The 55,252-nt window shown below is 70.7% G+C and carries 57 protein-coding genes, 1 tRNA gene and 1 pseudogene (2 of these 59 only partly in view); 41 read left to right on the forward strand and 18 right to left on the reverse strand.

The genetic code is table 11. The annotated features are described in order from the left end of the window. From AB0316_RS05300 to AB0316_RS05310, 3 genes are all read left to right on the forward strand, one after another. Window positions 1–134: the end of an MFS transporter gene (locus tag AB0316_RS05300; RefSeq protein ID WP_366271302.1), read on the forward strand. Its footprint begins 1,153 nt before the window's first position; the window shows 134 of its 1,287 coding nt (coding positions 1,154–1,287); the start codon falls outside the window, past its left edge; its stop codon occupies window positions 132–134. Beyond that, window positions 127–792, forward strand: a complete 666-nt coding sequence (locus tag AB0316_RS05305; protein ID WP_366271085.1) for a metalloregulator ArsR/SmtB family transcription factor — start codon at window positions 127–129, stop codon at window positions 790–792. Before AB0316_RS05300 ends, AB0316_RS05305 begins: the two co-directional genes overlap by 8 nt. A 142-nt stretch (window positions 793–934) precedes the next feature. Continuing rightward, window positions 935–1,288 (forward strand): DsrE family protein, encoded by a 354-nt coding sequence (locus AB0316_RS05310; RefSeq protein WP_366271087.1) that lies wholly within the window; start codon window positions 935–937, stop codon window positions 1,286–1,288. Between the two features lie 139 nt (window positions 1,289–1,427). Here AB0316_RS05310 and AB0316_RS05315 read toward each other — a convergent pair whose 3' ends face one another. Beyond that, window positions 1,428–1,823: a hypothetical protein gene (locus tag AB0316_RS05315; RefSeq protein ID WP_366271089.1), complete on the reverse strand. Its 396-nt coding sequence runs from the start codon at window positions 1,821–1,823 to the stop codon at window positions 1,428–1,430. 597 nt (window positions 1,824–2,420) lie between these two features. On the opposite strand from AB0316_RS05315, the gene AB0316_RS05320 reads away from it, so the two are divergent. The 9 genes and pseudogenes from AB0316_RS05320 (at window position 2,421) to AB0316_RS05360 (ending at window position 9,636) form a co-directional block, all read left to right on the forward strand. Beyond that, window positions 2,421–3,152 carry a hypothetical protein gene (locus AB0316_RS05320; protein ID WP_366271091.1) on the forward strand — a complete coding sequence of 244 codons (732 nt, stop codon included), beginning with the start codon at window positions 2,421–2,423 and terminating at the stop codon, window positions 3,150–3,152. Between the two features lie 65 nt (window positions 3,153–3,217). Next, window positions 3,218–3,910 (forward strand): haloacid dehalogenase type II, encoded by a 693-nt coding sequence (locus tag AB0316_RS05325; RefSeq protein ID WP_366271093.1) that lies wholly within the window; start codon window positions 3,218–3,220, stop codon window positions 3,908–3,910. Window positions 3,911–4,176: 266 nt separating this feature from the next. After that, on the forward strand, window positions 4,177–4,725 hold the full coding sequence (locus tag AB0316_RS05330; protein WP_366271095.1) for a carboxymuconolactone decarboxylase family protein: 549 nt from the start codon (window positions 4,177–4,179) through the stop codon (window positions 4,723–4,725). A 53-nt stretch (window positions 4,726–4,778) separates the two neighbouring features. Next, complete coding sequence (locus tag AB0316_RS05335; protein ID WP_366271097.1) at window positions 4,779–5,090, forward strand: hypothetical protein; 312 nt, start codon at window positions 4,779–4,781, stop codon at window positions 5,088–5,090. Between the two features lie 77 nt (window positions 5,091–5,167). Then, window positions 5,168–5,704, forward strand: a pseudogene (locus AB0316_RS05340) (TetR/AcrR family transcriptional regulator); the annotation flags it as partial. A 387-nt stretch (window positions 5,705–6,091) separates the two neighbouring features. Next, a complete protein-coding gene (locus AB0316_RS05345; protein ID WP_366271099.1) occupies window positions 6,092–6,265 on the forward strand; it encodes a hypothetical protein in 174 nt (57 codons plus the stop codon). A gap of 429 nt (window positions 6,266–6,694) precedes the next feature. Continuing rightward, a complete protein-coding gene (locus AB0316_RS05350) occupies window positions 6,695–8,323 on the forward strand; it encodes a replication initiator (protein ID WP_366271100.1) in 1,629 nt (542 codons plus the stop codon). A 37-nt stretch (window positions 8,324–8,360) separates the two neighbouring features. Then, window positions 8,361–8,510 (forward strand): helix-turn-helix domain-containing protein, encoded by a 150-nt coding sequence (locus AB0316_RS05355; RefSeq protein ID WP_366271102.1) that lies wholly within the window; start codon window positions 8,361–8,363, stop codon window positions 8,508–8,510. Between the two features lies 1 nt (window position 8,511). Beyond that, window positions 8,512–9,636 (forward strand): tyrosine-type recombinase/integrase, encoded by a 1,125-nt coding sequence (locus tag AB0316_RS05360; protein ID WP_366271104.1) that lies wholly within the window; start codon window positions 8,512–8,514, stop codon window positions 9,634–9,636. 14 nt (window positions 9,637–9,650) lie between these two features. On the opposite strand, the gene AB0316_RS05365 is transcribed toward AB0316_RS05360, so the two are convergent. Next, window positions 9,651–9,726: transfer RNA gene (locus tag AB0316_RS05365), tRNA-Lys, on the reverse strand. A gap of 354 nt (window positions 9,727–10,080) precedes the next feature. Beyond that, window positions 10,081–10,521 carry a cyclic nucleotide-binding domain-containing protein gene (locus tag AB0316_RS05370; protein WP_366271106.1) on the reverse strand — a complete coding sequence of 147 codons (441 nt, stop codon included), beginning with the start codon at window positions 10,519–10,521 and terminating at the stop codon, window positions 10,081–10,083. A gap of 242 nt (window positions 10,522–10,763) precedes the next feature. Here AB0316_RS05370 and AB0316_RS05375 point away from each other — a divergent pair, with 242 nt between their 5' ends. The 5 genes from AB0316_RS05375 (at window position 10,764) to AB0316_RS05395 (ending at window position 17,778) form a co-directional block, all read left to right on the forward strand. Then, window positions 10,764–13,442 (forward strand): response regulator, encoded by a 2,679-nt coding sequence (locus AB0316_RS05375; RefSeq protein WP_366271108.1) that lies wholly within the window; start codon window positions 10,764–10,766, stop codon window positions 13,440–13,442. Then, window positions 13,439–13,834 carry a response regulator gene (locus AB0316_RS05380; protein WP_366271110.1) on the forward strand — a complete coding sequence of 132 codons (396 nt, stop codon included), beginning with the start codon at window positions 13,439–13,441 and terminating at the stop codon, window positions 13,832–13,834. Before AB0316_RS05375 ends, AB0316_RS05380 begins: the two co-directional genes overlap by 4 nt. Then, window positions 13,831–14,985, forward strand: a complete 1,155-nt coding sequence (locus AB0316_RS05385; RefSeq protein WP_366271112.1) for a response regulator — start codon at window positions 13,831–13,833, stop codon at window positions 14,983–14,985. The genes AB0316_RS05380 and AB0316_RS05385 overlap by 4 nt, the downstream gene beginning before the upstream one ends. Before the next feature lie 200 nt (window positions 14,986–15,185). Beyond that, window positions 15,186–16,652, forward strand: coding sequence for a peptide ligase PGM1-related protein (locus AB0316_RS05390; protein WP_366271113.1), 1,467 nt, complete (start codon window positions 15,186–15,188; stop codon window positions 16,650–16,652). A 373-nt stretch (window positions 16,653–17,025) separates the two neighbouring features. After that, a complete protein-coding gene (locus AB0316_RS05395) occupies window positions 17,026–17,778 on the forward strand; it encodes a Crp/Fnr family transcriptional regulator (RefSeq protein WP_366271115.1) in 753 nt (250 codons plus the stop codon). A 145-nt stretch (window positions 17,779–17,923) separates the two neighbouring features. On the opposite strand, the gene AB0316_RS05400 is transcribed toward AB0316_RS05395, so the two are convergent. Both AB0316_RS05400 and AB0316_RS05405 read right to left on the reverse strand, forming a co-directional pair. Next, window positions 17,924–19,888 (reverse strand): transglycosylase domain-containing protein, encoded by a 1,965-nt coding sequence (locus AB0316_RS05400; protein WP_366271116.1) that lies wholly within the window; start codon window positions 19,886–19,888, stop codon window positions 17,924–17,926. A 267-nt stretch (window positions 19,889–20,155) separates the two neighbouring features. Beyond that, window positions 20,156–20,731, reverse strand: coding sequence for an AAA family ATPase (locus tag AB0316_RS05405; RefSeq protein WP_366271118.1), 576 nt, complete (start codon window positions 20,729–20,731; stop codon window positions 20,156–20,158). Window positions 20,732–20,981: 250 nt separating this feature from the next. Here AB0316_RS05405 and AB0316_RS05410 point away from each other — a divergent pair, with 250 nt between their 5' ends. The 4 genes from AB0316_RS05410 (at window position 20,982) to AB0316_RS05425 (ending at window position 24,318) form a co-directional block, all read left to right on the forward strand. Beyond that, entirely contained in the window at window positions 20,982–21,323 is a 342-nt protein-coding gene (locus AB0316_RS05410) for a helix-turn-helix transcriptional regulator (RefSeq protein ID WP_366271120.1), read from the forward strand. Further along, the gene (locus tag AB0316_RS05415) at window positions 21,320–21,703 is read left to right on the forward strand and encodes a hypothetical protein (RefSeq protein WP_366271122.1); all 384 of its coding nucleotides are present in this window, start codon (window positions 21,320–21,322) and stop codon (window positions 21,701–21,703) included. Before AB0316_RS05410 ends, AB0316_RS05415 begins: the two co-directional genes overlap by 4 nt. 174 nt (window positions 21,704–21,877) lie before the next feature. Continuing rightward, the gene (locus tag AB0316_RS05420; RefSeq protein WP_366271124.1) at window positions 21,878–22,189 is read left to right on the forward strand and encodes a hypothetical protein; all 312 of its coding nucleotides are present in this window, start codon (window positions 21,878–21,880) and stop codon (window positions 22,187–22,189) included. Beyond that, on the forward strand, window positions 22,186–24,318 hold the full coding sequence (locus AB0316_RS05425; RefSeq protein WP_366271126.1) for an alpha/beta hydrolase: 2,133 nt from the start codon (window positions 22,186–22,188) through the stop codon (window positions 24,316–24,318). Before AB0316_RS05420 ends, AB0316_RS05425 begins: the two co-directional genes overlap by 4 nt. 63 nt (window positions 24,319–24,381) lie before the next feature. On the opposite strand, the gene AB0316_RS05430 is transcribed toward AB0316_RS05425, so the two are convergent. Further along, on the reverse strand, window positions 24,382–25,014 hold the full coding sequence (locus tag AB0316_RS05430; protein WP_366271127.1) for a winged helix-turn-helix domain-containing protein: 633 nt from the start codon (window positions 25,012–25,014) through the stop codon (window positions 24,382–24,384). 64 nt (window positions 25,015–25,078) lie between these two features. Here AB0316_RS05430 and AB0316_RS05435 point away from each other — a divergent pair, with 64 nt between their 5' ends. From AB0316_RS05435 to AB0316_RS05445, 3 genes are read left to right on the forward strand one after another with little or no spacing between them, the layout of a single operon-like run. Then, entirely contained in the window at window positions 25,079–26,389 is a 1,311-nt protein-coding gene (locus AB0316_RS05435) for an MFS transporter (protein ID WP_366271129.1), read from the forward strand. Then, complete coding sequence (locus AB0316_RS05440; RefSeq protein ID WP_366271130.1) at window positions 26,386–26,961, forward strand: GNAT family N-acetyltransferase; 576 nt, start codon at window positions 26,386–26,388, stop codon at window positions 26,959–26,961. The genes AB0316_RS05435 and AB0316_RS05440 overlap by 4 nt, the downstream gene beginning before the upstream one ends. Before the next feature lie 25 nt (window positions 26,962–26,986). After that, window positions 26,987–27,856 carry a PhzF family phenazine biosynthesis isomerase gene (locus AB0316_RS05445; protein WP_366271131.1) on the forward strand — a complete coding sequence of 290 codons (870 nt, stop codon included), beginning with the start codon at window positions 26,987–26,989 and terminating at the stop codon, window positions 27,854–27,856. A gap of 77 nt (window positions 27,857–27,933) precedes the next feature. On the opposite strand, the gene AB0316_RS05450 is transcribed toward AB0316_RS05445, so the two are convergent. Continuing rightward, window positions 27,934–28,524 (reverse strand): hypothetical protein, encoded by a 591-nt coding sequence (locus tag AB0316_RS05450; RefSeq protein WP_366271134.1) that lies wholly within the window; start codon window positions 28,522–28,524, stop codon window positions 27,934–27,936. Window positions 28,525–28,689: 165 nt separating this feature from the next. Here AB0316_RS05450 and AB0316_RS05455 point away from each other — a divergent pair, with 165 nt between their 5' ends. Continuing rightward, window positions 28,690–29,211: a YbhB/YbcL family Raf kinase inhibitor-like protein gene (locus AB0316_RS05455; RefSeq protein WP_366271135.1), complete on the forward strand. Its 522-nt coding sequence runs from the start codon at window positions 28,690–28,692 to the stop codon at window positions 29,209–29,211. 115 nt (window positions 29,212–29,326) lie between these two features. Here AB0316_RS05455 and AB0316_RS05460 read toward each other — a convergent pair whose 3' ends face one another. After that, window positions 29,327–30,115: a sigma-70 family RNA polymerase sigma factor gene (locus AB0316_RS05460; RefSeq protein WP_366271137.1), complete on the reverse strand. Its 789-nt coding sequence runs from the start codon at window positions 30,113–30,115 to the stop codon at window positions 29,327–29,329. Window positions 30,116–30,301: 186 nt separating this feature from the next. Here AB0316_RS05460 and AB0316_RS05465 point away from each other — a divergent pair, with 186 nt between their 5' ends. The 4 genes from AB0316_RS05465 to AB0316_RS05480 are packed head-to-tail and all read left to right on the forward strand — an operon-like array spanning window position 30,302 to window position 33,777. Then, window positions 30,302–31,054, forward strand: coding sequence for a (Fe-S)-binding protein (locus tag AB0316_RS05465; protein WP_366271139.1), 753 nt, complete (start codon window positions 30,302–30,304; stop codon window positions 31,052–31,054). Continuing rightward, on the forward strand, window positions 31,054–32,544 hold the full coding sequence (locus tag AB0316_RS05470) for a lactate utilization protein B (protein ID WP_366271141.1): 1,491 nt from the start codon (window positions 31,054–31,056) through the stop codon (window positions 32,542–32,544). Before AB0316_RS05465 ends, AB0316_RS05470 begins: the two co-directional genes overlap by 1 nt. After that, on the forward strand, window positions 32,541–33,125 hold the full coding sequence (locus AB0316_RS05475; RefSeq protein WP_366271142.1) for an LUD domain-containing protein: 585 nt from the start codon (window positions 32,541–32,543) through the stop codon (window positions 33,123–33,125). Before AB0316_RS05470 ends, AB0316_RS05475 begins: the two co-directional genes overlap by 4 nt. A 40-nt stretch (window positions 33,126–33,165) precedes the next feature. Then, window positions 33,166–33,777 carry a hypothetical protein gene (locus tag AB0316_RS05480; RefSeq protein WP_366271143.1) on the forward strand — a complete coding sequence of 204 codons (612 nt, stop codon included), beginning with the start codon at window positions 33,166–33,168 and terminating at the stop codon, window positions 33,775–33,777. A 305-nt stretch (window positions 33,778–34,082) separates the two neighbouring features. On the opposite strand, the gene AB0316_RS05485 is transcribed toward AB0316_RS05480, so the two are convergent. Beyond that, window positions 34,083–34,304 carry a hypothetical protein gene (locus AB0316_RS05485; protein ID WP_366271145.1) on the reverse strand — a complete coding sequence of 74 codons (222 nt, stop codon included), beginning with the start codon at window positions 34,302–34,304 and terminating at the stop codon, window positions 34,083–34,085. Between the two features lie 95 nt (window positions 34,305–34,399). On the opposite strand from AB0316_RS05485, the gene AB0316_RS05490 reads away from it, so the two are divergent. The 3 genes from AB0316_RS05490 to AB0316_RS05500 all read left to right on the forward strand — a co-directional run bounded on the left by AB0316_RS05490 (window position 34,400) and on the right by AB0316_RS05500 (window position 36,370). Then, window positions 34,400–34,606, forward strand: coding sequence for a hypothetical protein (locus tag AB0316_RS05490; protein ID WP_366271147.1), 207 nt, complete (start codon window positions 34,400–34,402; stop codon window positions 34,604–34,606). A gap of 131 nt (window positions 34,607–34,737) precedes the next feature. Further along, window positions 34,738–35,358, forward strand: coding sequence for a DUF47 family protein (locus AB0316_RS05495; RefSeq protein WP_366271148.1), 621 nt, complete (start codon window positions 34,738–34,740; stop codon window positions 35,356–35,358). A 7-nt stretch (window positions 35,359–35,365) separates the two neighbouring features. Next, window positions 35,366–36,370 carry an inorganic phosphate transporter gene (locus tag AB0316_RS05500; RefSeq protein ID WP_366271150.1) on the forward strand — a complete coding sequence of 335 codons (1,005 nt, stop codon included), beginning with the start codon at window positions 35,366–35,368 and terminating at the stop codon, window positions 36,368–36,370. An 81-nt stretch (window positions 36,371–36,451) separates the two neighbouring features. On the opposite strand, the gene pstB is transcribed toward AB0316_RS05500, so the two are convergent. The 7 genes from pstB to mshD form a co-directional block, all read right to left on the reverse strand. Then, window positions 36,452–37,228: a phosphate ABC transporter ATP-binding protein PstB gene (pstB, locus tag AB0316_RS05505; protein ID WP_366271151.1), complete on the reverse strand. Its 777-nt coding sequence runs from the start codon at window positions 37,226–37,228 to the stop codon at window positions 36,452–36,454. Between the two features lie 15 nt (window positions 37,229–37,243). Then, complete coding sequence (gene pstA, locus AB0316_RS05510) at window positions 37,244–38,260, reverse strand: phosphate ABC transporter permease PstA (RefSeq protein ID WP_366271152.1); 1,017 nt, start codon at window positions 38,258–38,260, stop codon at window positions 37,244–37,246. After that, on the reverse strand, window positions 38,257–39,264 hold the full coding sequence (gene pstC, locus AB0316_RS05515; protein WP_366271154.1) for a phosphate ABC transporter permease subunit PstC: 1,008 nt from the start codon (window positions 39,262–39,264) through the stop codon (window positions 38,257–38,259). The genes pstA and pstC overlap by 4 nt, the downstream gene beginning before the upstream one ends. Before the next feature lie 115 nt (window positions 39,265–39,379). Continuing rightward, a complete protein-coding gene (pstS, locus tag AB0316_RS05520; protein WP_366271156.1) occupies window positions 39,380–40,504 on the reverse strand; it encodes a phosphate ABC transporter substrate-binding protein PstS in 1,125 nt (374 codons plus the stop codon). A 245-nt stretch (window positions 40,505–40,749) separates the two neighbouring features. Further along, entirely contained in the window at window positions 40,750–41,697 is a 948-nt protein-coding gene (locus AB0316_RS05525) for an NUDIX hydrolase (RefSeq protein WP_366271158.1), read from the reverse strand. A gap of 114 nt (window positions 41,698–41,811) precedes the next feature. After that, window positions 41,812–44,124 (reverse strand): RNA degradosome polyphosphate kinase, encoded by a 2,313-nt coding sequence (locus tag AB0316_RS05530; protein WP_366271160.1) that lies wholly within the window; start codon window positions 44,122–44,124, stop codon window positions 41,812–41,814. A 196-nt stretch (window positions 44,125–44,320) separates the two neighbouring features. Then, entirely contained in the window at window positions 44,321–45,235 is a 915-nt protein-coding gene (gene mshD, locus AB0316_RS05535) for a mycothiol synthase (protein ID WP_366271162.1), read from the reverse strand. 248 nt (window positions 45,236–45,483) lie between these two features. Between mshD and AB0316_RS05540 the strand changes: the two genes are divergently transcribed. Beyond that, window positions 45,484–47,280 (forward strand): bifunctional metallophosphatase/5'-nucleotidase, encoded by a 1,797-nt coding sequence (locus AB0316_RS05540; RefSeq protein WP_366271164.1) that lies wholly within the window; start codon window positions 45,484–45,486, stop codon window positions 47,278–47,280. An 81-nt stretch (window positions 47,281–47,361) separates the two neighbouring features. On the opposite strand, the gene AB0316_RS05545 is transcribed toward AB0316_RS05540, so the two are convergent. Then, entirely contained in the window at window positions 47,362–48,066 is a 705-nt protein-coding gene (locus AB0316_RS05545; RefSeq protein ID WP_366271165.1) for a response regulator transcription factor, read from the reverse strand. A gap of 66 nt (window positions 48,067–48,132) precedes the next feature. Here AB0316_RS05545 and AB0316_RS05550 point away from each other — a divergent pair, with 66 nt between their 5' ends. Continuing rightward, window positions 48,133–48,435 carry a MoaD/ThiS family protein gene (locus AB0316_RS05550; protein WP_366271167.1) on the forward strand — a complete coding sequence of 101 codons (303 nt, stop codon included), beginning with the start codon at window positions 48,133–48,135 and terminating at the stop codon, window positions 48,433–48,435. Between the two features lie 6 nt (window positions 48,436–48,441). Beyond that, window positions 48,442–49,311 carry a hypothetical protein gene (locus tag AB0316_RS05555; RefSeq protein ID WP_366271168.1) on the forward strand — a complete coding sequence of 290 codons (870 nt, stop codon included), beginning with the start codon at window positions 48,442–48,444 and terminating at the stop codon, window positions 49,309–49,311. 208 nt (window positions 49,312–49,519) lie between these two features. Here the strand turns inward: AB0316_RS05555 and AB0316_RS05560 are convergent, their stop codons facing one another. Further along, entirely contained in the window at window positions 49,520–49,891 is a 372-nt protein-coding gene (locus AB0316_RS05560; protein ID WP_366271169.1) for a DsrE family protein, read from the reverse strand. 24 nt (window positions 49,892–49,915) lie between these two features. Between AB0316_RS05560 and AB0316_RS05565 the strand changes: the two genes are divergently transcribed. The 6 genes from AB0316_RS05565 to AB0316_RS05590 form a co-directional block, all read left to right on the forward strand. Then, a complete protein-coding gene (locus AB0316_RS05565; protein WP_366271171.1) occupies window positions 49,916–50,413 on the forward strand; it encodes an FABP family protein in 498 nt (165 codons plus the stop codon). A gap of 49 nt (window positions 50,414–50,462) precedes the next feature. Beyond that, entirely contained in the window at window positions 50,463–51,509 is a 1,047-nt protein-coding gene (locus AB0316_RS05570) for a glycine cleavage T C-terminal barrel domain-containing protein (protein WP_366271304.1), read from the forward strand. 51 nt (window positions 51,510–51,560) lie between these two features. Next, window positions 51,561–52,415 carry a 3-keto-5-aminohexanoate cleavage protein gene (locus tag AB0316_RS05575; protein WP_366271172.1) on the forward strand — a complete coding sequence of 285 codons (855 nt, stop codon included), beginning with the start codon at window positions 51,561–51,563 and terminating at the stop codon, window positions 52,413–52,415. A 182-nt stretch (window positions 52,416–52,597) separates the two neighbouring features. After that, complete coding sequence (locus tag AB0316_RS05580) at window positions 52,598–53,095, forward strand: helix-turn-helix transcriptional regulator (protein WP_366271174.1); 498 nt, start codon at window positions 52,598–52,600, stop codon at window positions 53,093–53,095. A gap of 1 nt (window position 53,096) precedes the next feature. After that, complete coding sequence (locus AB0316_RS05585; RefSeq protein ID WP_366271176.1) at window positions 53,097–54,158, forward strand: hypothetical protein; 1,062 nt, start codon at window positions 53,097–53,099, stop codon at window positions 54,156–54,158. Between the two features lie 101 nt (window positions 54,159–54,259). Continuing rightward, window positions 54,260–55,252 carry the 5' portion of an asparaginase gene (locus AB0316_RS05590; protein WP_366271177.1) on the forward strand. The gene runs 27 nt beyond the window's last position, so 993 of the gene's 1,020 nt are visible here — the first part of the coding sequence; its start codon is at window positions 54,260–54,262; its stop codon lies off the right edge, out of view.

Raw genomic sequence — 55,252 nt, forward strand, 5'->3', positions numbered from 1 at the left:
GGGCCGCCGTCTGGGTCGTCGCGGCGCTGACCGCCCTATCCGGCGTCGTGGTGGCCGTGCGCATGTACGAAACTCATCACCAGCCCTCGGGAAGGGCCACGACACCTGCGACCACGGGAGGAACCCATGGGTGACCGAGCGGCCAAGGACGCGCTCTTCGCTGAGTTCGCCGCCGTCGGGAAGGTGCTGGGCAACCCGAAACGCCTGGAGCTGCTGGACCTGCTCGCGCAAGGGCCACGCAGCGTCGAGGACCTCGCCCACGCCGCCGACGTGGGCGTCAGCACCTGCTCAGCCCACCTGCAGACCCTGCGAGAGGCCGGCCTGCTCGTCACGCGACGCGACGGCAAACGGATCTACTACTCCCTCAGCGGGGACGACGTGGCCGGCCTGTGGGACTACCTCCACCAGGTGACCCAACGCCACCGCCCCCAGACCGAGGCGGCCCGCCGCGCCTACCTGGGCCCGGAGGACACCGCCGCCGTCGACACCGACGAGCTGCTCCGCCGCCTCCACGCCGGCGACGTCACCCTCCTGGACGTGCGCACGGCCCCCGAGTACGCGGCCGGCCACCTACCCGGGGCCGTCCACATCGCCCTCGAAGAACTGGAACAGCGGCTGTCCGAGCTGCCACCCGGACGGGAGGTCGTGGCCTACTGCCGCGGCCAGTACTGCGTCCTGGCCCACGACGCGGTCCGGCTGCTCACCACCCACGGCGTGAACGCCCGCCGCGCCTCCCAAGGCGTCCTGGAATGGCGCGTAGCTGGGGTCCTTCCCGACACCGGGGCGGCCTGACACCACCGCGCCGCGTCGCGCGCCGGGGCGCCGCTGGGGTCTCGTTCCTCACATCTGACCCGAATGACGGTGGTCGGCTGCGCCTCCAGCGAGGATGAAGAGAGCGGCGAAAGCACCCGGCGGGGACAGGAGGACCCAGTCGATGAAGAAGCTCCTGCTGGTCCTCAACGGCCCCGCGTACGGCGCGGATGAGACGTTCAACGCGATGCGGCTTGCAGTCGCCCTCTCACACCGCGATGACGCGCAGGTCACCGTCTTCCTGATGGGAGACGCGGTGACCTGCGCCATCGCGGGCCAGAAGACGCCCAACGGCTACTACGCCCTCGACCGCATGCTCCGAGGCTTCATCCGTCACGGCGGGCAGGTCGCAGCGTGCGGCAGCTGCCTCGACGCCCGCGGACTGACCGACGACCACCTCGTCGAGGGAGTGCCCCGATCCACCATTGACGCACTGGCGGCCTGGAGCGTCGAGGCTGACGACGTTCTGACCTTCTAGTTGTCTGTCTCGAGTGATTTGAAGTCGTGGTTTCAGACGGTGGGTGGCAGGACCAGCCGGCTCGCTCTCGTGGCAGGGTTATGGACCCGCCACCCTGCCATGCGGCAGCGGTGGCGGGTCCTCCGCAGTGCGGAGTGTCCTACTCGCAGCCGCTCTGGATGCCGTGATCGGTCTGGCGCACCACGTAGGCCTGGCTCGACTGGGTGCAGATTGCCGACACTCCCAGCAGGGACACGGTCTTGCCGTTGGTGTAGTTGCCGTTCGAATCGGGGGCTCCAAGCAGGATCGAGTCCGGCGTCCCCGGGGTGATCTTGCCCCAGAACGGCGGGAACTGGGCGTTGGGGCCGAAGATGGCTGTGAGGCTGGGCAGCCACACCCAGCCGCCTTGGACCAGCGGGGCGTTGTACGTGGTCGCTGGTGTCCAGCCGGCGGGGGCGGCTCGACTGACGTTGGCGCACGAGTCGGCCAGAGCGGTAGTAGCGGTGACCGCGACCATCAGCAGGGCCGCGACGCCGGAAAGCAGGGTTCGACGCATAGCGATGTCCTCTCTCACGACAATCCGGACTCCGAATGGCGTCCGGACAGGCCGCTCGGCGAGGTGGCCTCTCACCGGGATACTCCTCGCCCGACTCGCGCGCGGGTCAAATGTGGAAACTTCGGAGTGGTGTTCACATCGAAATTGAGGCCAAAACAACTCAAAGGCCCTCGGAGGCCGGGACGGCTGCTGTGGACGCTGCAACCTTCGTCGAGAGGTCTGGTTAGTGAGGCCCCCTGGTTGCTGAGGGAGATGCGTTGGTGCGTGGTTGTGGATGTCTTGCGAACGGTGGACGCGTGACCCCTGCATCACAGCAGCCGTTCACGCTAGAGAGCTCGAATGGCGGTCAACGGTTACCGAATCCCTGATCGGGGGAAGGTCCATGGAGCGAGCCCGGCACGGACCCGCAGCCCATGATCAAGGAGGCCGTCGTTACAAGCGAACGGTGGGCAGTGCCACAAGGACCTTTGACAACAGCCGCTACGCCGTGGCGCGTGCGCGAGCTGTGATGGAACCAGCGGCCGCCTAGCTGCCGGACGCGCACTCCCTGGCCTACGAGACGCATACCGAATCGTCTTCCTCGAAGGAGATCGAACGATGACCGCGGACCTGCATTTCTACTTCGACCCGGTGTGTCCGTTTGCCTGGATGACCAGCAAGTGGGTGCGCCTGGTGGCCGCCCAACGGGAGTACACCGTGGACTGGCGCTTCATCTCGCTGCGGCAGGTCAACGCCCACGTCGACTACGACGCCCACTTCCCGCCCGAGTATGAGGCCGGGCACACCGCGGGGCTTCGACTGCTGCGGGTCGCGGCCGCCACCCGCGCCAGCGTGGGGAGGGAGGCTGTCGGCCGGCTCTACGCTGCCTTGGGTGCCCGGATCTTCGACGCCGACCCGCTACCCGAGGGCGTAGACGAGCACGGCATCGACCATCGCGGCACCGCGTCGTTCCTGGCGCCCGTCCTCACCGATGCCGGGCTGCCGACCTCGCTCGCGCAGGCTCTGGATGATGAGTCCTGCGACGCAGAGATTCGCGCCGAGACCGACGAGGCGCTGTCCTTGACCGGGAAGGACGTCGGCACCCCGATCATCCACGTCGACCCGCCCGATGGGGTCGCCTTTTTCGGGCCGGTCATCAGCCGACTGCCCAGCGAGAGCGATGCGGTCGCTCTCTGGGACCACGTGCTGGGCCTGGCCCGCTTTCCCGGGTTCGCCGAGCTGAAGCGCAGCCTGCGCGAGCTGCCGCAGCTGCGCGGCCTCGGTGTGGACCAGGACGAGAACGGCCGGGTCGAGGACTGGCACGGCGGCAGCCGACGCACCAAGAAGTGATGCCCGCGACGAGTCCAAGACTGCCCGTCACGGTTACCGTCACCGCGCCCATCTGAAGGAGACTCATGAGCCAGCCCGCAGTACAGGACCGTACTCGACCGCGTCTGCTGATCTTCGACGCGAACGAGACCCTGTCCGACCTGTCACCGCTCGGCGCCCGCTTCGCCGACCTGGGCCTGCCTGACCACGTGGCGACCTCATGGTTCGCCGGCCTGCTACGCGACGGGTTCGCGCTGACCGCTGCCGGGGCCAGCGCCCCGTTCGCCGAGATCGCAGCCGAGTCGCTACGGGTGCTGTTCACCTCCCAGCAAACCGACCGTGAGCTCGAGGATGCCGTCGCCCACGTCATGGCCGGGTTCAGGGGGCTCGGAGTGCATCCTGATGTCATCGAGGGAGTGGAATCGCTGCGAGAGCTCGACCTGCGGCTGGTCACCCTCAGCAACGGATCGGCCAGTGTGGCCGAGTCGCTGCTGAGCGCCGCCGGTGTACGGGAACATTTCGAGCGGCTGCTGTCCGTGGAGGACGCCGGCAGCTGGAAGCCGTCCCACGGGTCCTACGCCTACGCGCTCGAGCAATGCCAGGTCGGTCCGGCGGAGGCCATGCTGGTCGCGGTCCACCCCTGGGACACCGACGGGGCGGCGCGTGCCGGCCTCTCCAGCGCCTGGGTCAACCGTCACCATGCGCGCTACCCGTCCTACTTCCGGCCCCCGACCGTGCATGCTCGATCGCTGACCGACCTTGCCCAGCAACTGAGTTGAGCAGGCTGCGGTGCGGACGCGCCACGACCTTCGAGAGGCTCTCGCCATGCAGGTGGGGCCTTGAAAAATGGTCTTGGCGGGTCTGGCCTGGAACAGGCATGTAGCAAATCGGCGCACACGCCGTCCCGGTCGGCCCGGCGCTGATGGGCGCGGGTCGGTATCCTCCACACCCGGCCTTCCACCAGCCTCAATACACGGGCTCGGGAAGAATCGGCGGGTACCGACCGTTGTGGAGAAGTCAGCACATGTCGAGTTTGGAGGGTCTCATGCCCCGCATCCCCGCCCACACGATCGAGACAGCCCCACAGCAGTCGAGGGACACGCTGGCTGCGATCAGCAAGCGGATGGGCAAGACGCTGAACATTCACGCCGGGATGGCCCACTCGCCCGTGGTCCTGGCCACGTATGCCGGCATGTCCGGCGCGCTTCGGGAACACGGCACGTTCGATGCCCGCACCCGCGAGACGATCGCCCTGGCCGTCGGTAACCAGAACGATTGCCACTACTGCCAGTCGGCACACACCGTGTCCGCCAAGGCCGCTGGGCTCAGCGAAGAGCAGACGATCGCTATCCGCGCCGGGCGCATCGACTTCGATGGCAAGCTCGCGGCCATTGCCGAGGTCGCGCGCCAGATTGCTTCGAGCACCGGCACCGTGACCGACGAGGCCTGGACCGCAGCCCTCGCGGCCGGGTGGAGTGAGCAGCAGCTCGCCGAGACGTTCGCCCACGTCGCGGTCAACCTCTACACCAACTACTTCAACCACTTCGCCGGTACAGAGCTGGACCTGCCCGAGGCCCCAGCGGTGGGCGCCTGAGCATGGCGCCGCAGCCTGGTCCGCACCAACCCGGGGATGAGCCGACGGGGCGCGTGACGCTCCTCGTCATCGCGGACTGTCCCAACAGCACAACTGCCGCAGCGGTTCTAAGCGACGCCCTCGTTTCGGTGGGCCAGCTCCGCCAGAGCTTCACGACCGTCCTGATCGACTCGCTTGAAGAGGCGGAGTTGCACGAATTCATCGGCTCCCCGTCGATTCACGTCGACGGCTGCGACATCATGCCCGTGCCGGGGGCGCAGCCCGCTGTGGCATGCCGTACGTATGTCCACGCCGACGGCAGCCGTACCGGCATCCCGGACACGGACGCCTTAATCCGCGCACTCAGCGCGGTGCTGAACCCGTAGCGACCCCATTCAACGTGGTCATAAGCACAGGCATGCGATCGTGACGGCCGCCGCGAGCCTCTTCGAACAAACACGGTTATGGGCAGATCACTTTGCAGCAGGTGGCCACCGCTGCTGGCGTCTCCCGCCCGACGGTCACCGCCGTCTTCGGGTCGAGGCCCGCCTTGTTGAGCGCGGCGATCGATGAGGCCCTCGCTGGAGACGACGAGCCAGCGCCGGTGTCGGCCAGGGCCTGGCTCGAACCGGTGTGGCAAGCACAGACGTCGACGGAGTGCCTCGCGGCGTATGCCGAGGTGTGCACTGTCATTGGTAAGCGGGCTGCACCTCTTTTCGAGGTGCTCCGCCGGTCTGCTGACAGCACGCCCGAGCTGGTCGATCTGTGGACGCGGACCCAGGGCAACCGGCGTAGAGGCGCCGAGATGGTGATCGATCGTGTCCGGGAGATTGGCGACCGGCGCCAGCTTCCAGAACGCGATCGCGCGGTAAATATCTTGTGGTTCTATAGCGATCCGAGCCACTATCTCGCCCTCGTTCACCACTGCCGCTGGGACGACCCTGCCTTCACCGCCTGGCTCACGAAGCGCATGACGAACGCCCTGCTCAGTACAGACTGAGGCCCCTCTAATCCAGTGCGTGCATCGGTTGACCGATCGTCGGCATGGTCGGGCGTCGATGCAAGGGAGCGTTCCCGAACGGTGTTACTGAACGGTGTCACTGAACGGTGTTACTGAACGGCTCCCGGTAATGATGGTCCCCACGTCAGTCCGCGACGAGAGCCGGTCCTGCGATGGCGGCGGGAGTGGGGGAGACGCTGGGCCGAGCTGGCAGCGGGAGTGCCACCGCGACGGCGCCGAGGAGGCACTCTCCGGCGGCGCTGAGCACCCGACGTGCAGGCCGTGGAGGAACCCGGTCGTGGCAGCGTCGCGGATGGCGGCCGAGGCCGGGCCCGGTGCGGCGTCGAGGCCGGCGTTCTCTCACCAGGGCGACTGCCATTCACCCACGTGGCCGCCTGGTCGGCCGTACACGGCCTCGCCGTCCTCGTCCTCGACGGCCCGCTCGGCGCGCTCGAGGAGGCCGACCGGGTCTCCGCCAAGATCGCCTACCCGACCTCATCGACGGCGGACTCCACTGATTCAAGGCTGCACGGTCCCTATGCGCCGCGTTCCGGGAACTAGATCAGTCCTGCCTCGAGACGTCCCCTCTTCCGGCATGTGGGCGAAGTTTCGTCTGCCGACACACGGCGTGTTTCTTCGTCCCGGAGTGCGTGGCGTGTGGATGGTGGGGAGTGCGGACATACCCACACAAATATTCTGAACTGACAAACATGCGGGCTTGATGCCCTGGGGGTCGGCTCCCTACTCCGGCCAGAGGCCATCCACACGAATTGCCGTCACACACCACACACACACCTCTTTTGGTCCGCCATCTCCTTGGTGATCTCTGTCGTCATCTCTTGACGTGGCTGGCGTGTGAGCAACCCCCGCGGCGCCGGCATCTCCTTCATCGTTTCGGGGCTGCCATTTCGGACCGGGTGTGTCGTGCAGCGCGGGGTTGCATCAGCTGCACGACACACCCACCCGGACCAGGGAAGGAGGTGGCCGTCAATGACCCGGGCAACACGAGACCGCGTCTGGGACGCCGTCCCCCTCCGTGCCGCCGAGCACTCCTTCGAGCGTCTGGGTGAGCCTCCAATCGCTGGCGGCCGGCTGCTGGACCTGGGCAATCTCGACGCCGCGACCGAGGCGCAGGTGCTCGCCCGGCTGCTGTCGCGGGACTTCGATGCTTGGTCCGAGGCCGCTGCCCGGGTCGGTCACTGCGCCCGACCGGTCCGCCTCCACGGCCACTCCGACACGGTCGACACCCGGACGGGTGAGGTGCTCTCCTCGTTCTCGTCGGTCGAGAGCCCGCTTGGGGTGCTGCACGTGCGGTGCGGGAACCGGCGTGCCACCGAGTGCTCGTCCTGCTCGCGCCTGTATGCGGCGGACACGTTCCACCTGATCCGGGCTGGGGTCACCGGCGGCAAGGGCGTGCCCGAGCAGGTGGGCGAGAACCCGCTGGTGTTCGCGACGCTGACCGCGCCCTCGTTCGGGCTCGTCCACGGCATCCGCGGCGGCCGCACCTGCCGCCCCTTCACGCCCCAGGGCCAGGACCGGACGTGCGAGCACGGGAGGCCGACCGTCTGCCACGCCCGGCACGGCGAGGGTGACGAGCTGCTGGGGCAGCCGCGGTGCCGGGACTGCTACGACTACGCGAGCCACCTCGTGTGGCAGTGGTGGGCCCCGGAGCTGTGGCGCCGGTTCACCATCGACCTGCGACGCGCCCTCGCGAAGCGTTTCGGCGTCCCTGAGTCGCGGCTCGGGGAGCTGGTGACGGTGCAGTACGCGAAGGTCGCCGAGTACCAATTGCGCGGGATCGTGCACTTCCACGCCTTGATCCGGCTCGACGGACCCAAGACCGACGCCGGGTTTGCGTCCGCGCCGGCCGGGACCAGCGCCGCACTCCTCGCGACTCTGGTCGAGCAGGCCGCCGCTGGCGTGGCCTTCGACGCACCGCCGCTGCACGAGGGTGACGTGGTGCGCCGGCTGCGGTTCGGCACCCAGCTCGACGCCCGCCCGATCGCCATCGCCCGCCGCACCGACGACCCGGACCGGGCCCTGACGCCGGAGCAGGTCGCCGGCTACCTGGCGAAGTACGCGACGAAGTCCGCCACCGACTCCACGAACACCGACAGCCCCCACGCCCGCCGGCTCCGGGCCACGATCGTCGCCGTCACCGAACGGATCCACGCCGACGCCCGCGCCGACGACATGCCGGTGCGGGAGCACCCGTACGGGCTGCTGTTCAAGTGGCGACACATGCTCGGCTTCCGCGGCCACTTCTCCACCAAGTCCCGCCGCTACTCGATGACATTGGGGCAGCTGCGCCGGCGCCGGGTTCGGTACGAGCGGGCCCTGGCCGCCGCGCACCGGGAGGGCCGGACCCTCGACGTGCGCGACCTCGACGACCTCCTGCAGGACGACACCGAGGAGACCACCCTCGTCATCGGGCACTGGACTTACGCCGGGACCGGCTGGGACACCGACGGCGACACCGAACTCGCCAAAGCCGCCGCCGCCCGCGCCCGCGAGTACGCCCGGCAACGAGCAGCAACCAGGAGCGAGCAACGAGCAGCAACGAAAAGCGAACCAGGGACGAAATCAACTGTGAGAGAGGAAGGTTCGGCAGATGAGTGAGATGAGTGAACCGGAGAGACTTTGGACGTTGCAGGACGTGAGTGACTACCTGCGCGTTCCGGTCGGCACGATCTACCAGTGGCGGGTCCGCGGGGGTGGCCCTCCCGCGATGCGGATCGGGCGGTACCTGCGGTTCGACCCGGAGTCGGTCAAAGCGTGGTCCCGGGCCAAGCTCGAGGCTGCGTGAGATGGCCAGCATCGGCAAGAACCCCAGAGGCACCGGCTGGCAGGCGCGGTGGCGTGACCCCGGCGGTCGGCAGCGGAAGAAGAACTTCACGCGCAAGGTCGACGCGCAGCGCTGGCTCGACCAGATGCAGGCCGAACGTCACCGGGGCCAGTACATCGACCCGACCGCGGGCAAGATCCGCGTCCGTGACCTCGCGGAGAGTTGGGCCTCGGGCCTGACCCACCTGAAGGTCTCGACCGCCGCGCGCTACCGGGGCCTGGTGACCGGGCACATCCTGCCGCGCTTCGGGTCCTGGGCTGTCGCCGATCTTCGTCACACGGATGTGCGTGACTGGGTTCGGGACCTGTCCGCCAGCGGCCTCTCGGCCGGCACCGTCCGGCAGGCCCACCGAGTGCTCTCGTTGATCCTCGCCGAGGCGGTCAAGGACGGCCGGATCTCGCGCAACGCCGCCTCGGGGGTGCAGCTCCCGCGAGCCGTCCGGCTTGAGCCCCGGTTCCTGACGGCGGACGAGGTGGGCCGGCTCGTGGCAGCCGCCGGCAGCAACGGATTGTCGGTCGCCGTGCTGGCCTTCTGTGGCCTGCGGTTCGGCGAGCTGGCTGCTCTGAAGGTGCGGCGGGTGAACTTGCTGCGGCGGCGGCTGGTGGTGGCCGAGAGCGTGACCGAGGTCGGTGGCCGGCTCGTCTGGTCCACCCCGAAGACGAACCGGACCCGGACGGTGCCGTTCCCGCCGGCGCTCGGACCGGGCATCGAGGCGCTGTGTTTCGGCAAGGGGCCGGACGACCTGTTGTTCACCGCGCCGGGTGGGGGAGCGGTGCGTCTGGGGAACTGGCGTCATCGAGTGTTCGACCCGGCGTGCCGAGAAGCTGGTCTGGTCAACGTCAAACCGCACGACCTGCGGCACACGGCGGCCTCCCTGGCGATCGCCGCGGGCGCGAACGTCAAGGCCGTGCAGCAGATGCTGGGGCACGCCTCGGCGGCGATGACGCTGGATGTGTACGCCGGTCTCTTCGGCGACGACCTGGACGCCGTGGCCTTAGCGCTGGACGGGCTTGTGCCCCAGATGTGCCCCCGCGACCCGGTGCACGCCTCAAAGGAGCGGAAGCCACATGCCACCGATGCCGGCTGACCTGCGCAAACGTGTGGTGGGCCCCGTCGGGCTCGAACCGACGACCAGCGGATTAAAAGTCCGACGCTCTACCAACTGAGCTAGAGGCCCGGGGGGTGGGGAGTTCGAATGCAACTTCCCTCGCAACTTCGGTCGGAACAGCAGTGGTGTAGTCCACGACCGACGCGACCCCACGCGCCAGTATGCCGTAGCCCGCCCGGACTGCAGACGGTGTCCCTGCCCCCTCCGCCCTACGCGCAGGGTGGCGGTGGGAGGCTCGCCCGCCATCTGGATCGAACGACACCCTCGGTACGGCCGGAGCGGCAGGAGGCTGGAACGTCTCGTCGGGTGGTGGGCTTTGAGGGGTAGTTCCTCAGTGCTCACGGGCCGCTGGTGATGCCGGCGGCGGCGACGCGCTGTGTCCCGGAGCGGCACTTGACCGCGACCTGTACCGCACATCGAACCTCACGGCCGGGCGCCGGGGTCGGAGGCCCTTGCCTCCGCCTCGCGCAGACGGGCGCAGAGAGTCTTGAGAAGGTGCCGGGCGAACTCTGGATCCTCGTCGATGACCGTCTCGAAGTCCTGGTGGGGAATCGCCATCGCCTTCAGCGGCTCGGCGGCGGTGACGGTCGCGGATCGCGGTCGGCCGTCGATCATGCTGATCTCGCCGAAGTAGTCCCCGGGCCCGAGGGTGCGCAGCTCACGACCGTCCTTGCTGACCGTTGCGGATCCCTCGAGGATGAGGTGGAACGCCAAGGCGCCACGGCCCTCCGTGGCAATCGCCTTTCCCGCCGGATGCGAGACCTCGGTCGACGCGCCGGCCAACCGTCTCAACTGCCCCTTCGACAGGTCTCTGAACAGGTCCACGTTGGCGATGACAGCCTCGTGCGCTCGATCTCGTGCCATGACGGACTACCTCCCGACAGTTGTTCAGCCTACGCCCAGACTGTCGGGCGGGCTTGGGCAATCGGCATACCCCATCCCCATCGTCGGTGAAGCGACCATCGAGACCGTCCCTGTCGGGCACCAAAGCCGGCGTGCCCCGTAAGCGGTGGCGACGGGCCCCGCCATTCCGGGGGCGCGGCTGTGGAGTCGGCGGGACACTCATCTGGGGACGAGGGCAGCTCACAGCATGATTGGGGACTCGCATGAGCGGGTTCGATAACAACGCTGGCGTGGAGTCGGCACGCACGGGCCGTGCCGACCTCGAGGCTCGTCTTGCCGACGTCCAGGAGCAGTTCCGGGCCACCAGCGACATCCTCAAGGTCCTGACGAGCGGGGCCTCGGAGCAGACGAGGGTCTTCGAGGCGGTCGTCCACAACGCCCGGCGGCTGCTGGCTGCCGACGTCGCCCAGATCCACCTGCTCGAAGGCGACCAGTACCGGATCCGGTGGTCGAGCGGACACTCCAAGGCTTACCTCGAGAAAGTCGACCGCTACCCGCTCCTACGAGACAGGGGCTCGCTCATCGGACGCGTCGGGATGGACCGAACTGCGCAACAGATCGAGGACGTCCTCGCCGATCCCGACTACTCGGCGCTTGCGCTGCAGAAGCTCGGCGGCTACCGGTCCATCATGGGCGCGCCGATGCTGGTGGAGGACGAAGTCGTGGGAGTTCTGACCGTTTGGCGCAACAAGGTCGACCCTTTCGAGGACCGCGCCGGCGAGCTGCTCACGACCTTCGCGGAGCAGGCGGCGCTGGCGCTGAGGCACGTCGAGCTCGTCGCCGCCTTGGAGAACCGCTCGGCGGAGCTCGGACGCAAGGTCGAACAGCTTGAGGCACTGGCTGAGGTGGGCGAGGCGATCAGCTCCAGCCTGGACGCCGACGAAGTGTTGGCAACCATCGTGTCGCACGCCGTCGAGCTGTCCCAGACGGATGGCGGCTCCCTCATGGAGTTCGACAGGTCGACCGGGCTCTTTCGGGTGCGCACCGCCTACGGCACCAGCGAGGAGGTCGTCGAAGCGCTGCGGTCTGCCGAGATCCACATCGACCGGACGTGGGTGGGCCGAGCAACCCGGACGCGCGAGGTGCTGCAGATTCCCGACCTCGACGCAGAGCCGGCCCCACTGGACGCCCACCTCGCGGTGCTGCACGGCTCCGGCTGGCGCTCACTGGTCGCGATCCCGCTCGTGCGTCCGGACCGCGTCGTCGGCGCGCTCGTCGTGCGACGAAAGACCACCGGGTCGTTCACGCAAGCGACGTGCGAGCTGCTCGCTGCGTTCGCGAGCCAGTCGGCCGTCGCCCTGACGAACGCTCGGCTCTACCAGCAGCTCGAGCAGCAGAGCGTGGAGCTTGCGGAGGCCAGCCGGCACAAGTCGGAGTTCCTCGCGAGCATGTCCCACGAGCTGCGCACGCCGCTCAACGCCGTCATCGGGTTCTCCGAGGTGCTGCTCGAGCGGATGTTCGGGGAGCTCAACGACCGGCAGGAGGAATACCTCCAGGACATCCTCGCGGCTGGTCGGCACCTGCTCGCCCTCCTCGGTGACATCCTCGACCTCTCCAAGATCGAGGCCGGTCGCATGGAGCTCGACCTCACGACGTTCCCCATCGAGGACCTACTGGTGCAGGCGCTCTCGCTCGTGCGCGAGAGGGCAGCGCTGCACGGCATACACCTGCGGGTGGAGGCCGAGCGCGGGCTGGGCACGGTGACGGCCGACGCGCTCCGGCTCAAGCAGGTGCTCGTCAACCTGCTGAGCAACGCGGTCAAGTTCACTCCGGACGGCGGCAGCGTCGAGGTCCGCGCCTGGCGAGACCCCGAGGAGGTCGCGATCACCGTGACCGACACCGGCATCGGGATAGCACCGGCTGACCAGGAGCGGATCTTCGACTCGTTCCAGCAGGGCGAGCGTTCGGCGTCGTCGAGCGAGGGCACCGGCCTGGGTCTCACCCTGAGTCGCCGCATCGTGGAGCTGCACGGGGGGCGTCTCTGGCTGTCGAGTGCGCCGGGGGAAGGCAGCACCTTCGGCATCGCGATCCCGCAGGCGAGCGCCGAGCGGCCCGGGGACGACGAGACGTGGTCGACCGAGGAGGAAGAGCGAGCAGGCACGCCGACGGTCGTCCTCATCGAGGACGACCCGCGGTCCGCGGAGCTGGTCGAGCTGCACCTTCGCGCCGCCGGACTGCGGACCGTGTGCGCCTCCACCGGGGAGCTGGGGCTGCGCCTGGTCCGGGAGCGAGGCCCGTTCGCCGTCATCCTCGACATCCACCTGCCCGGCATGAACGGCTGGGAGGTCCTGACGGCCCTCAAGAGCGACCCGGCTACCGCCGCGGTACCGGTCGTCGTCGTCAGCGTCGAGCCGCAGCGAGGTCGGGGGTTCGCGCTCGGCGCGACGGAGTACCTCGTGAAACCGGTCAGCGGGGACCACCTGCTCGCCGCCGTCTCCCGGCTGCTGCCGTCGAGCCTGGGCGAGGTCCCGGACCGGGAGGCGGGCACCGGTCTCAGCGTCGTGGTGGTCGACGACGACCCACTGGCGCTGAAGCTCGTGCGCAGCACCCTCGAGCCGCTCGGCTGGGAGGTGCACACGTGCTCGGGGGGCCAGCAGGCCGCAGACCTCGTGCGGGCGGTGGCTCCGTCGGTCGTCGTCATGGACCTGCTCATGCCCCAGGTCGACGGTTTCGCCGTCATCGACGAGCTGCGCCCGAACCGCGAGACGGACGGTCCGCCGATCGTCGTACTGACCTCGAAGACCTTGACGGCACAAGACCACTCACGTCTGGAAGGTCGCATTGCGTTCGTCGCGGAGAAGGCGGGCATCGACCTGCCGGGTCTCGCCCGTCGGCTCGCAGCGGTGGCAGCCGCGAATGCCGCACCGGAGGAGGGCACGTGAGCCGCCCACCTGTCGTGCTCCTCGTCGAGGACAACCCGCGCAACCTCAAGCTGGCCCGCGACGTGCTCGAGTATGCCGGCTTCTCCGTCGTCGTCGCCGCCACCGGTGAGCAGGGGGTCGACCAGGCGCGCGAGACGCTCCCGGACGTCATCCTGATGGACCTGCAGCTGCCGGGGATCGACGGCTTCGCCGCCCTCGAGCTGCTCCACGGTGACGAGGCGACCGCGCACATCCCCGTCGTGGCCCTCACGGCCTTCGCCATGCGCCGGGACCGCGAGCGGGCCCTCGCCTCCGGGTTCGCCGGCTACCTCGAGAAGCCGATCAGCGTCCGCGAGTTCCCGGCACAGGTGCGCCGTCACCTCCCCGATCCCGACGACGGACAACGACCGTGACCGCGCCCGTCGAAGACGTCCTCCCATCGCCGCTCGAGGGGGTGCGGGTGCTCGTCGTCGACGACCTCGAGCAGAACCGGAAGCTCATGCATGCAGTGCTGGAACCACACGGGTTCTACGTCCGCTCGGTGGCCTCGGGTGGCGAGGCGCTCGCGGCCCTGGGCGAGTGCGACGTCGACGTCGTCCTGCTCGACGTGCTCATGCCGGTGTTGGACGGTTACGAGACGTGCGCACGCATCAAGGCCAACCCCCGGACGGCGATGCTCCCCGTGGTCATGGTGACCGCGAGCGGCACCCGCGAGCGGCTCCGAGCCCTGGAGGTGGGTGCCGACGACTTCGTCACCAAGCCCTTCGACCAGGCCGAGCTCATGGCGCGGGTGCGGTCGCTGGCGCGGGTCAAGCGGCTCCATGACACGGTTGTCCAGCAGACGGTGGCGCTCGAGCGGTGGAATGCCGAGCTCGAGTCGCGGGTGGCCGAGCAGGTCGCCGACCTCGAGCGTCTGAGCCGGCTGCGCCGGTTCCTCTCCCCGCAGATCGCCGGGCTCATCCTCGAATCGGGCGACGAGTCGTTCCTCGAGAGCCACCGTCGCGACATCACGACGGTCTTCACGGACCTGCGCGGCTTCACCGCGTTCGCCGAGACCAGCGAGCCGGAGGAGACCATGTCCGTCCTGCGTGACTACCACGCGGCGCTCGGCGAGCTCGTCTTCGCCTACGAGGGAACGCTCGAGCACTTCGCCGGCGACGGGCTGATGGTGTTCTTCAACGACCCCCCGCCGTGCGCGGACGCCCCGGAGCGGGCCGTCCGGATGGCGCTGGAGATGCGTGACCGGGTCGACGAGCTCGCCGCCCACTGGCACCGGCGGGGTCACGACCTGGGCTTCGGGGTCGGCATCGCCCAGGGCTACGCGACGCTCGGGCGGGTGGGGTTCGAGGGTCGGTGGGACTACGCCGCCATCGGGACGGTCACCAACGTCGCCTCCCGGCTCTGCGCCGCGGCCGCGAGCCGGCAGGTCCTGGTCAGCCCCCGCGTGCGAGCCGGGCTGGACGACCGCTTCGAGATCCGCTCACTCGGTCCCGTCGAGCTGCGCGGCCTCTCACGGCCGCTCGAGGTACACGAGGTCATCGGAACCAACGGACAGGAGACCTAGCCATGAACCCACCGACCGGGGCCATACCCGAAACGGTGCCTCCTGAGGTAGAGGACCGCCTCTCCCCGCCGCGTGCGCTAGGTGACCTGGACGAGGCAGCCCGCGACCGGCTCTTCGATGACCTTCAGGAGCGGCTCCCTGCGGTCTGGAGCCTCATGCGGCAAGGAGATCCGAGGGAGTCGGTGGTCGTCGTGCCTTCGATGAGCGCGGACCCCGTCGCCCCGTCCGCGGGGGCCATGAACCAGGCCTTGGAGGAGCGGCTGCTCTTCCTGTTGCTGCTCCTGCGCCAGCCGCGGCTACGGATGGTCTACGTCACCTCGATGCCGGTGCACGACCACATCGTCGAGTACTACCTCTCGCTCCTGCCCGGGGTGATTCCGAGCCACGCCCGCTCGCGCCTGCAGCTCGTCTCGGTCGGGGACTCCTCGCCGACGCCCCTGACCGACAAGCTGCTGGCCCGTCCCCGGCTGCTGGCGCGGATCGCTGAGCTGGTGCCGGATCCTTCCCGCTCGCACCTCGTGCCTTACACGAGCACGACCCGCGAGCGCGACCTCTCGCTACAGCTCGGGATCCCCATGTATGCCGCCCACCCGCGCCTCTACCCGCTGGGGACGAAGACCGGCTGTCGGCGGGTCTTCGCCGAGGCCGGCGTATCCCATCCCTTCGGGGCGGAGGACCTCCGCTCCGTCGACGACCTCGTCGACGCCGTGCTCGAGCTGGTTACGGCCAGACCCCGCGCCGAATGGGCCATGGTCAAGCTCAACGAGGGCGTGTCCGGCTCGGGGAATGCGCTCGTCGACCTGTCGGGTCTGGCTGGCGGAGAACGCTCTCCGGCGCGCGACGGTGTTCGTGCGCTGCGCGCCGAGGTGGCGGAGCGGGTGCGCGCAATGCGGCTCGAGGACGCTCGTGTCGGGATCGGCACGTACCTGGAGAAGCTGGCGGAACGTGGCGGGATCGTCGAGGAACGTGTCGTCGGCGAGGAGCTGCGCAGCCCGAGCGTCCAGCTGCGTGTGACTCCCCTCGGCGAGCTCGAGATCCTCTCCACCCACGATCAGATCCTCGGTGGACCGTCGGGCCAGATGTACCTCGGAGCCCGCTTCCCCGCCGATCCGGCCTACGCGACGACGATCGCGAAGGAGGCCGAAAAAGTGGGTCGGGTGCTGGCCGCCAAGGGGGTCCGCGGACGCTTCGCGCTCGACTTCGTGGTGGTCCGCAACGGCGACTACTGGCAGACCCACGCCATAGAGGTCAACCTCCGCAAGGGCGGCACGACGCACCCGTACCTGACGCTGCAGTTCCTGACCGACGGTGAGTACGTCCACGAGGAGGGGCGCTACGTGACGCCCGCCGGGAGCGAGCGCCACCTTGTGGCCACCGACCACCTCGAGGACGAGTCGCTGCGAGGCCTCACGGTCGACGATCTGTTCGACCTGGTCGCGCGAGCTGGCCTGCACTTCGACCAGTCCCGTCAGACCGGCATCGTCTTCCACATGATCAGCTCGATCACCGAGTGCGGCCGCGTGGGCATGACGGCGATCGGGGACACGCCAGACTCCGCCCAGGATGTGTTCGACCGGGCGGAGTCGGCGTTGCTCGCCGAGGCGCGGGCGTCCCTGCTGCCGCTCCCGGTGCCGGCCCGGGTGCGCCTCGACGAGGGTCTGCGGTGAGTGTTCAAGGTGCGATCGAGGCCGAGTGGATGAGCGCGCCGACGTATGCCTGGTGCCAGGTGAGCCGTGCCACGACCGAACGCGCCGACGCGGCCCCGCACGGGCATTCCCAGGTCCAGCCGCCACGGGGCGACCTCGTGACCCGGGGGTGGTGGTGGGCGAGGTCCGGGTGGACCCGCCGTCGTGCCGTCGTCGTCATGGAAGTGCCTCTCGTTGCCGAGGAGTTCGCCGCTCCTCGTCCTGCAGATGTGCCCACCGACGACGATCCCGCCGCGCGACACGCGCGTCTGTGCTCACGGCGACAGTGCGGACGTGCGTGCCGACACACAGCGACGCTCGGTCCTGGGCACCACGCAGCCGAGCGGCGGTGGCGATGACTGTCGACCTGGGCCTGCTCTCGGACCTCGCGCCGGACGAGCGCCGGCAGGTCGTGGCCTTGATGCGTCGCCATTCGTACGCCGCCGGTGAGGTGGTGTTCCACGAAGGGGATGCCGCCGACTCCGTCCACTTCGTCGTCGAGGGACGGGTGGTGGCTCGACGTTCCTCCGAGCAGGGTGACCGCGTGGCCTACGCGGTCATGGGTCCCGGTCAAGCCTTCGGGGAGCTGGCCATGGTCGTGCGCGACGGTCGGCGCACGGCCACGATCGAGTGCGTCGAGCGGACCGTAACCCTGTCGCTCCCCTTCGCCGATTTCGAGCGGCTCTGCGCCCGCCAGCCGGACGTCAGCCGTCTTCTCGTCCGCCTCCTGGCCGAACGGGTCAACCGACTCACCGAATCCCTCATGCAGGCCCTTCACACGCCGGCCGAGCTCCGCGTGATCCGCAGCCTGGTGTTGCTGTGCGGTCTGTACTCACAGGGCGCTCGTAGGGGCTCGCCTGTCGCAGTGGCGCTGAACCAGACGGAGATCGCTGAGCTCGCAGGAGTCACCCGGCCCACCGCCAACCGAGTCCTGCGGCGTCTCGAGGATGACGGGGTGGTGGCTCTCGACCGCGGACGCCTCACCGTCCTCGACGCCGCGGCACTGCACCGCGCAAGCGCCGTGCCAGCGCCGCGCCTTGTTCCGCACTATGGGCTCGGACGCGGCACGCGTAGCGACCCATCAGGTGGAGCGCGGCGGCGCCCATGATGTGGCGTTCCGCGAGCCGTTAGCCGGCGTCGACACTCCCGAGGTCGCCGGCTTGTCGGTGCCCCTCGGGGAGTCGATCGAGACTGGCATGGGCCTGTGCCGGAAACGGCACGAGAAAAATTGCGTCGAGACTGGAGCCGGTGCGTCACGGCATCGGCGCGACGGGCTGACCCGCCAAGGCCGCGTCCATGATCCGGCGCCAGATCGGTGCGGCGTAGCAGGCGCCCGTCATGGACGAGCAGCTCTTGCCGGCCATCGAGACGTTGAACATCGGGCGGCTCTGGTTGACGGGGTTGCCCACCCAGACCGCGGTGGTCAGCTGCGGCGTGAAGCCGACGAACCACGACTGTGCGTTGGCGTCGGCGGTGCCGGTCTTGCCGGCCGACGGGCGCCCGTTCAGCTGGTTGAGGATGCCCGACCCGTGCGTCATGTTGTACTCCAGGTACTGCGTCGCCTGGCTCACCGCATTGGAGTCCGCGGCGTGCGTGCACGACGGCTTCGTCGCGAGCAGCACCTTGGTGCCCTGGGTGACCTGAGTGACGGGCCGGGTCTGGCACACGCGGCCGCCGGCGGCGATGCCGGCGTACGCGTTGGCCAGGGTCTGCGGCGAGACCTGCTGGGCGCCGAGGATGACCTGCGGCGGGTAGGTGCCGATCGGGCCGCCGTTCGCGTCGTGCAGGCCGAACGCCGTCATCGTCTGGTGGATGGCGCAGACGCCGATCTTGCTGGCCAGCGCCACGAACGCCGTATTGGTCGACTGCGCCGTCGCGGTCATGAGCGACATCGAGCCGCCGCCCCACGCCTCGTCGTTGTAGACCTTCCACTCGCCGTCGAGGCCGCACGGCTGCGGGAACTGGTCCGGGCGGAAGGTCGCCGGAGTGTTGTTGTCCGCAGCCGGCGCGTCGATCGTCGCCGACGTCCCGAGGCCCTGCTCCATCGCCGTGATGAGCGAGAACGCCTTGGCCGTCGAGCCGAACTGGAAGCCGCCCGAGCCGCCGTACTTCCGATCGACGGAGTAGTTGAGCTCCGTCTGGCCGGAGTTGCCCTTGGTGCCGTATGCCGTGTCCTGGCCGAGCGCGAGCACGTTGCCGGTGCCGGGCTGGGTGACGTAGGCCGCCGCGGCCACTCCCAGCGCGTTGTCCTTCGGGGCCACCGCCTGCAGGGCCTTGTTCGCGTCCTTCTCGACGGCCGGATCCAAAGTGGTCTGCACCGTGAGGCCGCCCTGGAAGAGCAGGTCGTGGCGTGCCTGACGCGTCGCTCCGAGCGACGGCTGGTCCTCGAGCCAGTTGATCACGAACGAGCAGAAGTAGGGGTAGCGGGAAGCCGCACAGGTGGCCGGCGGATAGGTCACGTGCAGGTCCTTGGCGAGCGGCCGGCGTACGGCTGACTTCCACGTGGCGGTCGAGACCAGCTTCAGGTCGTGCATACGGCCGAGCACGACGTCGCGCCGGGCCTGGGCCTGGGCCAGGTGGTGGACCGGGTCGGTCGTGCTGGGGCTCTGGACCAGACCGGCCAGCGTCGCGGCCTCGGGGAGCGTCAGGGCGCTCGCGTGCACGTCGAAGTAGTGCCGGGCGGCCGCCTCGATCCCGTAGGCGCCGTCGCCGTAGTAGGCGAGGTTGAGGTAGCCCTCGAGGATCTTGTCCTTGCTCCACGTGCGCTCGAGCCCGGCGGCATACCGCAGCTCCGTGAGCTTGCGCGACAGGGTCTTGGCCACGGCTGCGTCCGCGGCTGCGCTCTTGCCCTCCTTGAGCGCCTGCGCCTGCAGGGTCATCTTGACGAACTGCTGGGTCAGGGTGGAGGCTCCCTGGCTCGAGCTCCCGCTGCGCAGGTCCTCGATGACGGCACGCGCCAGGCCCTTGGGGTCGATGGCTCCGTGGTCGTAGAAGCGGCTGTCCTCGATCGCGACCTGCGCCTGGCGCATCACGGGTGCCACCTGTGCCATCTTCACCAACCGGCGGTCCTGCTCCTCAGGGGTTGCAATGAGGGAGCCGTCGGCAGCCAGGATCCGCGAGCCCTGCGTCAGCTGCGCCACCGTGAAGGTGCTCGGCAGCGACATGAACGTCTGGTCCCCGGCCGTCGACAGTCGGCCGAGGGCCGCGACGGAGGGCATCGACACGCCTGCCGCCAGGATTCCGAGCGTGACCGAAGTGGCCACGAAGGCGACGAGGAGTCGAAACGTCCTGTGCAGACCCCGTCTGGGTGAATCGACCATGGGCGCGACGCTAGGCGCGCGCGCTGGACACTTCTTGTAGGTTGCCTGAACTTGGAGATGGGGGCCTCAAGGGCGTTTTCCCGTGAGAGTCGGTGCGCGCCACCGGACCACAGGCGCAGACCTCCCGGCGAGCCACAGCGCGATCGCTCAGGTGGGAGGTTCACATCAAGAGGGCACGTCCATCGCTCTCACGATCTGTGCGGCGATCTCCGGCGGTGTGAGGTCATCGGTGTTGATCACGAGGTCCCACGTGCTGCCGGGGTGCACGTCGAAGTGACCGCGCGAGTTGCCCAGCTGCTGGCCCTTCGTCCGCGCTCGTTCGCGGTCTTCGAGGGTGGGGAGCGACGCCGTCAGCCGCACCCAGAAGGCTGAGCGAGCGCGCAGCTCCCGGCGCCATGCAGGCATGATCGAGTCGTCGACAGGCATCTCGTCGAGGATGACGTTGTTGCCGGTCGCCAGAAGGGCGTTGACGGCGGCGCGCATCCCGGTGAGCGCACGGCCGCCCGCTTCGCCGTAGCGGATCCGGGCCCGGGGCCGGCCGTCCTCGTCGCGCGACTGGTCGACCCAGAATCCTGGCCCGGGCCCGCGAGGATGGTCGCGCCACTCGTAGGGGAACATCGAGAGGAAGTGGTCGAGGCCGACATGCAGGTACGGCTCGGGAAGTGCCAGCTGCAGGTGGCCCGCTACCGTCGTCTTCCCGACGCTCGACACGCCGACCAGCACGATCGCTCTGCCTGCCACACCGCGCAGTCTGACACGACGGAGTCGGTCGAGGCCGCGGCCGAGGTGCCGGAGGCGGCCACCCGGGCCAGGGGCGAAGGGAGGGTCTCACCGATACCTCCTGCACGCGGGAGCGCCTAGCGTCGACGCCATGCGCCGTCCCGCCCTGACGTGGTTCGTGACTACAGCCGCTCTCGGCACCGTTCAGGGGGCTGCGGTGGATGGGGATCGAACCGTCGACACTCGACGGCCACCTATGTAGACTTCTGCTATGGGCAACAAGCCGCGAATGACCGTCACGACGGTCGAGGTGCTCCAGACCTTCGCCGACGACGCCTCGAGCGATCGGTACGGGCTGGAGATCATGGCGCTCACCGGGCTGCCGAGCGGGACAGTCTTTCCGATCCTGGCCCGGTTCGAGGGCTTGGGCTGGCTCGAGAGCGGCTGGGAGGATGTCGACCCTGCCGTCGTCGGGCGGCCACAACGCCGGTACTACCGGCTCACGGGAAAAGGCGTGCAGCTCGCCGAGTCCGCTCTGGCGCAGGTCGCCCGTGCTCGGGAGAAGCGACGCTCGGTGCTGCGGCCCGTGCCGGGGAGCGTGGGGTTCTCATGAGCGCGGCCGGGCCCGGAGCGTTCGCCGGCCTGCTCTGTCGCCTGGCGGCGGCGCTGCTGCCGCGCGCCAGCCGTGAACGCTACCTCGCCGAGTGGCGCGCAGACCTCGCGGCCGAGCCGCAGCAGGCCCTCCGCTACGCCTGGAGCGCGCTCGTTCACGTCCTCGAGCTGCGGCGGGTGGTCCTCGAAGCCGGCACGGACGCCGTCCCGCTGCGGTGCCGAGCGCACCTGCACGCCTACGTGCTCGTGCACGACAACCCGGAGGACCGCAAGTACGTCAGCCGCCACTGCCGTCGCTGCGGCTACATCAAGGACGACGGCCGGTCAGGGAGCCAACCTCAGGATGGGCTGGCGTGGGGTGTCTCGATGGGCGTGCACTGAAACCTGGCGTGCTTCTCGCTGGGACGCAGCGGCGATTGCCAGCCCGTGAGGCGCACGGGGTGGTCGATGTCTCCAGTTCATGCGGCGCACCTGTGGATAACGCGCGGGCTGGCAGTTGATGGGCTCCTAGGGTCCATCCATGGACAGGGGCCGTGGTGGAAGCAAGGGCGGGGCGTGGTCGTCGTGACCCGCGAAGTGGTCGATGCGATCGCGGTGGATGCTGCTGGCGCTCGCTTGCGTGGCTGCGGCGAGCAGGTGCCCCGGGCGTCGCGCACGAACCTCTCGGGTCAGGGTGCGCTGTCGGTCGCCGCGGAGGCGGCGCACTTCGATGCCATCTGGGGCGACGGACTCTCCGCGTTGCGCGCCGAGCTGGGCCTGCTCGCATCCGCTCTGCATCGGGCTTCGTGGGCGAGGCGGAATGTCGAGCGGGTGAACGCGCAGCTGCTCTCGCACGCCGGGCCTGTCTTTGCAGGGAGCCGTGAATGACCACGCGATTCGCGGTCATCGGCGATGAGCCGGCGGCCGTGGAGGCCCAGTCGCAGCTGTGGCGCGGACTCGCGCGACGGATGGCCGAGGTGGCCCGCGAAGTGGAGGCGCAGGCAGGCGCCGTCTCGGCGGCATGGCCGGAGGGCAGCGCGGCTCCTCTCGCGGTCGCGGAGGCGCGGCGCTGTGGCGACGCGGCCCGCGAGACGGCGCACGTGCATGCCCGGGCGGCCACGCTCTTGGCCGGCCTGGTGCAGCCGCTCACACGATGGCGACGGCAGGTGGAGCAGCTCGACGACGCGTGGCAGGTGCTCACCCACGCGGAGGGGCAAGCGCGGGCGGCGAGAGAGGCCGACCTCGGCGACCCGCACTCCACGGCGCGGATCGCCCTCGCCCAGCAGCGGCTCGACCTGGCCCGGGCGCGCACCGGTCACATGAGCGCGGTCGCGGTCGCGACGGCATACGACACGCTCCGCCGCGACGCGCAGGGCCAGGTCGGCGAGGTGGCCGCCCGGCTGAGCCGTCTCGCGGCCCAAGGGGCCGGAGCCGTGCCGGGGGCAGGCGCCGGCCTGGGCGGTGTCTCGCGGTACCGCACCGAGCTCGGGCTGCTGGCCGGCGGCGCCCGGGCGCAGGGACGGCTTGCTCCAGAGGTGGCCCGGCTCGTCGACGTCGGCGTCCTGCCGTCCGAGGCGGCGGGGTGGGATGCCGCCGCGTTCGCTGCCTACGTCCAGGTCCGTCCCGACGTGGCCGCGCAGCTCGTCGCGCGCCGACCGGTGGCCGGAGTGGGCGCCGGCAGCTGGTCCAGCCCGTGGCAGCTGACGGACAGCGCGTCGGTGGGTGCGACACCGCAGCCCATGAGCTCGTTCGCGTCGGTGCTCGCGACCTCACCTCCTGCTGCAGACCCCACGCTGACCTCGGCCGGCGATCCGGGCTGGCCCCACCGACTTGCGGTGCGCGAGGCGTTCGAGGCGCTGACGCCCTCCGAGCAGCAGCTGGTGGCGCTGCTGTGGCCCGGCGCCGTCGGCAACCTCTCCGGTGCCCCGTTCAGCGTGCGGGCCATCGCGAACCACGTACGCGTCGTGGCCGCTGTGAGGGAGCAGGAGGAGGCCAACCAGTCCAAGGCTCGGGACGCCTGGCATGAGGGTGAGGTCGGGCAGGACGCTCAGACCGGCCCGGGAGGTTCGGCGAGACGGTTCTACACGGCAAGTCACATCGATCGGGATCGTGCGCACCTCGCGGAGCTGCGGAGCCTGGCGGCCGACCCCTCGCGACAGATCCTCTGGTTCGACAACGCGGGAGACGGGTCGCTCGTGGAGTTGCACGGCACGCTGACCCCGGCCACGGTGGGAGTCGGGGTCTTCGTCCCGGGCACCACCGCGGAGCTCGGAGGGCACGAGGCGAATGCTCGGCGATCCCGCTCATGGGTCGACGCCTCCGACGGCAAGGTCGCCATGGTGACCTGGATGGGCGGCGACCTGCCCGACAGCGTGATCCGGGACGCCCCGTTCCGCGACTACGCCGACCGGCTCGCTCCGAAGCTGGCGGCGTTCAGCCATGACCTGCGCCAGGAGATCGACCACTCCGCCGCGGGTCTCACTGAGGTGCACACCGAGGGCCGGACCCTCATGGGCCCGGCCGTCACGGTCATCGGGCACTCCTACGGCGGTGCCGTGGTCGGCACCAGCGAGCAGTACGGCCTCGACGCCGACAACGTCATGCACGTCGAGTCCGCCGGCGCCGGCCACGACGTGCGCGACATCGCCGACCTGCGTCCCGGCCGCTGCGACGTGCGCCGCTACACGATCACCGCAGCCACCGACCCGATTCGGTTCGCCCAGGGCAGCCAGGTGCCGACCGAGGGCCTGTGGGGCGAGCTCGTCCCGGGCGAGGTGAAGGACGTCCTCAAGGACTACGGCCACGGCGCCGACCCCGGCGACCTGTCCGGCATCCAGGAGCTGACCGGTGACCGGGGCGCCGACGGCCGCCTGCTGAACGGAGGCGAGGCCCACAGCGGGGTCCTCGACGAAGGCGCCGAAGGCTGGCGCAACATTCAGCGGGTGCTGAACGGCGTGCCACCGATCCGGAAGTCGGTCCGGGGCATCCCCGGGCTGCCGCTGCCTGCGCTGCCCTGACCGGTGCCCGGTGCCCGGTGCCCGGTGCCCGGTGCCCGGTGCCCGGTGCGCTGGGGCGGGCGTCTACTCGCCCGACGAGCGCGGCTCCGGATCCGGCAGGGGAGTGAGTCGCACGGCGGCGTGGACCAGGCGCGTCCCGGTGGGCAGGTCCTGAGGCCTGCGGTCATTGAGGCGGTAGGGGCGCATTAGCTCCTGGATCCGGTCCTGCAGCGTCTTCAGCTCCTCCGCGCTCGCCGCGAGGGTTCCGTTGGAAATGAGGTACGCGTCGTGCCACTCGGGGCCGTCGTGCGCCGACTGGTCCACCCACGCCAGCACCCGCTCGTCCGAGCCGGCCAGCAGCACGCGAGCCAGCGCCATGTCGATGCTCTGCATCGTCTGCGGATCGGTGTCGGCGGAGGCCTCCGACCGCCACGCGGTGACGACGGCCTTCCACAGCCTCTCCCGGCCGTCGGTCCGCTCCTCGTCGTGAGCTTCCGCGACGAAGCCATAGCGCTGGAGCAGCCGCAGGTGGTAGCTGCAGGCACTCGGTGACAGCCCGACCGCCTCGGCGCACTCCGTCGCGGTGGCCGGGCCGTAGACGGTCAGCCGTTCGAGGATCTTGGCCCGACCGGCGTGGGCGAGGGCGCGCAGGGCCCGCGGGTCGGACACGACGGCGGCTCCGGCCTCTGGACCGGGGGCATGACGGGGCTCGGGCATGCCACCGAGCATATTCGAAAGAAACGCTTTACAAAATCAGATGTGAAGCAATACCTTCACATCTATGACGCCGACGTCTTTCGCTCACTTCGGTGGTGCGGCCGGCCCTGCCCGTGAGCACGACTTCCGCAGGCTCTGGCTGGGCTACTCGGTCTCTTCCCTCGGCAGCGAGGTCACGGTCCTGGCGCTCCCCGTCACGGCAGCGGTGCTCCTCGGCGCCTCCGCCCTGCAGATGGGCATCCTGACGGCGGCCGCGACGGTGCCCAACCTGGCCATCGGGCTGCTCGCCGGCGTCTGGGTGGACCGCCTCCCTCGCCGCCGCCCGCTCCTCGTCGTCACCGACCTCGCCTCGACCGTGGCGCTGCTCAGCATCCCGGTGGCGTGGTGGATCGGCAGGCTCACCGTCACCCAGCTGGTGGTCGTCGAGCTCGCGGTCGGCACCGCCCGCGTGCTGTTCCGGCCGGCATACCAGTCGCACCTGCCCCAGGTCGTCGCTCGCGCGCACCTCACGCGAGCCAGCGGGCACCTGCGTTCCTCCGACTCCGCGGCGATGCTGGCCGGCCCGGGGCTCGGCGGCGTGCTGGTCCAGGCCGTGTCGGCGCCGGTGGCCATCCTCCTCGACGCGGCCTCCTTCCTGGTCTCCGCCGCCTGCATCCGGTCCCTGCGCCGCCCCGAGCGTTGTGTCGAGAGCCACGCCGACTGCCACACGGCGAGGGACCGGTCCCTCCGGGCCGATCTGGGGGAGGGGCTCCGTGCAGTCCTGCGCAACCCGCCGCTGCGGGCGATCGCCGGCTCCGCGGCCAACCTCAACCTCTTCGCCATGCTCACCATGGCCCTGTTCGTCGCCTACGCGACCCGGTCCCTCGGCCTGTCGGCCGGCTTGATCGGTGCGATCGCCATGATCGGCGGCGCCGGCGCCCTCGCCGGTGCCCTCGCCGCACCCCGCATCGCGGTCCGCATGGGCGAGGGGCGCACCATCGTGGCCGCCACCATCGTGTTCTCCTTCGCCCTCTTCGCGCTGCCCCTCGCCGCCGGGCCGCGCTTGCTGGAGCTCGGCGTCATCGGCGCCGGAGAGCTCGTCGGAGGGTTCGCGGTCATGCTCTTCGACGTGACCGCAGCAGGGCTGACCCTCAAAGCCGTGGCCCCGGAGCTGCTGGGCCGGGTCAGCTCGTGCAGTGCCTTCCTCACCCAGGGCGTCAAGCCGCTCGGAGCCCTGGCCGGTGGCGTGCTCGGCACGACACTCGGACTCCACGCAGCCCTGTGGATCGCCGCCGTCGGAGCCACCACCACGATGCTGTGGACCTTCCTGTCCCCGCTGCGTCACCGCGACGGTGCCGCACAGACCCCCACCGAGAGAATCGAGAAGCAGGCATGACCCGACGGAGCACCGAGACCGGCACCGAGACCGGCACCGACGTCCCCACCGTCTTCACCACCGAACGCCTGACGGCCCGCGCCTGGGGTCCCGAGGACGCCGCCACCATCTTCGACATCTACGGTCGGTGGGAGGTCGCCCGCTGGCTCGGCGCCACCCCGAGCGCCCTCGAGAGCCTCGACGAGGCCGAGGAGCTCGGTCGCCGGTGGGCCGAGCGCGGAGCGCCGGAGGCCACCTACGGGATCTGGTGCATCACGCTCACCGGGTCGGCGACTCCGATCGGCACCGTGCTGCTCGTCCCCATCCCCGGTGCCGAGCGTGGCGAGGTCGAGGTCGGCTGGCACCTGCACCCCGACCACTGGGGCAACGGCTACGCCACCGAGGCAGCCCGTGCCGCGATCGCGCGAGGACTGTCGGCGGGGCTCGACGAGGTGCTGGCGGTGGTCAGTCCGGACAATGACGCCTCTCTGGCCATGTGTCGACGCCTGGGCCTGCACGCACGCGGGCGGTCCGAGGCGTACTACGGCCGACCGCTCGAGGTCTTCTCCACCCGCCCGCATACGGCACACTGACCCGGGCCACGGAGAAAGGACGGCCATGGACGACGACGCCCCGAGGGCGGAGCGCTTCGCGGCCTTCGGTGACGACGCCGACGGCGGCAACCCGGCCGGGGTGGTGCTCGATGCCGCGGGGCTCACAGCAGGGCGCATGCAACAGCTCGCAGCAGCAGTGGGATACAGCGAGACCGCCTTCGTCACCGGTCCGATCAGACGGGCAGCGCGGTCGGTCATCCCGATCCGCTACTTCGCCCCCGAAGGGGAGGTCGACTTCTGCGGGCACGCCACCATCGCGACCGCCGTCGCGCTGTGCGAGTCCGTCGGCGAGGGCAGCTACACGCTCGGCACCCGGGTGGGTCCGGTCGCCGTCACCGGACACCGCGAGGGGGCGCGGACCGTCGGCAGCCTGCGCAGTCCGGCCGTGGGCTGCCTGCCGCTCGAGCGGGAGCTGCTGGAGGCCCTGCTCGACGCGCTGCGCTGGCACCAGGACGACCTCGACCCGAGCTACCCGCCGGCGATCGGCGTGGGTGGCAACCGTCACCCGGTCCTCGTGGCCCGCGACCTCCGCAGGCTCGAGCGCCTCGACTACGACTTCCCGACGCTCCAGAGGCTCAGCCGTGAGCACGGATGGATCACGGTCCAGCTGGTCACGCCGGCCGGTCCGGGGCAGTGGCGCGCCCGAAATCCTTTCCCGTGGGGCGGCGTCGTTGAGGATCCCGCCACCGGTGCGGCTGCGGCAGCGTTCGCCGGCTACCTGCGTCACCATGGCCGCTTGGAGGTCGGCGACGGCATCGTCATCCGTCAGGGCGTCGAGCTGGGCCGGCCCGGCACGATAGCGGTGCAGCTGCTCGAGGACGCCGCACTCGTCAGCGGCACTGCCACCCGCATCCGGCGCCACGGCGAAGCCTGAACCGCCGGCGGCACTGCACACCGCGCCGAGCCAGGACGCCCGAGCTGCCCCGCATTCGGGTGTGCCCGTCCCGCAGGTCAGAGGTGGCGGCCCCGCACCCAGTCCTCGAGCGTGCCCTCCGCCGTGTCCTGCATGACGAGGGCCCAGACGAGGACCGCAGCCGCGAACTGTCCCACGGGCGCGGCGGCGGCGACCTCGTCGCGCAGCGCCGCGAAGCTCGCGCCGTCCTCGGGGCGGCGGAAGCGCAGCCGGGGAGAGCCGAGCACGGCTGCCCTGGCCGACGGCGGCAGCTCGTCGACGGTGGCCGGGTGCGATCGTGCCGTCGCCCGACGGACGAGCAGGCCGCGAAGGCGCAGGAGGCCGCCGACCGCCGTGCCGGTCGCGGTGGCGCCGAGGACCACCGCCGCGCCGAACGTGCCGTCAGGTCCCTGCGGGCGCCAGCGGAGCGCCACGGCGGCTGCGGCCAGCGCGAGCACGAGGGCGAGAGCGAAGGGCCAGAGCGTCCGCCACCACACCAGTTCGCGCCGCAGCCGGTCCTGCTCGTAGTAGCGCGCCGCCCACTCGCGCACCACGAAGATGGGGAAGTGGCTCGGCGCCGGTGCGTGCCGCACGACCGACGTGCCTGGCTGCGCCGGCTCGATGCGGCTCGCCGCCTGCTCCTCGCGCAACGCGTACCCCTGTCTGTTCTTCTCTTGTGTTGCCTTGCCACCCTAACGAGGTCGGCGCCCGTGATTCGCACGGCCACTGCGGCAGCGGTGCAGGCGCTGCACTGTCCGGGCGCCTGGTCCTGCTGGGTATGGTCCGAGACATCCACGACTTTGCAGGAGGACCGCATGAGTCTCGACCGTCCCGTTGCCCCCAACCCCTACGAGCTGCTCCCATCGGTGCCGTCCTTCACGGTGACGAGCGACGACGTCACCGACGGCGCGCCGCTCAAGGACGACCAGGTGGCCGCCGGTGGCAACACCTCGCCCCAGCTGTCGTGGAGCGGCGCTCCCGAAGGCACGCAGAGCTATGTCGTGACGTGCTTCGACCCTGACGCCCCCACACCTTCCGGCTTCTGGCACTGGGTCCTGGTCGACCTGCCCGCCGATGTCACCTCGCTCGACGTCGGAGCCGCCTCGGGATCGTTGCCCGGCAAGGCTTTCCACGTCCGCAACGACGCCGGCGAGCAGGGGTTCACGGGCGCGGCGCCGCCCGAGGGTGACATGTCGCACCGCTACTTCTTCGTCGTCCACGCCGTCTCGGAGCCGACGCTCGGGGTGGACGAGTCGGCGTCCCCCGCCGTCGTGTCGTTCAACCTCGCCTTCAAGACGCTGGCCCGCGCGGTCCTGCACGGCACCTACCAGCACTGATCCGCTCGCGCGGTGCCCCTGGAGGCCGGGGCACCGCCGGAGGGGCACACGCGTGAGAGCCCGCACCGGCGAATGCCGGTGCGGGCTCTCGAGGTTCGCGAGGAACCGACGGTCGTCAGGCGCTCAGCAGCTCGGCCGACTCCAGGTGCTCGCGAAGCTCGGCAAGGATGCGTCGCAGCAGCCGGCTGACCTGCATGGCGCTCAGGCCCATGGCCTCGGCAATCTCGGCCTGAGTCATGTCGTGGCCGAAGCGCAGCTCGACGATCTCCTGGTCGCGCGGAGGCAGCCGCTTGATGGCGGTACGGACGACGATGTCGTCGTCGAGGCCGGGGTCCGACTGGTGCTCGGCGCGGGCGTCGACGAGGTCCAGGATCGGCCGGCCGCCCTCCGTGGTCGTCGCGTCGAGGGATGCAGGGCGAAGGTTTGTCGAGGCTACCTGGGCCTCCTTGACCTCCTCGAGGGTGAGCCCGAGGGCCTCGGCGAGGTCGTTCTGGTCCGGCTCGTGGCCGAGTGTCTGCTCGAGGCGGGTCCGGGCGTCGGTCACGAGCTGACGGCGCTCCTGCAGCCCGCGCGGCGGGCGCACCAGCCAGCCGTGGTCACGGAAGTGGCGACGCAGCTCACCGGTGATCGTGGGCGTCGCGTAGGCACCGAACTCGGTGGTCTGGCTCAGGTCGAAACGCTGAATTGCCTTGAGCAGAGCGAGAAAAGCCACCTGCTCGAGGTCCTCGCGGTCGAGTCCCTTGCCGGCGTAGCGGTGGGCGAGGGAGCGTGCGAGTGGCATGTGCAGCCGGGTCGCCGTCTCCAGCGCCTGCGACCGCTCGGTCTCGGAGTCCGAGGTGCGGAAGGTCGAGATGAGCTCACGGGTGCGGGCGTCCTTGCGGGGACCGCGCGAGAAGTCGGTCATGTCTGCTCCATCCAGAAACGTGCTGTGGCGGCGCCTTCTTGACCGACATCCGTAACCCTAGACAAAGCATCAACATTGCACAAGCCCTCGACACCCCGGATGTCGACGGAGAGCTCGCCCGGAACCGGTGCGGACCCGCATCCCCGCATCGGCCACCGCCGCTCTCGTCTGTGCGAGGGTGAAGCCATGCGTGTGGCCTTGATGGTGACCTGCCTCAACGACGCGATGTTCCCCGAGGCGGGCAAGGCCGTGGTGCGGCTGCTGCGTCGGCTCGGCGTCGACGTCGACTTCCCTGCGGCACAGACCTGTTGCGGTCAGCCGATGGTCAACACCGGCTACCTCGACCAGGCGGTCCCGGTGGTCCGCACCTTCGTGCGGGCCTTCGAGGGCTACGACGCGATCGTGACGCCGTCCGGCTCGTGCGCCGGGTCGGCGCGCCACCAGCACTCGATCGTCGCGCGCCGTTCCGGCGACGTGGGCCTGGCAGCCGCTGTCGCCGAGGTGTCGCCCAAGGTCTACGAGCTGTCGGAGTTCCTCGTCGACGTCCTCGGCGTCGAGGACGTGGGCGCCTCCTTCCCGCACTCGGTCACCTACCACCCGACGTGCCACTCGCTGCGCATGCTCGGTGTCGGCGACCGCCCCGAACGGCTGCTGCGCGCGGTCCGGGGCCTGCGGCTGCTCGACCTGCCCCGCGCCGAGGAGTGCTGCGGCTTCGGGGGCACCTTCGCGGTCAAGAACGCCGACACGTCGGTCGCGATGGGGGCCGACAAGGCCCGCCACGTCAGGGAGTCGGGGGCCGAGGTCCTCGTGGCCGGCGACAGCTCCTGCCTCATGCACATCGGGGGCGTGCTCTCCCGGCAGCGCGCGGGTGTCCGCGTCATGCACCTGGCCGAGGTGCTCGCGTCGACCGAAGGCCCGGCCCAGACGGAGGTCCCCTGATGAGTCGCACGTTCGTCGGTATGCCGCCGTTCCCCACCGCCGCTCGCGCCGCCCTCGCCGACAGCCAGCTGCGCAGCAACCTCGCCCGCGCCACGACGACGATCCGGGCCAAGCGGGCGGCCGTCGTGGCGGAGGTCGACGACTGGGAAGCCCTGCGGCTCAGGGCTGCCGCCATCAAGGACGACGTGCTCCTGCATCTCGACGAGCACCTCGTGCGGCTCGAGGAGTCGCTGACGGCGCGGGGAGCGGTCGTGCACTGGGCGCGTACTGCCGAGGAGGCGTCGGCCGTCGTGGCGCAGGTGGCACGCGCCCACGGCGTCGACGAGGTGGTGAAGGTCAAGTCGATGGCCACGCAGGAGGTCGAGCTCAACGAGCACCTTGCGGCACAAGGCATCTCGGCGTGGGAGACCGACCTGGCCGAGCTGATCGTCCAGCTCGGCGACGACCTGCCGAGTCACATTCTCGTCCCGGCCATCCACCGCAACCGCGCCGAGATCCGCGCGATCTTCGAGCGGGAGATGGCGCGCGTCGGCCGTCCGGCGCCGGCCGACCTGACCGACGAGCCCGCCCGGCTCGCCGAGGCGGCCCGGCTGCACCTGCGCGAGAAGTTCCTCCGCGCCAAGGTCGGGGTCAGCGGCGCCAACTTCGCCGTCGCGGACTCCGGCACGCTCGTCGTGGTCGAGTCCGAGGGCAACGGACGGATGTGCCTGACCCTGCCCGGGGTCCTCGTCTCGGTCGTCGGCATCGAGAAGGTCGTGCCGACCTGGGACGACCTCGACGTCTTCCTCACCCTGCTGCCGCGGTCCTCGACGGGGGAGCGGATGAACCCCTACACGTCGACGTGGTCGGGCGTCACGCCCGGCGACGGACCGCAGGAGGTGCACGTCGTGCTCCTCGACAACGGCCGCAGCCGTGCGCTCGCCGACGAGGTCGGCCGACAGGCCCTGCGCTGCATCCGCTGCTCCGCCTGCCTCAACGTGTGCCCCGTCTACGAGCGAACGGGCGGGCACGCATACGGCTCCGTCTATCCCGGGCCGATCGGCGCCATCCTCAACCCGCTGCTGCGCGGCGTCGGCCACGACGAGCGGACCGACTCGCTGCCCTACGCCTCCTCCCTGTGCGGAGCATGCTTCGAGGCCTGCCCGGTCCGCATCGACATCCCCAGCGTGCTCGTCGACCTGCGTGCCCAGGTCGTCGACGCCCACCGGGCGGGAGTCCCCTCGGCGGAGGCCCTCGCCATGCGCGCGGCGGCCGCGGCCTTCGGCTCGGGAGCCCGGCTCGGCGCCGCCGAGCGGGTGTCGGGCCTCGTCGGGCGAGCCGGGGAGGCGGTTGCGGGCCTGACCGGACGGGGGCGCCGGGCCGGTGGCCGCCGGCTCCTCGGGCGGCTGCCCGGTCCCGGCGCCGCGTGGACCGACGCCCGCGACCTGCCGGCACCGCCGGCGGAGTCCTTCCGGGCCTGGTGGAGGCGCACGTCAGGGGGCACGCGATGAGTGCGCGCGACGAGATCCTCTCCGCCGTGCGCGAGGCGGTCGCGGCGGCACGGCGCCCCGTCGACGTGCCGCCGCTCGACCGCCCCGATCGTCCCGGCGACGTCGACCTGTTCGCCGAGCGGGTCGCCGACTACCGCGCCACCGTCGTGCGCTGCCGGGCCGACGAGGTGGACATGGCCGTTGCGACCGCGCTGCGCGGAGCGGGCTCGGTCGTGGTGCCCGAGGGGCTGCCGTATGCCGTCCCGGGCGCCCTTCGCGACGAGGACCTCACCGCGACCGAGCTGGACCGGGTGGCGGCCGTGGTCACGACGGCGACCGTGGGCATCGCGACGACCGGGACCATCGTCCTGTCGCACGGACCGGGGGAGGGCCGCCGTGCCTTGACCCTCGTCCCGGACCTGCATGTCTGCGTCGTCCGCTTCGACCAGGTGGTCGACGACGTGCCGGCCGCGATCCGCCGGCTGGACCCGGACCGGCCGACGACGTGGATCAGCGGGCCCTCGGCGACGAGCGACATCGAGCTGAGCCGCGTCGAGGGGGTGCACGGCCCGCGCCGCCTCCACGTGGTCCTCGTCGGCTGACTTCCGCGGGCGTGTCGCACCCGGGGTCTAGCCTGCTGGGATGAGCGAGAGCGACCATCGAGGCCACCGGCGACCCGCCTTCTTCAGCGAGTCGGAGCTCGAGGCGCACGGTCCGGCCTACGACCCGACCGAGCAGATCTACGTCGCGCACGAGACGGCTCTCGCTCTCGTGCACGCCGGTCGCGCCGCCGCGGACCCGGCCGTCACCGGCAAGCTCGTGGCCATCGTCGACGACATCGGCCTCTCGACGCTGGCCGAGCTGTGGTCGCAGCGGCCGGCCCGGTCGCTGCCGGGTGCGCTCTGGCGCCTCTACGTGCTGCGCGAGTGGGTGCAGCGGGCACCCGAGGACGCGAGCCGGCAGTACGCCGCGGGCATCCGGTTCACCGGCCCCAACCACGCGGTGGCCGGAGCCGCCGAGCCACCCGGTCCCCAGGAGATGGGGCGCGTGATCGACGAGGTGCTGCGCGGCGTGTTCGAGGGGGACCTGGCGGTCGCGCTCGAGAGGGCAGCGGCCTTCTGCCGAGTGGTCTCCGCAGGTCGGGCCGACATCTCCGTCGGCGACGCCTCCGCGGAGGCGGCGGCCAACCTCCTCGGCATGGCCGAGGACCTCATGGTGTGCGCGCGGCTGTGGCGCAGCGACGCGCTCGACTGAGCCCGTGTGATCGGCGAGTGATCCGCGCAGCGGTGCGCCTGCTCCCCGAGCGCCCGATCCGCGGGGGTGTCCAGCGGTCTTTGGTGATCGCCCGCGACGGCTTTATCCTTGACGGGCGTCGGGTCGCGGTAGCCCCGGGTCCCAAATTCAGCCGCTACGAGCGGCCCTGTGCCGAGAGGCGCTCCCGGCCCGACGCTCCTACGTCCGTCAGCCTGGCAGCCGCGCAACCGTGCGGGCGCGCCCGTCAGCCGGCCTCTCCAGCCGCCCGACCGGCGGCAGCTCCGCGGCCGGCTACCTGCCGTCGGCTAAGCGCCCGGCGTCCGGGCGATCGGCATGTCCTCGCGGTCGGCGCAGTCCGAGGCGTGCGCCCGCATGTCGGTCTCGACCGAGTACCGCGCGCGCCTCGCCGACGTCGTGAAGCCGCACGCTGCGCAGCGGCCCACGACGAAGCTGCCACGCCGCTCGACGGACCAGCCGTCCTCCGGGATCCACGCGGCGGCGGAAGCCGGTGCGGTGTCGCTCGTCATGCTCCCATCATGCCGGGCGGCCCGGCGCGTCACAGCCACGAACCGATTGTGCACAACGTTCACCATCGGGCCCGCCGGAGCCCTAGGTTGGTCCCATGAGCCCCGAGGAGGAGCGGTCCGGCGACCTGCTCGACGTCCAGCTCGCCGATGAGATCGAGCTCGTGAGCGACCTCGTCGTCGCAGCTTCCTCCAGCACGCGCCACTTCACCGCTGACGAGGTGGACGAGCTGCTCGGGATCGACAGGGACCGTCCGGACCTGTCCACGGCCGGCGAGGGCTCCGTGACCGAGATCCCTGCCTGACCGTCGCCCCGAGTCGGGCGCCTTCTCGTGGGTAACAGGTGGCCGGGGGGTAGATGGTCGGTTGCGCCCGAATGACGACGAAGCCGTAGCATCTTCCCCGGACCAGCCCTCGAATCGACCGGAGCACCCCCGTGGGTTTTCGCCTGACACCCCAGGACACCAGCTTTTTCACCCTCTTCACCTCCTCCGCACAGCTGCTCGTCGAGGCCACCCGGGAGCTGACCCGCTTCCTCGAGGTCGAGCCCGGGCAGCGGCAGGTGGTGGCCGACCGGCTCAAGGACCTCGAGCACGCTGCCGACGACGCGACGCACGAGCTCATCAACAAGGTCAACAGCTCGTTCATCACCCCGTTCGACCGTGAGGACATCCACAACCTCGCGGCCTCCCTCGACGACTGCATGGACTACATCGAGGAGACCGCCGACCTCATCGTGCTCTACCGGATGGGCGAGATCCCCGAGGGTCTGGCCGAGCAGTTCGAGATCCTCGCCCGGATGGCCGAGGTCACCGCAGAGGCCATGCCGCGGCTGCAGTCGATGAAGGATCTCAAGAGCTACTGGATCGAGATCAACCGGCTCGAGAACCAGGCCGACTCGCTCCACCGCAAGATGGTCGCCAGCCTCTTCAACAACGCGGTCGACCCGGTCACCGTGATCAAGGTCAAGGCCATCGTCGACGGCTTCGAGAACGCCGCCGACGCGTTCGAGAAGGTGGCTCACGCCGTCGAGGGCATCGCGGTCAAGGAGTCCTGACCCGCCGATGGACACCACCATCCCCGTCCTCGCGGTCGGTGCGGTCATCGCGCTGGCCATGGTCTTCAACTACACCAACGGCTTCCACGACGCGGCCAACGCGATCGCCACGTCCGTCTCCACCCGGGCGCTCACGCCCCGGGTCGCGCTCGGGATGGCCGCCGTTGCCAACCTCTTCGGCGCCTTCTTCGGCACCAAGGTGGCCCAGACGATCGGGTCCGGCATCATCGCGCAGCCCGAGGGCGTCAACGGCATGTGGCTCGTCGTCGCCGCACTCGTCGGCGCCATCGCCTGGAACCTGCTCACCTGGTGGTTCGGCCTGCCGTCCTCCTCGTCGCACGCTCTCATCGGTGGCCTCTGTGGCGCCGCGCTGGTGGCCGGCGTCGCCGTTCACTGGAGCGTGGTCTGGTCCAAGGTCGTCATCCCGATGGTCGTCTCGCCCGTCGTCGGCCTCATCGTCGGCTACCTCGTGATGGCAGCGCTCTTCTGGATATTCCGCCGCTCCAACCCCGGCCGCGTCACGCGTGGCTTCCGCCTCTCGCAGACGGCGTCGGCGGCCGCGATGGCCTTCGGCCACGGACTGCAGGACGCGGCCAAGACCGCAGGCGTCGTCGTGCTGGCCCTCAACATCTCGGGCCACCACAACAGCAACGTCGTCCCCATCTGGGTCCTCGTGCTCTCGGCGCTCGTCATCTCGCTGGGGACGTATGCCGGAGGGTGGCGCGTGATGCGCACGCTCGGCCGGCGCATCATCGACCTCACGCCGCCGCAGGGCTTCGCCTCCGAGACGACCGCGGCGGCCATCCTCTACGTGGCCGGCCTGGCCTTCGGGGCGCCGATCTCGACGACGCACACCATCACGGCCTCGATCATGGGCGTCGGCGCCACCAAGCGCCTCTCGGCCGTCCGGTGGAGCGTCGCCAGCAACATCGTCGGCGCGTGGTTCCTCACCTTCCCCGGTGCCGGCCTCGTCGCGGTGCTCACCTGGTACCTCACCGCTGTCTTCCGCTGAGCGGGCCACACGGCATACGGAAAGTGCCCACCTGACCACGACGGTCGGGTGGGCACTTTCCGTATGCCGTGAGCGGGGTGCTCAGCCGAAGCGACCCGAGATGTAGTCCTCGGTGGCCTGCTCGCTCGGGTTGTTGAAGATCCGCGTCGTGTCGTCGATCTCGACGAGCCGGCCGGGCTCACCGGTCGCCTTCAGGTTGAAGAAGGCGGTGCGGTCGGAGACGCGGGCCGCCTGCTGCATGTTGTGCGTCACGATGACGATGGTGTACTTGCTCTTCAGCTCGTTGATGAGGTCCTCGACGGCCAGGGTCGAGATCGGGTCGAGCGCCGAGCAGGGCTCGTCCATGAGCAGCACCTGGGGCTGCACCGCGATGGCCCGGGCGATGCACAGGCGCTGCTGCTGGCCGCCGGAGAGCCCGGCGCCGGGCTTGGCGAGGCGGTCCTTGACCTCGTTCCACAGGTTCGCGCCCTTGAGGGAGCTCTCGACGATCCCGTCGAGGGTCTTCTTGTTCTTCACCCCGTTGAGGCGCAGGCCGGCCGCCACGTTGTCGTAGATCGACATGGTGGGGAAGGGGTTGGGGCGCTGGAAGACCATCCCCACCGTGCGCCGCACGGTGACCGGGTCCATCGTGCTCGCGTAGAGGTCCTGGTCGTCGAGCATGACCTTGCCCTCGACCCGGCCGCCGGGGATCACCTCGTGCATCCGGTTGAGGGTGCGCAGGAAGGTCGACTTGCCGCAGCCGGACGGGCCGATGAAGGCCGTCACGGACCGGGGCTCGACCGTCATCGAGACGCCCTCGACGGCCTTGAAGGCGCCGTAGTAGACGTTGAGGTCGGTGACGTCGATTCGCTTTGCCATGTCAGGTTCGCTTTCTTACTTCTTGACCGAGCCGAAATGGGCGATGACGCGGCCGATGACGTTGAGCAGCAGGACGAGGATGATCAGGGTCAGGGCGGCGCCCCACATGCGCTCGGCGGCGGTCGCGAGCGCGAAGTCGCCGCGGTCCTGGTTGATCATCATGGGCAGCGTCGGGAAGTTGCCGTTGAACAGGTCCCGCTGGAAGTTCTTCGTGTAGGGCGCGAGGATCAGCAGCGGCGCCGTCTCACCCATGACGCGGGCGATGCCGAGCAGGACGCCGGTGACGATGCCGGAGAACGCCGTGCGCAGCACGACCTTGACGACGGTGACCCACTTGGGCACGCCGAGCGCGTACGCAGCCTCCCGCAGCTCGTTGGGCACGAGCTTGAGCATCTCCTCCGTGGAGCGCACGACCACGGGGATCATGAGCAGCACGAGGGCGAGCGAGGCGGCGAAACCGGACCGGCCCAGGCCGAAGGTCGTGACCCAGACGGCGTAGATGAACAGGGCGGCGACGATCGACGGGACGCCCGACAGGATGTCGACCGTGAAGCTGATCGCGCGCGCGAGCGGCCCGCGGCCGTACTCGACCAGGTAGACCGCGGTCAGGATGCCGATCGGCACCGCGATCAGGGCGGTGAACCCGACCATCGTCAGGGTGCCCTCGATCGCGTGGCGCGCGCCGCCGCCGAAGTCGTCCGAGTTGATGTTGCGCTGGTTGCCCGTCCACCACGTCATCGTCGTGAGCATGTGGAAGCCCTTGGCCAGCACGGTGCCGAGGATCCAGACGAGCGGGACCATGGCCAGCGCGAAGGCGCCCCACATGACGATCCTGGCGACGGCGTCCTTGACGGCACGGGCCCGATGCGGGTGGCTCATCTCCGAGAGCGCGTCACGCCCCGTGCCACCACCGGGGGGCGTCGGGGCGTCGGCGGTGGAGCCGCGACGGTCGGCATCGGACGCGACGGTGCGCCCGGACCGCTCCCCGGGCGGCCGGTCGTCGGGCATGCGGCGGTCGATGGCGGCGGTCATTCGGTGAAGGCCTTCCTGCGCTCGATGACGACGCGGGCGATGCTGTTGACGACGAAGGTCAGCACGAACAGGACGAGGCCGGCCGCGATGTACGCGCCGGTCTTGGTCGGGTTGCTGAACTCGGCGGCGTTGTTGGCGATCTTCGAGGCGAAGGTCTCGCCGCCGTTGAAGAGCGACCAGGTCCAGGGGCTGCCGTCCGAGAGCGCCGACACGAGGAAGGTGACCGCGATGGTCTCGCCGAGGGCGCGGCCGAGTGCGAGCATCGACGCCGAGATGACGCCGGGGCGCCCGAAGGGCAGCACGGCGGTGCGGATCATCTCCCACTGCGTGGCACCGAGAGCCAGCGCGCCCTCCTTGTGGGCCGCGGGCGTCTGGTCGAAGACCTCCCGGGAGAGGGCCGTGACGATCGGCAGCACCATGATCGCGAGGACGATGCCGATGAAGAAGATGGTGCCGCCGCTGATGCCGGTCCGGGCGAAGAGCGGGAACCAGCCGAGGGTGTCCTGGATCCAGCCCTGCACCGGCTTGAAGACCGGGGCGAAGGCGATCAGGCCCCACAGGCCGTAGACGATGGAGGGCACCGCGGCGAGCAGGTCCACGAGGGCGGCTGCGGGTCCGCGCATCCACGAGGGGGCGTACTGCGTGAGGAAGAGGGCCACGGCGACCCCCACGGGGACGGAGATGACCATCGCGATGGTCGAGGAGGCCACCGTCGTCCAGAGGAACTCGAGGATGCCGAAGGCGGGCTTGTCCCCGCCGGGCGCCCACACCCGGCTGGTGAAGAAGTTCTCCGAGTTGTTGAGCAGGGCCGGCACCGCCTGCACCACGAGGAACAGGGCGATGAGGGTCACCAGTGCGATGACGAGGATGCCCGAGGCGGTGGAGGCTCCGCCGAAGATGCGGTCGCCGAAGCGTCCCGTGGATGCCGTGTCCGCCTGCAGGGGCGGCTGCCCGTCCGGGCCTGGGGTCTGGTCCGCCGTGGACACGCCCGTCACTGTTGTCACGTGGAGGCCTCTTCCTTCGCTTGCGTGGTACTGCCACAGGGGCGGACACCGGTCTCGGCGCCCGCCCCTGGGCGGTCGACCTCGCCGGTGCGCACCGGCGACGTCAGGGGAGTACTCAGGAGATCGCGCCCACGGCGGTCTGGACCTTGGTGGCGACCTCGGCGGGCAGCGGCGCGTAGCCCTTGGACTCGAGCTGCTTCTGCACGGCGTCGGAGGCGAACGTCTTGAGGAAGCTCTTGACCTTCTTGCCCGTCTCGGCGTCGGCGTACTTCGAGCAGACGATCTCGTAGGTCACCAGGACGATCGGGTAGGCCCCGGGCTCCTTGGTGGCGTAGTCGATCTTGAGGGCGAGGTCGTTGCCGGTGCCGGTCTGCTTGGCCGTGGCGATCGTCTTGCCGACCGACTCGGCGGTGAGCTCCACCGGGCCGGAGCCGGTGTCGATCTGCGCCATCGGCAGCTGGTTCTGCTGCGCGTAGGACAGCTCGACGTAGGTGATGCCGCCGTCCTGGCCCTTGACGGCCGTCGCGACACCCGCGGACTTCTCCTTGCCCTCGCCCTTGCCGGTCCACTTCTTGCCCGGGTCGTAGGACCAGGCGCTGGGAGCGGCGGCCTTGAGGTACTTCGTGAAGTTCTCGGTCGTGCCGGACTCGTCGGAGCGGAAGTAGACCTTGATCGGGGTCGAGGGCAGCGTGACGCCCTTGTTGAGGGCGGCGATCGCCGGGTCGTTCCAGGTGGTGATCTTGCCGTCGAAGATCTTCGCGGTGACGTCGGCGTTGAGCACGAGCTTGTCGACGCCCTTGACGTTGTAGGCGACCGCGATGGGGCCGGTCACCATGGGGATGTCCCAGGCCTCGGAGCCGCATGCGGCCTTGGCGTCGTCGGCCTCGACCTTGCCGTCCTTGGGCGTGGTCTTGAGGGCCGAGTCGGAACCGGCGAAGTCGACCTGCTTGGCGATGAACTGCTTGATGCCCGCGCCCGAACCGGTGGGCTGGTAGTCGATGTTGGCGTCGGCGCAGGCGCTCTGGTAGGCCTTGATCGCCTCGTCGATGGCGTTCTTCTGGGCCGAGGAGCCCTCCGCCTTGAGGTCGCCGGAGAAGCAGTCGCCGGCCGCGGTGGAACCCGAGGCACCGGTGGAGCCCGCAGCGGGTGCGGCGCCGTTGTTCTCCGACGCGCAGGCCGAGAGCGCAAGAGCGCCGGACAGGGCGATGGCGCCGAGAGCGCTGATACGCGAAACAGACACGAGTGTGATCCCTCTCATGGGGTGTTCCTGGTGGTCGGCCGGTCACTCCGGACGACGGTGCTGGACGTTCATCCACCGCGAAGATAGGTGCGCAGGGTGACGAGCCGCCCACGTGCGGTGAACGCCAGGTGAACGAGGGACGACGTCTTGGAGCCGGGTGCCGGCTCGGGATGCGCACCGCTGCCGCGCGTCCGACGATGAAGGGTTCGGACGGCGGGAAGAGGCCCTGCAGGAGCCGCCGGGGCTCAGGTGTCGATGCGCTCGACCTCGACCACGCGGGCGCCCTCGCCGCGGCCGACGACGTGGCACACGAGCACCTCCCCCTTGTGCATGGACTCGCCGGCAGCGGTGCGCAGCCGCTCGGCCACCTGGTCGCGCTCGGAGGAGGCCTCGACCCGGCGGTGCAGCAGGCCGAGCAGGGTCGGCAGCACCGGCCCGTGACCGCACAGGGCCGCCGGCTCACCGCGGTCGAGCAGGCGTCGCAGCTGCCGCGCGGCGCCGTCGCTGCTCTCGGAGAAGCCCTCCTCGGACAGGGAGTTCCGGGTGCGCACGCGCAGCCCGCGCGCGGCGGCATACGGCTCGACCGTCGAGATGCACCGGGCGGACGAGGAGGAGACGATGCGCGTCACGTCGTAGGCGCCGAGCACGGCGGTCACGCCGCCGGCCTGGGCCCGGCCCACGGCGTCGAGGGGCCGCTCACGGTCGTCGCCGTGCCAGGCGCTGCGCGGTACGGCCTTGGCGTGCCTGACGAGCGCGAGCGGCCACGAGCCGAGCTCGCGGGCGCGGTCGGCGCGTACGAGGGCGAGCAGCTGCTCGCGGTCGCGGGCGTAGTCGAGGCGGTCGTGGGCCGTGCGGACGTCGACCCACGCGACCTCGTCGATCTCGTGCTCGAGCCGACCGTGGCCCCCGATGACCTCGGCGGCCCAGTAGTGGACCTGCTTCGTGGCCGGACCGCCGGTCGAGTCGAGGACGGGGTACTCGGCCGAGGGCAGGGGCACGCCGAGCCGCACGACCAGGCCGGTCTCCTCCAGGGTCTCGCGGACGGCGGCCACGCACGCGTGCTCGCCGGGGTCGAGCTTGCCCTTGGCCCAGGACCAGTCGTCGTACTTGGGCCGGTGCACGAGCGCCACCTCGAGGATCCCGTCGCGGCGCCTCCAGGGGAGGGTCCCGGCGGCGGGGATCACGGAGGCCACGAGCGCCAGTCTGCCCGATGCGTGCCCCAGCGGCGCGCTCGCGGTCACAGCGTGGCCTCTTCTGCCGGTATGCCGTCGCGTGCGGTGTGCGTGAGGTCCCCGTGCCGTATGCCGTCAGCGGCGCCTCGCCTTGCGGCGGCGCTTGTCGTGGCGCTCGATCAGGACTTCCTGGAGGTCCTCGAGTGGCTCCCCGGCCTCGGAGAGGTGGTGGCGCACCCAGCGTCCGTCGGAGCCGAGGTCCCAGCGCGAGGTCGTGTCGGCGAAGGCGAGGTCGATGAGGTCGCGCAGCTCTGCGATGTGGCCCGGGTCGGTGATGCGCACGAGGGCCTCGACGCGGCGGTCGAGGTTGCGGTGCATCATGTCGGCGCTGCCGATGTAGACCTGCGGGTCGCCGCCGTGGTCGAACCAGAAGACCCGGGAGTGCTCCAGGAACCGGCCGAGGACCGACCGCACGCGGATGTTCTCGGAGAGCCCCTCCACGCCCGGTCGCAGCGCGCAGATGCCGCGGACCCAGATGTCGACGTGCACGCCGGCGATGCTCGCCCGGTAGAGGGCGTCGATGAGGGCCTCGTCGACGATGGCGTTGGCCTTGATGACGATGCGACCGGGGGCCGCGCCCTCGCGGCGGGCCTCGTGCAGGTCGACCTCGTCGTCGATCAGGTCGATCAGGCCGGAGCGGACCGTGCGCGGGGCGACGAGCAGCCGCTTGAACTTGCTGCGCGGCGCGAAGCCCGAGAGGAGGTTGAACAGCCGTGAGAGGTCCTCGCCGACCTGCGGGTCGGTGGTGAAGAGGCCGAAGTCCTCGTAGACGCGCGCCGTCTTGGGGTTGTAGTTGCCGGTGCCGATGTGGCAGTAGCGCACGAGTCCCTCGGGCTCCTGGCGGACCACGAGACACAGCTTGGCGTGCGTCTTGAGGCCGACCACGCCGTAGACGACGTGGACGCCCGCCTCCTCCAGCTTGCGGGCCCACGAGATGTTGTTGACCTCGTCGAAGCGGGCCTTGATCTCGACGACGGCCAGCACCTGCTTGCCCGCCTCGGCCGCGTCGATGAGCGCGTCGATGATGGGCGAGTCGCCGGACGTCCGGTAGAGCGTCTGCTTGATCGCGAGGACCTTGGGGTCGCCGGCGGCCTGCTCGATGAAGGCCTGCACCGAGGTGGAGAAGGAGTTGTAGGGGTGCTGGACCAGCACGTCCTTCTGGCGCACCGCGGCGAGCAGGTCGATGGCCTTGGCGCTCTCGGTGGGCGCGAAGTCGGGGTGGGTCCGTGGGAAGAACTTGGGGAACTCGAGGTCCGAGCGGTCGGTGTCGGCGATGGTGAAGAGTCCGCGCAGGTCGAGCGGCGTGGGCAGCATGTAGATCTCGCGGTCGCTGATCTGCAGCTCCCGGGCGAGCATGTCCAGGACCTTCGGGTCGATGTCGTCCTCGACCTCCAGGCGGATCGGAGGACCGAACCGGCGGCGGGTCAGCTCCTTCTCGAGGGCCGTCAGGAGGTTCTCGGCGTCGTCCTCCTCGACCTCGAGGTCCTCGTTGCGGGTGACGCGGAAGCTGAAGTGCTCCTGGACGAGCATGCCGGGGAAGAGCTGGTCGAGGTGGCTGGCGATGACGTCCTCGAGCGGCACGAAGCGCTTGCGCTCGACCTCGGAGTCGACGTCCTCCTCGACGAGGATGAAGCGCGGCAGGCTCGGCGGCACCTTGACGCGCGCGAAGTGCTCGCTGCCGGTCTTGGGGTTCTGGAGCAGCACGGCGAGGTTGAGCGAGAGGCCGGAGATGTAGGGGAACGGGTGGGCCGGGTCGACCGCGAGGGGGGTCAGCACCGGGAAGACCCGATCGGCGAAGAAGTAGTGCAGCGGCTCGCGGTCGTCCTCGTCGAGGTCGTCCCAGCGCACGATGGTGATGCCCTCGTCGTCGAGCGCCGGACGGACCTCGTGCTGGAACACCGACGCGTGCTGCTGCATGAGCTCGTGCGCGACCCGGGCGATGCGCTCGATGAGCTCGCGCGGCTCGAGCCCGGCCGCGGTGCGCACCGCGAGACCCGTTGCGATGCGGCGCTTGAGACCGGCCACGCGCACCATGAAGTACTCGTCGAGGTTGTTGGCGAAGATCGCCAGGAAGCGGGTGCGCTCGAGGAGCGGGACCGCCGGGTCCATCGCGAGCTGGAGCACGCGCTCGTTGAACTGCAGCCACGACATCTCCCGCTCGAGGTAGCGGTCGGCCGGCAGGTCGTCCTCCTCCTCGGCCCTCGCACCCGGCACCACGAAGCGGCCGTTCGGGGCGCGCGGGGGCACGCGCCGGGTCGGCACCGTGGCAGTGAAGGAGCTCACCTCGGCCGCGTCGCTGGTCGGCTCCTCGGCGGCGGTGTCGCCGGTCGCAGTGGAGGTGTCCGCGGTCTCGTGGAGTTCAGTGCTGGTGAGGCTGCCAGTGCTCATGCAGCCATCGTGGCACCGAAGGGTGACGCGGGGGTGACGTCGTCCCGACTCCTGCCGGGCCTGGGTGGTCCGCACGGGCCGGAAGGAGTCGACGGCCGTTCGTCATGATGCTCTGAATTCTGCCGCGGCAGCGCTCCCCACGCCGGTCGAGGCGCGGACGGCCACCGTGGCTGCCTGCCGCGCCGGCCGCGCCTGATCAGCGGGCGAACTGGCGGTGCACCTCGACGTCCTCGAAGCCGAGCGCCGTGTAGGTGCGGACCGCGGCGACGTTGTCCTCGTCGACGTAGAGCTCCACGCGGTCGAGACCGAGCGAGCGCAGGTGGTCGAGGCCCAGCACGGTGACGGCACGTCCGAGGCCCTGCCCCTGGCGGTCGGGGGAGACCGCGACGACGTAGACCTCGCCCACTCGACCCTCGGGCGGATCGACCTTGGTCCAGTGCGAGGCGGCGAGGACGTCGGGGTTCTCCGCGTCCACGACGAGGATCAGGCCCGCGGGATCCCACCAGGGCTCCGCCGTGCGCAGGTCGAGGTCGGCGCGCGTCCACGACCCCTGCTCGGGATGGGAGGCGAACGCGGCGGCGTTGAGGGCCAGCCACGCGTCCTCGTCACGGCCCGGCTCGAAGGAGCGGACGGCATACGCAGGCGGGAGCGTCGGCGCCGGCCACGACGGGCCGGAGCGCAGCGAGCGGCCCATCACGTGCAGGGAGCGCACGGGCTCGAGCCCGTTGGCAGCCGCGAAGGCGGTGGCGACGTCGGCGGCCGCGCCGCTCGCGTGGCTCCACAGCCGTATGCCGTCCGGCAGGCGTTCGAGGAGGGCCGTGCCCACGCCCCTGCGGCGGGCTCCGGGGGCCACGACGAGCTCGGCGGACACCGCGCCGTCGGCCGCGGCCCGGCTCTGCGCGTAGCCGGCCAGGGACCCGTCCGTGCCGGTGGCGAGCAGGTGCTGCACGCCCGAGTCGTCGCGGGCCTGCACCGAGAGGCGGAACTGCTCGGACAGCGGCTGCGACCCGTCGTCGGCGGCCGCGTCGGCGGCCAGCGCCAGGACGGCGGCGGCCTCGTCGGCAGTGAGCGGGGTCGTCGCGTCGCGCAGGGCGACCGTCGGGCTCGGCATACGGCGATTCCACCACAGCGGCCGCGCCATCCCTCGCGGGCTGTCCCACCCTGCCGCTATCGTCCGGTCCCAGGGCACGGGGGGCCCTGCACACGCAGCTCACACGACCGCGGGTCGGTCCGGCGCTCGCCGTGTGCCCGCAGTTCACAACACCGTCACTCAGCAATGCCCCAAGCGCACCCTCCGGGCACTAGCCTCCCGGGGTGCCCACGGGCACGCGACCCACACCGCTGACAAGGGGAAAGACCATGTCCCGTACCACCCGTCGCATCACGGGCGTCGCCGTCGCAGGCATCTGCGCCGCGGCACTTGCGGCACCGGCCCTCGCGGCTCCGACCGCGGGGCCCGACACGAGCAAGGCTCCGGGCAAGACCCAGCTGAAGATCCAGATCCTGTCGTTCAACGACTTCCACGGCAACCTCGAGACGCCGTCCGGCTCGAGCGGCAGCCTGCAGACCGGCCCGACGAAGACGGACACCACCCCCGTCGGTGGTGTCGAGTACCTCGCCACGCACCTCAAGCAAGCCCGCGTCGGCCACCCCAACACCGTCACGGTCGCCGCCGGTGACATGGTCGGGGCCTCTCCGCTGCTGTCCGCGGCGTTCCACGACGAGCCGACCGTCGAGGCACTCAACGACCTCGGCCTCGAGGCGACCTCCGTCGGCAACCACGAGTTCGACGAGGGCTACAAGGAGCTCCAGCGCCTCCAGCACGGCGGGTGCATCGACGACGGCGACGGCGCCAACAACCAGAACTCCTGCCCCGACGGCACCTTCACCGGCGCCAAGTTCCAGTACCTCGCGGCCAACGTCGTCGAGAAGGCCACCGGCAAGACGATCCTGCCGCCCTACTGGGTCAAGAACTTCAACGGGGCCAAGATCGGCTTCATCGGCATGACGCTGAAGGAGACGCCGTCCATCGTCACGGCCTCCGGCGTCGCCGGGCTGCAGTTCAACGACGAGGTCAAGACCGCCAACGCGCTGGTCCCCGTCCTGAAGAAGCAGGGCGTCAATGCCATCGTCGTGCTCGTGCACCAGGGCGGCACCCCGCCGGCCAACACGCCCTACGACTACACCTGCAAGGGCGGCGGCTCGCTGTCGGCCGACTCGCCGATCATCCCGATCGTCAAGAACCTCGACCCGGCCATCGACATGGTCATCTCGGGCCACACCCACCAGCCGTACGTGTGCGCCATCCCCGACGCCAACGGCGTCCCGCGCCTGGTCACGTCGGCGTCCTCCTTCGGTCGTCTCTACAACGACACCGAGGTCACCTATGACCGTCGCACCTCCGACATCGTCCGTCCCACCGAGGCCGACTCCGTCAACAACCTCGTGACGCGCACGGTGGCCAAGGACCCGGCCCAGACGAGCCTCATCGCCAAGTACAAGGACCTCGTCAAGGCGATCGCGAGCAAGGTCATCGGCAGCATCTCGGCCGACATCGTCCGTGCCCAGAGCGATGCGGGTGAGTCCCCGCTCGGTGACCTCATCGCCGACGCCCAGCTGGCCGACCCGTCGGTCGTCACGGGCGGCCAGACGCCGGTCGTCGCGTTCATGAACCCGGGCGGCATCCGCACCGACCTCACCTACAAGGACTCCAAGTACGGCGAGGCGCTGGGCCAGGTGACCTACGAGGAGGCGTTCAACGTCCAGCCGTTCAACAACTACCTCGTGTCGATGAACCTCACCGGCCAGCAGATCTACGACGTGCTCAACCAGCAGCGGACGGGCGCCAACTCCGGTTCAGGCGCCAAGATGCTCCAGGTCAACAAGGGCTTCACCTACACGTGGAGCAAGGCCACGCAGAAGGTCGTCGACGGCACGGTGGCCATCAACGGCACGCCGGTCGACAAGGCCGCGTCGTACCGCATCGTGACGAACAACTTCCTCTCCGACGGTGGCGACAACTTCCCGGCCTTCCAGGGCGGCACCGGCAAGTACTTCGGTGGGCTCGACATCGACGCCTTCGCGAACTACCTGTCCCAGCCGCAGAACGCCAACTACGCGCCCGCCCCGGCGACGCGTATCTCTGTGGTTTCCTGAGCCGACTGCTCGATCCACGAACTGCCGACGCGGCCCGTCCCCGACCGGGGGCGGGCCGCGTCCCGCTGTGCCCGCGTCGCCTCAGGTGCCGGCGGGCTCGGTGGTCGGTGCGCCGGCTCGGTCGGGAACCAGGCGGTAGCCGACGTTGCGGACGGTGCCGATGAGGGCCTCGTGGTCCGGGCCCAGCTTGGCGCGCAGCCGCCGCACGTGCACGTCGACGGTGCGCGTGCCCCCGTAGTAGTCGTAGCCCCAGACCTCCTGCAGCAGCTGGGCACGCGTGAACACGCGGCCGGGGTGCTGGGCGAGGTACTTGATGAGCTCGAACTCCTTGTAGGTCAGGTCGAGGGGCTGCCCGCGGAACTTCGCCGAATAGCTGGCCTCGTCGATGACGAGCTCGCCGGAGGTGATCGGCAGGTCGAGGTCCGGCTCGTCGCCCTGGCCTCTCGTCATGGCCAGGCGCAGGCGCGCGTCCACCTCGGCAGGGCCGGCGGAGTCGAGCAGCACGTCGTCCAGGCCCCATTCCGCCGTGAGCCCCGCGAGGCCGCCCTCGGTGAGCACGGCCAGCAGCGGAGCCGCGATCCCGGTGGCGCGCAGCACCCGGCACAGCGAGCGCGCACTGGCCAGCTCCCGTCGCGCATCGACGATGACGACGTCGCAGTCCGGCGAGTCGACGAGCGCGGTGGCTTCGGCGGGCAGGATGCGGACCGTGTGGCTCAGCAGCCCCAGCGCGGGCAGCACCTCGGCGCTCGGGGCGAGCGCGTTGGTGAGCAGCAGCAGTCGGGCCATCTCGTGCAGGATAGGCGAGACTGGTCACCCGCGAACCCGACGACACCGATGATGAGACGGAGCGACATGGCCTCGAACGCACCCCGGCCCGGCACCCTGGCAGCGGCGCAGGGGCCTGAGTCCGCAGCCGTCGTGACCGTCACCGTCCGCTACTGGGCTGCCGCACGGGCCGCTGCCGGCACCGACAGCGACCACCAGGACGGCGCGACCGTCGGCGAGGTCGTCGACGCCGCGACCGTGGAGCACCCCGGTCTCGAGCGCGTCACCCGGGTCGCGAGCTTCCTGCTCGACGGGCGCAAGGTCGGTCGAGACGAGCCGGTCCGCGCCGGTGCCACCGTCGAGGTGCTGCCGCCGTTCGCCGGCGGGTGATGCACAATGGCGCCCGTGCCTGAGGATGACGCGGCCCGTCGCGAGCCGAGCACCCGGGAGGGCCTCGACGGCGAGAGCGGGGCAGCCGTGCTGGACGCGGCCGGCAGCGGTGCCGGGCCGGGCGACCTGGGCACTTCGGCGAACGCCGAGCGCATCGGCTGGGTCGCCGTGGGCGCGACGCTGGTCGCCGCGGGGGCGCTGCTCGGCGCCGTCGTCAGCGGGTATGCCGCTGCGCTGGGCGTCACACTCACCCTCGCGCTCGTACTGGCGTGGGGTTGGCCGCCCCTGACGGGGTCGCGCACGCCGGCTGCGACCTCGGGCGTGCTGGCCACGTCGGCGGTCGCCATCGTGCTGAGCGCGCTGCGCCAGGACCTGCTCTGGGTCCCCGCCGCGGTCGCCTTCGGCATCGTGCTGTCCTTCTTCGCGCAGCTGGTGCGCCGTGCCGGTCGCGAGGGCCTGGTGCTGACGCTGCTCTCCTCCTTCGGGGGCCTGGTGGTCATGGCGTCCGGTGCCACGGCGGTCGTCGCCGCCGCCGACGCCCGCGACCGCGCCGTTGCCGTCGTCGCCATGGCGGCGGTGGCGGCGGGCGTGGTCGGCGACCTGCTCGCGCGGGTCCCTGCTCTCGACCGGTGGCTCGGGCTGGTGGTGCTGGCCGCAGCCGTGATGGTTGCCGTGGTGGCGGCAGCCGGCACCGGCCGGGTCGGGCCCCTCGCTGCGGTGGGCATCGGCGCGGTGGCCGGCGCGGGCTCGTGGGCCTTCCGACGCGTCTTCTCGCTCGAGCCGGCCATGCTCGGTGTGCGCGGCCAGGTGGCGGCGGCGGCCGGCTCGGTCCTCGCCGTGGGAGCCGTCGTACGCCTCTTCTCCCTCCTCACCTGACCCCCACCCCAACCGTCGAGAGGCCACGTCTGGCCCCTCCTGCACCGTCGACAGGCCACGTGTGGCCCCTTCATGCACGGTCGAGAGGCCACGTCTGGCCCCTCATGCACGGTCGAGAGGCCACGTCTGGCCCCTCATGCACGGTCGAGAGGCCACGTGTGGCCCCCCCCACCGACACGTCGAGAGGCAGGCCTCGCGCGGCGAGGCCTCAGTAGACGAGGGCCTGGGCTCCCGGCGCGGTGACCTCCTCGACGAAGACCGCAGCGCCCTTGATGACCGCCCCCTCCACGAGCTGCTCCGGCGTCAGGTCGCGCCGCGCCGCGCACTGCGTGCACACCGTGAGCCGGCCACCCGCGAGCACGGCGTCGCGAAGCTCGACCAGCGGGGCGGCATACGGCAGCTCGAACTGCTCGGCCCGGCCGGGGACCGCCATCCACGTCGACTCGCCGGTCAGCCACAGGGACACGTCGACGCCGCTCGCGACGGCCGTCGCAGCGACGGTGAAGGCCTGCGAGAGGCGCTCGGGCGCCTCCGTGCCGGCGGTGACCTTGACGACGAGGGAGCGAGCCGGGGTGTCCATGGCCCTCAGGCTACGATCGGGCGCATGTTCAACCTCGACCAGGACATCCCGGAGCCGCTGCGACCCCTCGCGTGGCTCGTCGGACGCTGGGAGGGCGCCGGGGTCGTGGGCTACCCCACGATCGAGTCGGCGCACTTCGGCCAGGAGGTCGAGGTCACGCACGACGGTCGCGGCTTCCTCAAGTGGGAGAGCCGGACCTGGATCCTCGACTCCGAGAACGGCGCCAAGGTGCGCCCGGCCGCCGTGGAGTCCGGCTTCTGGCGACCGCTCGAGAACGGCGAGGTCGAGCTGCTGCTCGCCCACCCGACCGGCATCCTCGAGCTCTACTACGGCACGATGGAGCCGGCCAAGATCCAGCTCAAGACCGACGGCGTGCTGCGTGCGCCCGGTGCGAAGGAGTACAACGCGGCGACGCGGATGTACGGCCTCGTCGAGTCCAAGCTGATGTGGGTCATGGACATGGCCGCCGTCGGCCAGGAGCTGCAGAGCCACGTGTCCGCCACGCTCAAGCGCGTGGAGTGAGCGACCCGAGACCTGGAATGAGGGGTATGCCGTGGGCGTTCCACCGGGCATGAGTGACGTCGAGCTGCCCACCCGTCCGACGACGGCCCCGAGCCCGCTGCTCGGGCGACCCGGCGCAGTGGCCGGCGAGGGACTCGAGTCCTCGGTCGCCCTGCACTACGGCGACCCGATGCGCGAGCAGCGTCTCCTGGAGGAGGGGCTCGCCGTCGTCGACCTCTCGCACCGCGACGTGCTCACGGTCTCGGGTCCTGACCGCCTCAGCTGGCTGCACTCCCTGACCACCCAGCACCTGCTCGGCCTCGGGCCGCGCCAGTCGCGTGAGGCGCTCGTCCTGACGCCCAAGGGCCACGTCGAGCACTCCCTCCACCTCGTCGACGACGGGGAGACCACGTGGATCACGACCGAGCCGGGAGCCGGCGCCGCGCTGGCCGAGTGGCTCGACAAGATGCGCTTCATGCTGCGCGTCGAGGTCGCCCTCGTCACCGACGGGTGGGCTGTCCTCGGCGAGCCCCACGCACAGGAGTCCGCCGAGGGGGAGCCCCTCGCCTGGCGCGACCCGTGGCCCGACCTCGTGGGCGACACGACGGCGTACGGCCCCACTGAGGACCACCCCGGGAGCGAGCGCGCGTGGCGCGAGGTCCTCGTCCCGCGCGCCGACCTCGTCGCGGCGGTGGGCGACCGGCCGCTCGCAGGCCTGTGGGCCGCGGAGGCGCTGCGCATCGCCGCTTGGCGCCCGCGCCTCGGCCAGGAGACCGACCACCGCACGATCGTGCACGAGGTCGACTGGCTGCGCACGGCGGTGCACCTGCACAAGGGCTGCTACCGCGGCCAGGAGACCGTCGCGCGCGTGCACAACCTCGGGCGTCCGCCGCGGCGTCTCGTCTTCCTGCACCTGGACGGCTCGGGTCACGTGCTGCCCTCCGAGGGCAGCGAGGTCCGCGCCGGCGAGCGCGTCGTCGGGCACCTCACCTCGGTGGGGCGCCACCACGTCGACGGACCCATCGCGCTCGCCATGGTCAAGCGCAACACCGATCCCGAGCTGGAGCTCATGGTCGAGGACCTCTCGGCGGCCCAGACGGTCATCGTCGCGCCCTGACACCTCCGTCGGGTCGGCCGGGGGGGCCCGAGTCGCTGGCAGGATGACGCCATGAGCCCCGCACGCAGCGTCGCGAGCACCCTGATCACCGTCGCACCCACCGGTGCCGAGAGCGCCAAGGCCGACGTCCCCGCCCTGCCGACGACCCCCGAGGAGCTCGTCGAGACGGCCGTCGCCTGCGAGCAGTCCGGAGCGGCCCTGATCCACATCCACGTGCGCGACCGCGAGCACCAGCCCACGCTCGACCCCGTCCTCCTCAAGGAGGCCGTCGACGGCGTGCGCGAGGCCACCGACCTGGTCGTGCAGCTCTCGACCGGCGGGGCGATCACCGACCCCCTGGAGAAGCGGCTGACCGTCCTCGACGCCGATCCCGACTCCTGCTCGCTCACCTGCGGCACCACGAACTTCGGCGACGGCGTCTTCCTCAACCCGTGGGGCTTCATGGTCGACCTCTACCGGCAGGCGCAGGAGCGGGAGGTCGTGCCGGAGTTCGAGATCTTCGAGCTGGGGCACGTCCACGCTTTGCGCCGGCTGATCGACGAGTGCGGGCTGCCCTACGGCGGCAAGGTCCACGTCGACTTCGTGACCGGCGTGCCGGGTGCCATGCCGGGCACGCCCTCGGCACTGCTCGCCGGCGTCGCCATGCTGCCGCCGGAGGTGACGAGCTGGTCGGCCACCGGCATCGGACGGGCCCACCTGCCGATCGCCGCCGCGGCCCTCGCGTCCGGAGGCCACCTCCGGGTCGGCATGGAGGACAACCTGATGTATGCCAAGGGTCAGCCCGTGCAGCACAACCGCGAGCTCGTGGCGCGCGCCGCAGAGCTCGCCACCCTCCTGCAGCGACCGCCGATGTCGACGACCGAGGCGCGCGAGGCGTTGGCGATCAAGGAGCGCCGCACCCGCTGAGCCGAACCAGGGGCGGCCGCGTCGTGTCGCACAGTGCCCACTCGACTTGTGACGTCGAGTGGGCAGTGTGCGACGGCCGACCACGTGGAGTGGGCCATTTGTGACGGGCCCTCACGCCGTGTGGGGCGGGTCACGCTGTCCAGAGTTTGCATTCTGCTTGCTGTAGTTAGCACAATGGAGGCATGAGCAAGCTGCCGCTACCCGACCTCGGGGCGTACCTGCGCGAACAGCGCGAGAGCGCCCAGCTGTCGCTGCGCCAGCTTGCCGAGATGGCGGGTGTCTCCAACCCCTACCTGTCGCAGATCGAGCGGGGGCTCAAGCGCCCCAGCGCCGAGATCCTGCAGCAGATCGCCAAGGGGCTGCAGGTCTCCGCCGAGTCGCTCTACGTCCGGGCCGGCATCCTCGACGAGCGGGTCGCCGACGGTGACCCTGCCGCCGCCCCCGACGTCCTCTCCGCCATCGCGGCGGACCCGGTCCTGACCGACCGGCAGCGCGCGGTGCTCGTCGACATCTACGTCTCGTTCGTGGGCGAGGGCGCCGCTACCACCGCGTCGCCCGCGACCAGCGCTTCGAACGCAGACGACCGCCCGCCGGCCGCTGAAGCCGCGCCGCCGCAGCACCGCCCGTCGCGCAGCCGCACGGCGAAGGCGACCCCAGAGCTCAACGAGAAGGAGAACTGAGATGGCACTCAGCAAGAAGATCACCCAGGCCGTCAAGGATGCCCAGAAGCAGGCCGAGGCCGCGGTCGCGGACGTCCGTGGCCAGCTGGGCCAGATCGACGGCCGTATGCCGGAGGTCCAGGTCGACCCGACGCCCTTCTACGCCGTCGTCGGCGCCGCGAACATCGCGATCGACACCGTGCGCACCGCGGGCGAGCAGCTCGAGGTCGCGCGCAAGCAGGCCAAGAACGTCGACCTGCGCAAGGGCGCCCAGAAGGAGGCGAAGGACCTGCAGAAGGACCTCCAGAAGCGCATCGTCGACCTGCAGAACCGCACCACCGAGCTGCAGAAGCTCGCGACGACGTATGCCGAGCGCTTCGTCTCGCAGGCCCAGGACCTCCCGGCGCGCGTCCTCAACGAGGGCCTCGTGATGGCCAGCAACGCCAAGGACCAGTACGACGCCGCTGCCGCCCGCGGCGAGAAGATCGTCACCGACCTGCGCGCCCAGGGCGAGCGCACCGCCTACGACCTCGCCGAGCGCGGCAACGCCACGGTCACCCGGGGCCGGCGGATGGCTGCCACGACCGTCTCCGAGGGTGGGAAGGTCGCCAAGACGCTGCGCGACGCCGTCGCCGATGATGCCTCCAAGCTCGGCGACCAGGTGGGGTCCTCGGTCGAGGCGCTCGAGAGCGCTTCGGCGCCGGTCGAGCCCACGCGTACGGCCGCCCACGAGCAGGCGATCCGCCGCACGGCGGCCGAGAAGGCCGCGGCGACCCGCAAGGCCAATGCGGTCGAGGGCACCACGACCCGCAAGGTCGCGGCCCGCAGCTCTGCCACGACCGACGACCCCCAGGCGACGGCCGCCCGCAAGACGGCCCCGGCCAAGAAGGCCGTCAAGCGGGCCACCCGTAAGACGGCTGCCGCGACGAGCGGCGTCGCCAAGGGCACGACCAAGAGCGCCGCCAAGCGCACGGCCAAGAGCACGGCCAAGAGCACCGACACGGCGACCAGGAGCACCAAGAGCACGGCGAAGAAGTCCTCGCCGGCCACGAAGACGGCGACGCAGGCCTCGTCCGCCGGCTGACCGGCTCACGGAGCGCCGCCGGCCCTCCATAGCTGCTCGAGACAGGGTCGTCACCCCACGGGGTGGCGGCCCTGTCGGGTCCCTCCGGCATACTGCGGGACGTGTCGGATCACCTCGTTTCGTCCACGTCCGCCCTCGCTCCCGGATTGGAGCCCTTCCCGGTGAGCGCGGCGCTCGCCGATGCCCCTGTCGTCGCCCACGTGGTGCGCGGCGGTTTCGTCGAGTCGGTGCACCACGGCACCGCCGTCGTCACCGGGCCCGACGGCTCGGTGGAGCTCGAGATCGGTGACTCCAGCGGCCCGGTCTTCCCGCGCAGCTCGAGCAAGCCGCTGCAGGGTCTCGCCATGGTCCGCAGTGGCCTGGCCACCGAGGGACGCCTGCTCGCCCTGGCGTGCGCGAGCCACTCCGGCGAGGACTTCCACGTCGAGGCGGCGCGCGAGATCCTCGCCGGGGCCGGCCTGACCGAGACGGCCCTGCAGAACACCCCCGACTACCCCTACGACGACGCGGCCCGCATCGCCTGGATCGCGAGCGGACGGCCCAAGCAGTCGGTCGTGCAGAACTGCTCGGGCAAGCACGCCTCGATGCTGGCGACGTGCGTGGCCAACGGCTGGGACCTCGCCACCTACCGCGACCCCGAGCACCCGCTGCAGCAGGCCGTGCTCGAGGTGGTGCGCGAGCTGACCGGTGCCGAGCCGAGCGCCGTCGCCGTCGACGGGTGCGGCGCGCCCATCCACGCCGTGCCGCTGCGCGGACTCGCGCACGCCTTCGGTCGTCTCGCTGCTGCCACGGACGGTCCGGGGGCCAAGGTCGCCCAGGCGATCCGCGACTACCCCGAGTACCTCGGCGGCACCAGCCGCGACGTCACGGCGCTGATCCGGGGCGTCGACGGGCTCATCGCCAAGGACGGCGCCGAGGCCGTCTACGCGGTCGGGCTGTCCGACGGGCGGGGCATCGCGCTCAAGGTCGCCGACGGTTCCGCGCGGGCTCGCAGCGTGCTGCTCGCGGCCGTGATGCGGCGCATCGGCGTGGGCGGCGACGAGGTGCTCGCGATGCTGGAGCGCCAGCCGGTCCTGGGCCACGGCCAGCCGGTC

The organism is Terrabacter sp. NPDC080008 (genome assembly GCF_040702505.1).
Taxonomy (GTDB): domain Bacteria; phylum Actinomycetota; class Actinomycetes; order Actinomycetales; family Dermatophilaceae; genus Terrabacter.

Coding starts and splice junctions, on each gene's coding strand:
- AB0316_RS05585 (WP_366271176.1), top strand. CDS start 53,097: ATGGCACTCAGCAAGAAGATCACCCAGGCCGTCAAGGATGCCCAGAAG.
- AB0316_RS05545 (WP_366271165.1), bottom strand. CDS start 48,066: ATGGCCCGACTGCTGCTGCTCACCAACGCGCTCGCCCCGAGCGCCGAG.
- AB0316_RS05305 (WP_366271085.1), top strand. CDS start 127: ATGGGTGACCGAGCGGCCAAGGACGCGCTCTTCGCTGAGTTCGCCGCC.
- AB0316_RS05485 (WP_366271145.1), bottom strand. CDS start 34,304: ATGACGAGCGACACCGCACCGGCTTCCGCCGCCGCGTGGATCCCGGAG.
- AB0316_RS05455 (WP_366271135.1), top strand. CDS start 28,690: ATGAGTCTCGACCGTCCCGTTGCCCCCAACCCCTACGAGCTGCTCCCA.
- AB0316_RS05555 (WP_366271168.1), top strand. CDS start 48,442: ATGGCGCCCGTGCCTGAGGATGACGCGGCCCGTCGCGAGCCGAGCACC.
- AB0316_RS05465 (WP_366271139.1), top strand. CDS start 30,302: ATGCGTGTGGCCTTGATGGTGACCTGCCTCAACGACGCGATGTTCCCC.
- AB0316_RS05575 (WP_366271172.1), top strand. CDS start 51,561: ATGAGCCCCGCACGCAGCGTCGCGAGCACCCTGATCACCGTCGCACCC.
- AB0316_RS05475 (WP_366271142.1), top strand. CDS start 32,541: ATGAGTGCGCGCGACGAGATCCTCTCCGCCGTGCGCGAGGCGGTCGCG.
- AB0316_RS05400 (WP_366271116.1), bottom strand. CDS start 19,888: ATGCCCTCCGTCGCGGCCCTCGGCCGACTGTCGACGGCCGGGGACCAG.
- AB0316_RS05415 (WP_366271122.1), top strand. CDS start 21,320: ATGAGCGCGGCCGGGCCCGGAGCGTTCGCCGGCCTGCTCTGTCGCCTG.
- AB0316_RS05325 (WP_366271093.1), top strand. CDS start 3,218: ATGAGCCAGCCCGCAGTACAGGACCGTACTCGACCGCGTCTGCTGATC.
- AB0316_RS05395 (WP_366271115.1), top strand. CDS start 17,026: ATGACTGTCGACCTGGGCCTGCTCTCGGACCTCGCGCCGGACGAGCGC.
- AB0316_RS05500 (WP_366271150.1), top strand. CDS start 35,366: ATGGACACCACCATCCCCGTCCTCGCGGTCGGTGCGGTCATCGCGCTG.
- AB0316_RS05370 (WP_366271106.1), bottom strand. CDS start 10,521: ATGGCACGAGATCGAGCGCACGAGGCTGTCATCGCCAACGTGGACCTG.
- AB0316_RS05580 (WP_366271174.1), top strand. CDS start 52,598: ATGAGCAAGCTGCCGCTACCCGACCTCGGGGCGTACCTGCGCGAACAG.
- AB0316_RS05310 (WP_366271087.1), top strand. CDS start 935: ATGAAGAAGCTCCTGCTGGTCCTCAACGGCCCCGCGTACGGCGCGGAT.
- AB0316_RS05570 (WP_366271304.1), top strand. CDS start 50,463: ATGAGTGACGTCGAGCTGCCCACCCGTCCGACGACGGCCCCGAGCCCG.
- AB0316_RS05445 (WP_366271131.1), top strand. CDS start 26,987: ATGGACGACGACGCCCCGAGGGCGGAGCGCTTCGCGGCCTTCGGTGAC.
- pstB (WP_366271151.1), bottom strand. CDS start 37,228: ATGGCAAAGCGAATCGACGTCACCGACCTCAACGTCTACTACGGCGCC.
- AB0316_RS05530 (WP_366271160.1), bottom strand. CDS start 44,124: ATGAGCACTGGCAGCCTCACCAGCACTGAACTCCACGAGACCGCGGAC.
- AB0316_RS05390 (WP_366271113.1), top strand. CDS start 15,186: ATGAGCGCGGACCCCGTCGCCCCGTCCGCGGGGGCCATGAACCAGGCC.
- AB0316_RS05470 (WP_366271141.1), top strand. CDS start 31,054: ATGAGTCGCACGTTCGTCGGTATGCCGCCGTTCCCCACCGCCGCTCGC.
- AB0316_RS05410 (WP_366271120.1), top strand. CDS start 20,982: ATGGGCAACAAGCCGCGAATGACCGTCACGACGGTCGAGGTGCTCCAG.
- AB0316_RS05435 (WP_366271129.1), top strand. CDS start 25,079: ATGACGCCGACGTCTTTCGCTCACTTCGGTGGTGCGGCCGGCCCTGCC.
- AB0316_RS05375 (WP_366271108.1), top strand. CDS start 10,764: ATGAGCGGGTTCGATAACAACGCTGGCGTGGAGTCGGCACGCACGGGC.
- AB0316_RS05430 (WP_366271127.1), bottom strand. CDS start 25,014: ATGCCCGAGCCCCGTCATGCCCCCGGTCCAGAGGCCGGAGCCGCCGTC.
- AB0316_RS05350 (WP_366271100.1), top strand. CDS start 6,695: ATGACCCGGGCAACACGAGACCGCGTCTGGGACGCCGTCCCCCTCCGT.
- AB0316_RS05565 (WP_366271171.1), top strand. CDS start 49,916: ATGTTCAACCTCGACCAGGACATCCCGGAGCCGCTGCGACCCCTCGCG.
- mshD (WP_366271162.1), bottom strand. CDS start 45,235: ATGCCGAGCCCGACGGTCGCCCTGCGCGACGCGACGACCCCGCTCACT.
- AB0316_RS05550 (WP_366271167.1), top strand. CDS start 48,133: ATGGCCTCGAACGCACCCCGGCCCGGCACCCTGGCAGCGGCGCAGGGG.
- AB0316_RS05315 (WP_366271089.1), bottom strand. CDS start 1,823: ATGCGTCGAACCCTGCTTTCCGGCGTCGCGGCCCTGCTGATGGTCGCG.
- AB0316_RS05480 (WP_366271143.1), top strand. CDS start 33,166: ATGAGCGAGAGCGACCATCGAGGCCACCGGCGACCCGCCTTCTTCAGC.
- AB0316_RS05425 (WP_366271126.1), top strand. CDS start 22,186: ATGACCACGCGATTCGCGGTCATCGGCGATGAGCCGGCGGCCGTGGAG.
- AB0316_RS05560 (WP_366271169.1), bottom strand. CDS start 49,891: ATGGACACCCCGGCTCGCTCCCTCGTCGTCAAGGTCACCGCCGGCACG.
- AB0316_RS05490 (WP_366271147.1), top strand. CDS start 34,400: ATGAGCCCCGAGGAGGAGCGGTCCGGCGACCTGCTCGACGTCCAGCTC.
- AB0316_RS05460 (WP_366271137.1), bottom strand. CDS start 30,115: ATGACCGACTTCTCGCGCGGTCCCCGCAAGGACGCCCGCACCCGTGAG.
- AB0316_RS05540 (WP_366271164.1), top strand. CDS start 45,484: ATGTCCCGTACCACCCGTCGCATCACGGGCGTCGCCGTCGCAGGCATC.
- pstA (WP_366271152.1), bottom strand. CDS start 38,260: ATGACCGCCGCCATCGACCGCCGCATGCCCGACGACCGGCCGCCCGGG.
- AB0316_RS05360 (WP_366271104.1), top strand. CDS start 8,512: ATGGCCAGCATCGGCAAGAACCCCAGAGGCACCGGCTGGCAGGCGCGG.
- AB0316_RS05330 (WP_366271095.1), top strand. CDS start 4,177: ATGCCCCGCATCCCCGCCCACACGATCGAGACAGCCCCACAGCAGTCG.
- AB0316_RS05320 (WP_366271091.1), top strand. CDS start 2,421: ATGACCGCGGACCTGCATTTCTACTTCGACCCGGTGTGTCCGTTTGCC.
- AB0316_RS05440 (WP_366271130.1), top strand. CDS start 26,386: ATGACCCGACGGAGCACCGAGACCGGCACCGAGACCGGCACCGACGTC.